Annotated in this window: 37 protein-coding genes; 13 read left to right on the plus strand and 24 right to left on the minus strand. The window is 63.5% G+C overall.

Annotated elements, in window-relative coordinates; genetic code table 11:
- A partial coding sequence (locus IT350_14420; GenBank protein ID MCC6159241.1) for a hypothetical protein occupies positions 1 to 588 on the minus strand: 588 nt, incomplete at its 3' end.
- A gap of 129 nt (positions 589 to 717) precedes the next feature.
- On the opposite strand from IT350_14420, the gene IT350_14425 reads away from it, so the two are divergent.
- The 9 genes from IT350_14425 (at position 718) to IT350_14465 (ending at position 7,869) form a co-directional block, all read left to right on the plus strand.
- Complete coding sequence (locus tag IT350_14425; GenBank protein ID MCC6159242.1) at positions 718 to 1,200, plus strand: hypothetical protein; 483 nt, start codon at positions 718 to 720, stop codon at positions 1,198 to 1,200.
- A complete protein-coding gene (locus IT350_14430; GenBank protein MCC6159243.1) occupies positions 1,197 to 2,078 on the plus strand; it encodes a heme A synthase in 882 nt (293 codons plus the stop codon). Before IT350_14425 ends, IT350_14430 begins: the two co-directional genes overlap by 4 nt.
- 152 nt (positions 2,079 to 2,230) lie before the next feature.
- Complete coding sequence (locus IT350_14435; GenBank protein ID MCC6159244.1) at positions 2,231 to 3,130, plus strand: hypothetical protein; 900 nt, start codon at positions 2,231 to 2,233, stop codon at positions 3,128 to 3,130.
- Between the two features lie 391 nt (positions 3,131 to 3,521).
- Positions 3,522 to 4,109 (plus strand): hypothetical protein, encoded by a 588-nt coding sequence (locus IT350_14440; protein MCC6159245.1) that lies wholly within the window; start codon positions 3,522 to 3,524, stop codon positions 4,107 to 4,109.
- Between the two features lie 77 nt (positions 4,110 to 4,186).
- Positions 4,187 to 5,065 carry a protoheme IX farnesyltransferase gene (gene cyoE, locus IT350_14445; GenBank protein MCC6159246.1) on the plus strand — a complete coding sequence of 293 codons (879 nt, stop codon included), beginning with the start codon at positions 4,187 to 4,189 and terminating at the stop codon, positions 5,063 to 5,065.
- 21 nt (positions 5,066 to 5,086) lie between these two features.
- A complete protein-coding gene (locus IT350_14450) occupies positions 5,087 to 6,058 on the plus strand; it encodes an ABC transporter ATP-binding protein (GenBank protein ID MCC6159247.1) in 972 nt (323 codons plus the stop codon).
- Positions 6,051 to 6,830 carry an ABC transporter permease gene (locus IT350_14455; GenBank protein ID MCC6159248.1) on the plus strand — a complete coding sequence of 260 codons (780 nt, stop codon included), beginning with the start codon at positions 6,051 to 6,053 and terminating at the stop codon, positions 6,828 to 6,830. Before IT350_14450 ends, IT350_14455 begins: the two co-directional genes overlap by 8 nt.
- A gap of 14 nt (positions 6,831 to 6,844) precedes the next feature.
- Positions 6,845 to 7,507 (plus strand): hypothetical protein, encoded by a 663-nt coding sequence (locus IT350_14460; GenBank protein MCC6159249.1) that lies wholly within the window; start codon positions 6,845 to 6,847, stop codon positions 7,505 to 7,507.
- Positions 7,507 to 7,869 carry a hypothetical protein gene (locus IT350_14465; GenBank protein ID MCC6159250.1) on the plus strand — a complete coding sequence of 121 codons (363 nt, stop codon included), beginning with the start codon at positions 7,507 to 7,509 and terminating at the stop codon, positions 7,867 to 7,869. Before IT350_14460 ends, IT350_14465 begins: the two co-directional genes overlap by 1 nt.
- A gap of 22 nt (positions 7,870 to 7,891) precedes the next feature.
- On the opposite strand, the gene IT350_14470 is transcribed toward IT350_14465, so the two are convergent.
- The 3 genes from IT350_14470 to IT350_14480 all read right to left on the minus strand — a co-directional run bounded on the left by IT350_14470 (position 7,892) and on the right by IT350_14480 (position 10,145).
- Positions 7,892 to 8,920, minus strand: coding sequence for a hypothetical protein (locus tag IT350_14470; GenBank protein ID MCC6159251.1), 1,029 nt, complete (start codon positions 8,918 to 8,920; stop codon positions 7,892 to 7,894).
- A gap of 50 nt (positions 8,921 to 8,970) precedes the next feature.
- Positions 8,971 to 9,444, minus strand: coding sequence for a hypothetical protein (locus IT350_14475; protein ID MCC6159252.1), 474 nt, complete (start codon positions 9,442 to 9,444; stop codon positions 8,971 to 8,973).
- Between the two features lie 182 nt (positions 9,445 to 9,626).
- Positions 9,627 to 10,145 (minus strand): hypothetical protein, encoded by a 519-nt coding sequence (locus tag IT350_14480; protein ID MCC6159253.1) that lies wholly within the window; start codon positions 10,143 to 10,145, stop codon positions 9,627 to 9,629.
- Between the two features lie 246 nt (positions 10,146 to 10,391).
- On the opposite strand from IT350_14480, the gene IT350_14485 reads away from it, so the two are divergent.
- The gene (locus IT350_14485) at positions 10,392 to 10,829 is read left to right on the plus strand and encodes a hypothetical protein (GenBank protein ID MCC6159254.1); all 438 of its coding nucleotides are present in this window, start codon (positions 10,392 to 10,394) and stop codon (positions 10,827 to 10,829) included.
- A 117-nt stretch (positions 10,830 to 10,946) separates the two neighbouring features.
- Complete coding sequence (locus IT350_14490; GenBank protein ID MCC6159255.1) at positions 10,947 to 11,420, plus strand: hypothetical protein; 474 nt, start codon at positions 10,947 to 10,949, stop codon at positions 11,418 to 11,420.
- 3 nt (positions 11,421 to 11,423) lie between these two features.
- Here IT350_14490 and rfaE1 read toward each other — a convergent pair whose 3' ends face one another.
- The 18 genes from rfaE1 to IT350_14580 form a co-directional block, all read right to left on the minus strand.
- Positions 11,424 to 12,419 carry a D-glycero-beta-D-manno-heptose-7-phosphate kinase gene (rfaE1, locus tag IT350_14495; GenBank protein ID MCC6159256.1) on the minus strand — a complete coding sequence of 332 codons (996 nt, stop codon included), beginning with the start codon at positions 12,417 to 12,419 and terminating at the stop codon, positions 11,424 to 11,426.
- Positions 12,416 to 13,636 (minus strand): O-antigen ligase family protein, encoded by a 1,221-nt coding sequence (locus IT350_14500; protein ID MCC6159257.1) that lies wholly within the window; start codon positions 13,634 to 13,636, stop codon positions 12,416 to 12,418. Before IT350_14500 ends, rfaE1 begins: the two co-directional genes overlap by 4 nt.
- Positions 13,633 to 14,760 (minus strand): glycosyltransferase family 4 protein, encoded by a 1,128-nt coding sequence (locus tag IT350_14505; protein MCC6159258.1) that lies wholly within the window; start codon positions 14,758 to 14,760, stop codon positions 13,633 to 13,635. The genes IT350_14500 and IT350_14505 overlap by 4 nt, the downstream gene beginning before the upstream one ends.
- Positions 14,757 to 15,791, minus strand: coding sequence for a glycosyltransferase family 9 protein (locus IT350_14510; GenBank protein ID MCC6159259.1), 1,035 nt, complete (start codon positions 15,789 to 15,791; stop codon positions 14,757 to 14,759). The genes IT350_14505 and IT350_14510 overlap by 4 nt, the downstream gene beginning before the upstream one ends.
- A 3-nt stretch (positions 15,792 to 15,794) precedes the next feature.
- Complete coding sequence (gene waaF / locus IT350_14515; GenBank protein ID MCC6159260.1) at positions 15,795 to 16,823, minus strand: lipopolysaccharide heptosyltransferase II; 1,029 nt, start codon at positions 16,821 to 16,823, stop codon at positions 15,795 to 15,797.
- Positions 16,824 to 16,848: 25 nt separating this feature from the next.
- Positions 16,849 to 17,607: a glycosyltransferase family 2 protein gene (locus tag IT350_14520; GenBank protein ID MCC6159261.1), complete on the minus strand. Its 759-nt coding sequence runs from the start codon at positions 17,605 to 17,607 to the stop codon at positions 16,849 to 16,851.
- 3 nt (positions 17,608 to 17,610) lie between these two features.
- Positions 17,611 to 18,249, minus strand: coding sequence for a fructose-6-phosphate aldolase (fsa, locus tag IT350_14525; GenBank protein ID MCC6159262.1), 639 nt, complete (start codon positions 18,247 to 18,249; stop codon positions 17,611 to 17,613).
- A gap of 93 nt (positions 18,250 to 18,342) precedes the next feature.
- On the minus strand, positions 18,343 to 20,358 hold the full coding sequence (locus tag IT350_14530; protein MCC6159263.1) for a sulfatase-like hydrolase/transferase: 2,016 nt from the start codon (positions 20,356 to 20,358) through the stop codon (positions 18,343 to 18,345).
- A 75-nt stretch (positions 20,359 to 20,433) separates the two neighbouring features.
- Positions 20,434 to 21,228 carry a zinc ribbon domain-containing protein gene (locus tag IT350_14535; GenBank protein MCC6159264.1) on the minus strand — a complete coding sequence of 265 codons (795 nt, stop codon included), beginning with the start codon at positions 21,226 to 21,228 and terminating at the stop codon, positions 20,434 to 20,436.
- Positions 21,229 to 21,361: 133 nt separating this feature from the next.
- Positions 21,362 to 23,437: a NapC/NirT family cytochrome c gene (locus IT350_14540; GenBank protein ID MCC6159265.1), complete on the minus strand. Its 2,076-nt coding sequence runs from the start codon at positions 23,435 to 23,437 to the stop codon at positions 21,362 to 21,364.
- A gap of 346 nt (positions 23,438 to 23,783) precedes the next feature.
- Entirely contained in the window at positions 23,784 to 24,122 is a 339-nt protein-coding gene (locus tag IT350_14545) for a cytochrome c3 family protein (GenBank protein MCC6159266.1), read from the minus strand.
- A 57-nt stretch (positions 24,123 to 24,179) separates the two neighbouring features.
- The gene (locus tag IT350_14550; protein ID MCC6159267.1) at positions 24,180 to 25,934 is read right to left on the minus strand and encodes a hypothetical protein; all 1,755 of its coding nucleotides are present in this window, start codon (positions 25,932 to 25,934) and stop codon (positions 24,180 to 24,182) included.
- Positions 25,935 to 25,951: 17 nt separating this feature from the next.
- Complete coding sequence (locus tag IT350_14555) at positions 25,952 to 26,980, minus strand: hypothetical protein (GenBank protein MCC6159268.1); 1,029 nt, start codon at positions 26,978 to 26,980, stop codon at positions 25,952 to 25,954.
- A complete protein-coding gene (locus IT350_14560) occupies positions 26,980 to 28,212 on the minus strand; it encodes a hypothetical protein (protein ID MCC6159269.1) in 1,233 nt (410 codons plus the stop codon). The genes IT350_14555 and IT350_14560 overlap by 1 nt, the downstream gene beginning before the upstream one ends.
- A 386-nt stretch (positions 28,213 to 28,598) precedes the next feature.
- Positions 28,599 to 28,871 (minus strand): hypothetical protein, encoded by a 273-nt coding sequence (locus tag IT350_14565; GenBank protein MCC6159270.1) that lies wholly within the window; start codon positions 28,869 to 28,871, stop codon positions 28,599 to 28,601.
- Between the two features lie 130 nt (positions 28,872 to 29,001).
- The gene (locus IT350_14570; GenBank protein MCC6159271.1) at positions 29,002 to 30,393 is read right to left on the minus strand and encodes a radical SAM protein; all 1,392 of its coding nucleotides are present in this window, start codon (positions 30,391 to 30,393) and stop codon (positions 29,002 to 29,004) included.
- 814 nt (positions 30,394 to 31,207) lie between these two features.
- Positions 31,208 to 32,623 carry a radical SAM protein gene (locus tag IT350_14575; protein ID MCC6159272.1) on the minus strand — a complete coding sequence of 472 codons (1,416 nt, stop codon included), beginning with the start codon at positions 32,621 to 32,623 and terminating at the stop codon, positions 31,208 to 31,210.
- A gap of 345 nt (positions 32,624 to 32,968) precedes the next feature.
- Positions 32,969 to 34,465, minus strand: a complete 1,497-nt coding sequence (locus IT350_14580; GenBank protein ID MCC6159273.1) for a B12-binding domain-containing radical SAM protein — start codon at positions 34,463 to 34,465, stop codon at positions 32,969 to 32,971.
- A 482-nt stretch (positions 34,466 to 34,947) separates the two neighbouring features.
- On the opposite strand from IT350_14580, the gene IT350_14585 reads away from it, so the two are divergent.
- Both IT350_14585 and IT350_14590 read left to right on the plus strand, forming a co-directional pair.
- Positions 34,948 to 35,952, plus strand: a complete 1,005-nt coding sequence (locus tag IT350_14585; GenBank protein ID MCC6159274.1) for a 2-hydroxyacyl-CoA dehydratase — start codon at positions 34,948 to 34,950, stop codon at positions 35,950 to 35,952.
- A gap of 8 nt (positions 35,953 to 35,960) precedes the next feature.
- Positions 35,961 to 37,211, plus strand: a complete 1,251-nt coding sequence (locus IT350_14590; GenBank protein ID MCC6159275.1) for a 2-hydroxyacyl-CoA dehydratase — start codon at positions 35,961 to 35,963, stop codon at positions 37,209 to 37,211.
- Between the two features lie 9 nt (positions 37,212 to 37,220).
- On the opposite strand, the gene IT350_14595 is transcribed toward IT350_14590, so the two are convergent.
- Together IT350_14595 and IT350_14600 are read right to left on the minus strand one after the other, a co-directional pair.
- Positions 37,221 to 38,768, minus strand: a complete 1,548-nt coding sequence (locus IT350_14595) for a cobalamin-dependent protein (protein ID MCC6159276.1) — start codon at positions 38,766 to 38,768, stop codon at positions 37,221 to 37,223.
- A gap of 22 nt (positions 38,769 to 38,790) precedes the next feature.
- A complete protein-coding gene (locus IT350_14600; GenBank protein ID MCC6159277.1) occupies positions 38,791 to 39,930 on the minus strand; it encodes a phenylacetate--CoA ligase family protein in 1,140 nt (379 codons plus the stop codon).
- Positions 39,931 to 40,686: the final 756 nt, after the last annotated feature.

The following is a 40,686-nucleotide window of genomic DNA, read 5'->3' on the forward strand; positions in this document are numbered from 1 at the left end:
ATAATACGAATTTTCCCGCAGGGGCTTCCATGGCCGCAAATGCAGTTCCGTACCCTTGAGTTGCCACGTTACAGGAATATAGTCATCAGAATTAGACTGGTATCCATAGTCATTGCCGCCGACTCGAACCAAGAACACGGAGTCGTCTCTTCCGGGTTCGCGTTCGTCGGGTAGCGAATTCGGGTCGACTTCCACCCCCGTCGGGATGTAGATGTCCGCGAGCGTCGAGAAGCCGTCCAGCGTGTTCACGGCGTCCGCCATGAACGACGTCACGGGGCTCGACAGAAACGGACCGACCGGAGCCGTCGTCGATGTGTCGATCTGAACGTGTTGCACGTTGGGATCGTCTTCGGATTCGACCAGATAGGCGTCATTCGGATAGATCGACGACGGGCTGTACGCGAACTCCGGCCCGTCCGGGCAGGGCTCGTCGTAGTGGAATTCACCCGGCCCATTGCCGATATCGTCGTCGTCCGCTTGATCGCCGGCGTCATCCGAGTCGTCGTCATCGCCGGACGAACAGCCGACACCCGTCACGAACAGCGCCACGATCAGCCCGAACGCCAGCCACCACGTCGCCCTGCGCATGTCATCCCTCACGGCGCGCTCACGGGCGCGCTTCGATCGACCCGGTCGTCACGGCGATTCGCCACGCGATTTGCCTTGACGATCCGCGACACCGGGACTATCAAGTCCCCGCCTTTCGAGTGCATTTCGATGTCCAATTTGCCACCGGATCTGTCCGAAAACAACCGCGAGGGAACGCGCTCCGCGCGGCGCGTCGTGGTCGCCCTCATCCTGGGCTCGATCGCCATCGGCGCGATCGCGTTCTGGCGCTATCGATCGTCCGAGGTCGTGCTTACGCGCGCGCGGATCGACATCGAGGCCAAGGGTCCGACGCTGTCGCCGCCCGAGTGCGTGGAATCCGTCGTCGATTGGGCGCGCCATTGCGAGGCGATGAAGACGCTGTGCGACGCGTCGATGCCGCGCATGACCAAGACGTGCGTCGAGGCGGCCGACCGCCGCGCGTATTGCGACGAACTCGGCCGCGACGCGTGGATGTCCGCCCGCTTCGGCTACGACGAGTGCGAGCGCCTCGGCGTCGACCGCACCGCGATGAAGGCGTGCGCGCTGGCCTATCGCTCCATCGCCAACCACTGCGAGACGCTCGCGGGTGAGGCCCCGAAAGAATCCCCATGACGCTCTTTCGCTACGCCATCGCGCTCGTCGCCGTCACCTTTTTGCTGCTGCTCGTGGGCGGCACGGTCAATCCCACGGGCTCGTCGCTCGCCTGTCCCGATTGGCCGCTGTGCTACGGCCAGGTCTTCCCCAAGATGGAAGGCGGTGTGCTGTTCGAACACACGCACCGGCTCGTCGCCACGCTCGTTGGCCTGATGACGATCGGCCTCGCCGTCGCCATCGCGCGCACGCGGCGCGATGACCGCGACCTCGTGCGTCGCGGGTGGATCGCCCTCGGCCTCGTGATCGCGCAGGGCGTGCTCGGCGGCGTCACGGTGCTGCTCAAGCTCCCCCTGATCGTCTCGGCGACGCACCTCGCCCTCTCGATGTTTTTCTTTTGCTTTCTCATCGACATCGCGTTTCGGCTGTGGCCCGGCGCGTGGCCCGAGTCCGCGGGTGCGATCGACCGCACCGGCGCGGTGATCGGCGGGCTCGCGGTGTATTTTCAGATCGTGCTCGGCGCGCTCGTGCGGCACACCGAATCGGGCCGCGCGTGCGGTCAGGACTGGCTGCTATGCGGCGGCGAACTGTGGCCGGGCTACGGCCCCGCGCAGCTCCACATGACGCACCGCCTCGTCGGCTACATCGTCTTCGTCATTCTGATGATCACCGGCGCGCGCATGCTGCGCGTCGCGAAGGCGAACAACCGACGTTTCGCGAAGATCCTCGCCATGACGATCCACCCGCTCATCGCGTTGCAAATCATTTTCGGGTGGCTGACCGTTTCGACGGGCATCGGCGTGCATCCCGTCGTCGCTCACCTGGGCGGCGGCGCGGCGCTCCTCGCCGTACACTGGGCGGCATTTCTCGCGCTGGGGCCGAAGCCGGGGGCGCGCTGACGGTCCGCCGATTCGCACATTTGTGTATTTGGCATACAATTTTTCTTGCAATACAGAATCACAGGCGGTAATCCTAAGACATGTCTGTCGGTGAATGAGCGATGCCCAACCTGAACCCATTTCGCAAATTGCTGATCGGAATGAATCGGTCATTGAGCCTCCGCTGCGGTGCGACGTTCCTTTTCGTTGCCGCCGCGCTTGCCGGTCTTTCCGGATGCGCGGACGACGTTGACGATTCAGAAGACGCGAACACCGACACCCCCATCTACATCGAGTGCTTCGAGGGGGAGACAGCGGCGGCCGAAACGTCCGCGCAGCAGCTTCCGCCGAAAGCGGAAGAAGACGGGGACTCTTCGGACTTCCCCGATGGATTGCCGGCGTGCCCGCCGTTTGATGACACGATGTTCTTCGCGACGCCTCCAATCGAGGTTTACGAGCAGTTCGCCGAGGCCGTGTTCCCGGCGAAGTCGATCCCCTGCACCGTATTTCTGGACGACGACGAAGCGCAGCTCGATTGCCCATTTGGCCTCGAAGTGCCGCTCACTTGGACATGGTCGGAGGGAAATTTTCCGTGTACGGACGGCGATGTGGTGCGCCTGTACATGGAATACGGGATGGACGACCCGGCGAAACTTGCGGTGGCGATTTTTGATCTCGACGGTCGCCTGCTGATGCTGGCCGTTCCGTCGAGTTTCTTTTTTAACACATCCGAAATCGACTGTTGGAAGGTCGACGCCAAGGTCAATGTCAGTTATGTCGACGGGTACACCTGCGAATATGATTTGGATGATGCGCCGCCGATCGCGTGGCCGGATCCTTCTGAGCCGGATTGTTGTAACTGGACACGCGTTTTCGGCCTGTCGGGATCTGGTCATTTCGACGAGATCGAATGGACCTTGAATTACCCCGGCGATATTTCCACGAGTGATGACGGAGGTTATTATGTTTCGATACCCGTCAATTACTCGGGGGAGGTCTACGATGAGGAAATGCCGGACTTCGTCAACATCAAGCAGAAGTTTTCGCTCCAAATTGTTCGGCGTTGGGATTAGAATTCTTTTGAGGAAGGCGTCGACCGGATTTCGGCGGCGACGCGATGATCCAATGGAACGTCGATGAAAGGCTCGCGGGATGAGGCGGACAACGGTCGAAGAGGTTATCGCGACGTCTCTCTTCATCCCGCTGGCGATTTGCTTCATGCTCGGATGCAGCGAAGAGGACTCCGGCACCCGTGACGGCGAGGCCGACTCTTCCCTTTAAATCGAGTGTTTCGAGGGGGAAACAGCGGCGGCCGAAACGTCCGCGCAACAACTCCCGCCGAAAACAGAGGGAGAAGAGGAATCTTCGGACTTCCCCGATGGATTACCGGAGTGTCCGCCGTTCGACGACACGATGTTCTTCTAGACGCCTCCAATCGAGGTTTACGAGCAGTTCGCCGAAGCCATGTTCCCCGCGAAGTCGATCCCCTGCACCGTCTTTCTCGACGGCGGCGAAGCACAGCTCGATTGCCCGCTTGGACCGCCCGTGGCTCTCGCGTGGACGTGGCCGGACGGCCGTTTCCCATTCGACGACGGCGACGTGGTGCGCCTCTACATGGAATACGGTGCGTACGACCCACCGACGTACAGCATGGCGGTTTTCGGTCTGGATGAAAGTCTGCTTGTCTTGGCGACACCGGATTACCATCTGTTTTCTTCTCCGAAAATCGACTGCCGCGACGTGGACGCCGATGTCGAGACCGACTATGCGTGCGAGTACCAGATCGCCGACGCACCGCCGCGAAATTGGCCGGAGGATGACGGCGTCAATGATTGGACCCGAGTTTTCGGGCATTCGGTGTCGGGTCAATTCATGGACCTGGCTTGGACGCTGGAGAACCCGGCGGAGGTCGCAGCCACCGAAGACGGTGGCTACCTGGCCATCGCACCCGTCGCCTACATGGGCACCTTTTTTGCCGACGACGATATCGTCGATAAGGGTGACGTGGGTCGGCACGAGTTCCGGCTCCAGCTTGTCCGGCGCTGGGACTGAGCGACACGCATTAGCGGGATTGCGCCCGCGAAGCCTTTTCCCGATAATCCGCGCTCGTTTGGCCCGGCCGGATCACGATGACCCGCACGACCCCGAAATTTACCCCGCAGGGCGACCTCGTCGCGCTCGCGAAGCCGCCGATCACGCTCATGTCCGTTTTCATGGCGTGGGGCGGCATGGCGCTCGCGCCCGGCGACGCGCCGTGGTCCGTGCGCGCCTTCGCGCTGCTGGGCACCGCGCTGGCGGTGGCGTCGGCGCACGCGCTCAACATGGCGATCGAACGCGACACCGACGGACTCATGGAACGCACCCGGCTGCGTCCCCTGCCCGACCGACGCATGCGTCCGGCGACCGCCATCGCGTTCGGCGTGGTCACCGGCGTCGCGGGGGTGGCAATCCTCGCGCTCTTCGTCAACACGCTGACCGCCCTGCTCGGCGCGGGGGCTTTGCTGCTCTACGCGTTCGTTTACACGCCGCTCAAGCGGGTGACGCCGTTGGCGCTGGAGATCGGCGCGGTGGCGGGCGCGATGCCGCCGCTGATGGGCTGGGCCGCGGTGACCGGCACGCTCGACGCGCCGGGGCTCATCCTCTTCGCCATCATGACCGTGTGGCAGCTTCCGCACTTCATCGCGATCACCATCTATCGCCGCGACGAATATGCCGCCGCCGGCATCCGCACGACGAGCGTGGTGAAAGGCGAGCGCGCGGCCAAGATTCAGGCGCTCGTGTGGGCGTCGTCGCTCGTGCCGTTGTCGATTTTGCTCGTGCCGCTGGGATACGGCTCGTATCTCTACCTGTGCGTCGCGCTGGCGCTCGGTCTCGGCTTCGCGGGCATCGCCGCGCGGGGGCTGCGCGCCGAGGCGGGCGTGCGTTGGGCCAAGGGGCTCTTTCGCGCGTCGCTCGCGTATCTTCCGCTGCTCACGCTCGGCCTCGTCGCCGATCACCTGATTCGCTGACCGACGAGTGGAACGCGACGCATGACCAGCCCGACCAACGAAACCCGACTCTCCGTGACCGGCCTCGCCCATGCCTATGGGCGGCGCGAGGTGCTGCGCGGGCTCGACTTCGAGGTGCGTCGCGGGGAGGTCTTCGGTCTGCTCGGACCGAACGGCTCGGGCAAATCGACCGCGATGGCGATTCTCGCCGGACTGATCGAACGCAAGGGCGGCGAGGTCTTGCTCGACGGTCGGCCGTGGAATCTGCGCGACGCCGCGTTCCGCGCGCGCATCGGTGTCGTGTTTCAAAACCCCGGCCTCGACGCCAAGCTGACCGCGCTCGAAAATCTCGGCCTCGCGGCGCGGCTTTACGGATTCTCGCGAAGCGAATCGCTCGAGCGCGCGCGGATCGCCATGACGCGGGCCGGTCTCGAAGACCGGGGCGGAGACGCGGTGGGCACGCTGTCCGGCGGCATGCGGCGTCGCGTCGATATCGCCCGCGCGCTGCTGCACGACCCCGACCTGCTGCTGATGGACGAGCCGACCGCCGGGCTCGACGAGGCGTCGTTTCGCGCCACGTGGCAGCGGCTCGAAAGGATGCGCGGCGAGCGCGACCTCACGGTCCTCCTCGCCACGCACCGCCCCGAAGAGGCCGAGCGCTGCGACCGGCTCGCGATCATCCACGAGGGACGCGCGGCCATCGTCGACACCCCCGCGGCGCTCAAGGCGCGCGTGGCCTCCGATGTCGTCGTCCTTCGCGGCGAAGGCATGGCCCGGCTTGCCGCACCGATCGCCGAACGGTTCGGCGTCGAGGCGCTGTACGACGCCGAGGACGACGAACTGGTGATCGACGCCGAGCGCGGCCACGAGCTGGTCCCGCGCCTCGTCGAGGCGTATCCCGGCGGGCGTTTGACGTCGGTGAGCCTGCGTCACCCGAGCCTGGCGGACGTTTTCCTGAAGGTCACCGGCCACGCGCTCGGGGTCGAGATCGCGGACGGGGGCGGCCATGCTTAACGCCTACGATCGCGGCACGGCGTATGCGCTCTGGGCGCGCGACATGCTGCGCCTGAAGAAGGAGCGCTCTCGCTGGCTCGGCGTCGTCGCGCAACCGCTGCTCTTCTGGGCGGTGATCGGCGGCGGCATCGGGCGCAATTTTTCGGTCGGCGGCGAACCCACGAGCTATCTCGCGTTCTTCTACCCCGGCGTGCTCGTCATGGTGATTCTCTTCACCACGATTTTTTCGACGATCTCGATCATCGAGGATCGCCAAAGCGGATTTTTGCAGGGCGTGATGATTGGCCCCGGCTCGCGCGCGTCGGTGGTGGCGGGAAAGATCGCGGGCGTCACGACGCTCGTGGTCATGCAGTGCGCGCTGTTCATTCTCCTCGCGCCGGCGGCCGGATTCGCGTGGGCGTCGATCCACTGGCTCGCGCTCGTCGCGGCGATCGTGCTGGGGTGCGTGATGCTCACGGGCATCACGTTCATCATGGCGTGGGCGCTGCCGTCGTCGCAGGCGTATCACGCGATCATGAGCGTCGTGCTGATTCCGCTGTGGGTCGTCTCCGGCGCGATGTTCCCCGCGGGCGAATCGTGGATCGGTCGCATCATGCACCTGAATCCGATGACGTGGATGGTGAACGCGGTGCGTTTCGCCGTGTCGGGCGGCTCCACCGGCACGGGGACCTTCGACGCGGGCGCGACGTTTGCGATCCTCGCGATGCTCGCGGCGGTTTCGTTTTTCGCCGCCGTGTTCGTGGCTCAAAAGACTCCGGCGCGCCGGGACTGATCGGGCGAAGGAACATGCCCATCCCTCCGACCGACGACGAACGCGTCCCCTTCTGGAGAAACCTGTGGGTGTGGGCGGGGATCGTCGGCATCGTGTCGATCACGCTCACGCGTCCGTGCCTGCGCCGGGTTCCCGAGCCGCCGCCGCCCGGCCCGGCGATCTCGGCCTTCGCCTTCCACGATACCGGCGGCGCGCCTCTCACGATCGAGGACCTGCGCGGGCAGGTTTGGGTCGCGTCCGTCACGGCGAAAGACTGCTCGTCCTGCGCGCGCGCGCAAGGAGCGATGCGCCGATTACAGGACCTCTTCGAGCGCGACCGCATCGACGTGCGCCTCGTCACTTTCGTGGCCGAGTCGGCGGGGAGCGATCCGGCCCGCGTGCGTGAGGACGAACGGCGTTTCGGCGCGATTGCGCCGCGTTGGCGTTTCGCGGTCGATGCATCGGGCGCGGTGAACGCGTGGGCGCCGGGCGTTGTCTCGCTCGTCGCCGATCCCGCGCGCGTCTATCGAGGGCCCGGCGATTCGTGGTTCGGCGCGAACGCACTCGTTCTCGTGGATCGCGACGGACGCACCCGCGGCGTGTACGGCACCGACGACTTGGGCGTGGACGAGGTGTACTACCGCGCGCAGCACGTGCTGAAGGAGAAGTCGGCGGTGACGGGCGCGGAGCGCGATTAATGGCGTGGCATCCGCCGCCGCTATCCCACTGGCTGTCCCTTTATCTGAAGACGCTCGCCATCGAGATCCCGATTTACGCGCTGCTCTCGCGACCCATTGTCGCCCCGTCGCGGGCGATCCTCGCCGCCGTTCTCTGCTCCACCATCACGCATCCGATTCTGATCTACGGCTGGCCGCGCCTGATGCCGGATTATCAAACCTACATCGTCAGCGGAGAGATTCTCGTGGCGATCGTGGAGAGTACGATCTTCTACATTGTCGCGAGGCCGATCTCTTGGTCCCGCGCGATCGCGGCGTCGTTCATGGCCAACGGGGCGAGCTTCGGGATCGGTGTGCTCGTTTCCCATTTGAGCAGAGGGTGAGGTCTTCGCGCTCCCCGGGCGTTCAGATTTTCTGGAACTTCATTGGGATCCTGCCTTTCAGAGCCCGAAGCGCCATGAAAACCGCCGTGGTGGAGAGGAGAACCATCAGAATCTGGCCCCACCACAGATAGTAATCCTCGAAGACACGGAAGAAGTGACTCAGGAAGCCGGCAGTCAACGCGAGGCAGTTGAGCCCAAAGGCCAGTGCCGGACGCCCCGGCAGAAGTGCAGCCGTGGCCACCAGGGTCACGGGGGTGGTCATTTGAAAGAGAAACATTCCGAACGTGATCATGACGGGATTCGCGTCACCGAAAGCAAAGAGCAAACCCGAAATCAACAGCGCGCCGACGCTGACCTCGAGCCAGCCCCACCGATCGGAAAGAATGCCTCCGATGGCCTTGCCCGCGAACGCCGCCGTCGCGACACCGAACAGCACCGTCGATTCCCGCGGTAATTCAATGGCACCGGCTTTGCCGAGCAGCGCGCGCAGGGAGATCGAAAACAGCAGTAGCATGATGATCGCGGCGGACTTGGAGATCGTTGGCACGGATTCCGATCGATCCGTTCGAACCTCCGGCGCCTCCGCAAGCCATGCCACCACAAACGCGATCAGGAGCGCTACGAGAAACGGCCACGCGACGTAGGCACCGCCTTTTCCGATCATGGTGCCTGCCGCGAGACCCAGCGCTCCGGGTGCGATGAAGACTCCCGGCGGCGTGGCCCGCCCCGGATGCACGTGAAGCGACAGCGCTCCCGCACCGACGTGAAATGCCGCGTTCCCCACTCCCGCGAGAATCATCGCCGCATTCGGTCCGCTGGTCAGAAACAACATCGAGGCCGCCGACAAGGCGATGCCAACCAGCGCCGTCGCGCGCCAGATCCGAAAGCGGTCGATGAGCAAACCGAGCGGTGCCTGCCCCGCAAACGCGATGAGGTCGTAAAATAGGACCAACATCACGCCCTCGCGCACGGAGAGGCCGTGAAATGTCCGGGTCGCGAAAATGACGGTGACCGTGGTGGCGTCGATCAGAAGATGGATGATGCCAAACACCACCGGAAACGACGCAACGTCGAGAACTCCGTGAAAACCCCGTCGTTCCATCAGGAGGATTTTCCTTCACGCCGGCTCAGGACGAGAGCCAGCACGCCAATCCCCAGCATCCCCGCACTCAGGAATGAGCCGGTCTCCGCGTTGGACACGCCGCACACGGCGCAGTCCGAGTCATCGCCGTCATTGGAAGCATTCCCCTCACCGCTAGGATCGCTGCCGCACACACACTCGTCGAAATCCGCACAGCCGGTGAAGCTCAAGCACGGTTCCATGCTTCTCGGAGGTGCTTCAACGCACGCATCGAAGAAATCCTCGGGCAGGCAGGTCGTACCGCAGTATTCCGCGAGATTAGTGAGCGCTTCACAGAAAGCACGATCCGCGTCGTTCGCATCGTCCGCATCGTTATCCGCCGACGATCCGTCGTCAATGTCGTCCCACCCGCCCGGGCCTTCCGACCAGTCCGCCGCGGAGATCAGGGGACAAAGCCAAATCAGCGCCGCAACGATCCCAAACATGACGCGCACTGTCCGCCTCCAAAATGCCGGATACGTTGCGCCCCGAATTCAATCCATAGAAGTAGCGTCCATCGATCCTCTAGCCCAATAACACTTTTCTTCAGACAACCGACGGCGGTGCGCATCGGCGCCTCGCACTAAGAGCCCGCCGCCCTTCGCGCGGAGCAACGACGGGGAGCTGGCCTGGAGAATCACGGTGTTCGTCGTGGCGTCGATGAGACCGACTTCCCTTCGCGTCGGCTCAGAACTAGAGCGAGCACGCCGATACCCATCATCCCCGCACTCAGGAACGAACCGGTCTCCGAGTTGGAAACACCGCAGCCGCCGCAGCCGTCGTCATCATCATCGTCGTCGTCATCGTCGGCCGACGAATCATCCGCGTCGTCGTCTGACTCGCCGGCGGGATTCTCATCCGCGTCATCGTCAACAGGTTCCGTTCCGCACAAACACGCGTTGACGTTGGCGCAACCGGAAATATTCAGGCATGGGCGTATGTCCCACGGAGGGTCCGAAAGGCACGCTTCCACGTAACCCTCCGGGAGGCAGGTCGTCTCGCAGTGTTCGACGGTAATGGTGAGCGCATGGCAGAATTGCTCAGCCGTGGGCTCGGGATCGTAATCATCATCCCAATCGTCGTCGCCCCAATCGGCGCTTGCGCCGGACGAAAGCAGAAGAATCACCACGCCGAGAAATCCCGTCTTCACACCCATGGTCCGCCTCCAAATACACCGTATTCGGTGCGCCCCCATTCATTCCATGACCATAAAGGTCGGTGATTTCGATGTTCAAGTCAAGAATTTTCTCCTTCACCGTCGCGGGCCGTTGGATCGCGAGGTTCCCACTTCCGATCGGTGTTTTCAAAATCGCGAATTCGCTGCAAGCTAACGAGCATTAACGCACGAACCCCGTCCCGATCATCCGCCCGATCATTCGGCGAACGGAGAGGTCAAACCGGCATGACTCTGAAAAGGCGCCCCATCCACGCCCCGCGAGTCCTGAACGAAGCGTACGATTACGACCGCCCCGTTCCATTCAGTCGCGGGATGCGCCTCGATTGGAACGGCGCATCAGCGCTCCTGATCTCCGGCACCGCGAGCGTCGATGAAAACGGCGCCACGGTTCACGCAGGGGACCTTCGCGCCCAGATCCGCCGAACGTTGGCCAACATCACGGAACTGCTCGCCGTCGAGGGAATGACCTGGCGCGATGTGGTTTATACACGCATCTACCTTCGAGACATCGATCGCGACTACGACACCCTGCGAGAGGAACGCCTGCTTTTTTTCGAAGAACAGGGAATCAAGACCTATCCGGCGAGCTGCTGCGTCGAAGCCCGACTGTGCCGCGCCGATCTCCTCGTGGAAATCGAGACCCTCGCTACCGTGGCCCCCTAAGCGGGGAGGCAGACGTCGAGCGTGCGTGGCACACCCCGCCTTGCCGCGTCTCGCGAAAACCCCCATGCTGCTTCAATCCGTTTTTCGTCGGTCCCGGTTTTCGTCGGAGGTTCGCCCATGTCCGAACCAAGCACCAATCCAAAGCGGCTGTTGCTGCTGCTCGTCTTCATGGCCGCGCTCATCGCGCTGGGGGTGCTGATCGCGCGCGACAAGATGAATCCCATGCTTGACCAGAACGGCGACGGCAAGCCCGACGAGTGGTACCGCTACACCTTCGGCGGCGAACTGGTGTCGCTCGAAAAGGATCGCAACTACGACGGAACGGTCGACCACCGCGAGTCGTTCGTCGGCGGCGTGATCGCCGAGTCCATGACCGACATGAACAACGACGGCAATTCCGAGATCCGCGGGAAATATGACGAAAAAGGTCGCCTGATTCGGCTCGATCGCGATCTGAACGAAGACGGGCGCTACGACCGTTTCACCACGATCGACGCCGAAACGGAAAAGCAGCTCTACTCCGAGTCGGATCAGGACGGCGATGGCGAGCCGGACACGCGTCTCGCCCCGGGCGCGGAGGCGGACAAGTAGCCCTCACCCTTGCCGGATCGCCGTTTTCAGCTCGCGCGCACTGACGGTGCCGGTGCCGACCTTGGCGACCACCACCCCCGCCGCGAAGTTCGCGATCGCCGCCGCCTGTTCCCAACTCGCCCCCGCCGCGCGCGCCAGTGTGACCGTCGCGATCACCGAATCGCCCGCGCCGGTGACGTCGAAGACCTGCCGCGCGACCGTGGGGATGTGCGTGGGCCCTTCGCCCTCGCGGAAGATCGACATGCCGAGCGCCGCGCGCGTCACGATCAGGCAGCGCAGGCGCATCTTGCGCACCAGCTTCGCGCCCGCCGCCTCGATCGCCGCGTCGGTATTGGCGAGACGAACGCCGAGCATCTCTCCCGCCTCGTGGTGATTGGGCGTGAGCAGATCGACACCGCTGTACGCCGGCGCGTTGCGCACCTTGGGATCGACCACGACGGGAATTCCCGCAGCCTTCGCCGCCGCGCGGATCGCCTTCATCAGGCGCACATCCACCACGCCCTTGTTGTAGTCGGAGACGATCACCGCCTCGTAATCGGCGATGCGTCGCGTGATGTCGCGCACGAGCGAGCGCCGCGCCGCCTCGGTGACCGGGCGCGCGAGTTCGTGGTCGAAACGCACGATCTGCTGGCTGCCCGCGATGACGCGGGTTTTCACCGTGGTCGGTCGGTCGTGCTCGACGGCGAGCATCAATTCACCGATCCCCTCGGCGGCGAGGCGGTCCGTGAGCGTGCGCGCCGCCGCGTCGTCGCCGGCAAGACCCGCGAGATCGGCTCGCGCGCCGAGCGCGATCAGATTGCGCGCGACGTTCGCCGCGCCGCCGGGGGTGGACTCCTCACGGTCCACACGCACAACCGGCACCGGAGCTTCGGGGCTGATGCGCTCGACGCTGCCCCAGATGAAGCGGTCGAGCATGATGTCGCCGACGACGAGCACGCGCCGCCGGGCGAACTTGCGGATGTGTTCGAGCAACTCGTCGCGGGCGAAGGTCGTCGTCACGCGCTCTCCTTGCGTTCGGGGGCCATCCAGTCGCGGGCGTTTGCGATCGCCGCGCAACAGAACCAGTAGGCGCACATCACCTCGGCGTCGCCGAAATTATGTTGGAAAAACGAGCCCGCGGCAAAGCCCGCCAGCGTCGCGAATCCCGCGACGGCAAACGGCGTCATGGAGTCGGGCTCCCCGCGCTGCCGCCGCCATGCGAGCCACAGCCCGGCGCCCGCCACCCACGCGAAGATCGCCGCGCCGACGACGCCGCCTTCGGACGCGGCCATAAAATACGAGTTGTGCGCGTGCGCCTTGGTCGTCCACTTGATGTTGTAGTCGCGGCGGTAGTCGTCCACCACCTGCCGGTACACGCCGGGGCCGACGCCCGCGACGGGGTGGTCGAAGGCCATGTCGAGCGAGGTCTTCCAGATGTAGATGCGTTCCAGATTCGATCCCGCGCGCATCGTGGAGGCGAGGCGGTCGCGGATCGTCTCGGACGCCGCCGACAGCGCGACCACCGCGACGAGCCCGGCAACGCACACGGCGATGAACACGCGTTTGCCGCGCCGATACGCGAAGATCGCCGCGCCGAGCGCCGCCGCGATCCACGCCGAGCGCGCGTAGCTCGCCACGAGCCCGACTGCGCCCAGCGCCGCCGCGAGAGCGAGCCCGGCCCGCGTCCGCATGCCCGGCAGCAGCGCCGCCGCCGCGAGCAGCGCGACGCACAGGTACATCGTGTTGCCGAAGGTCAGGTGGTGATCGAACAGGCCGACGGCGAGGTTGTGCCCGCCGTGCTCCTGCCACAATTTCACCGGCGGGGTGAGGATGCGCGGGACCGCGTCGCCGAAACGCCACTGCGCCGCCGCGTAGATCCCAATAAGCGCCGTGGAAATACCCAGCGCCACGATCGACCGCGTGAAGACGCGGCGATCCTCGAGCGCGGGGACCAGCGCGAACCACGCGAGGTGAATCCACCACCGCGTCCACTTCGCGAGGGAATGACCCGGCATGTCCGACGCGAGCGCGCAGACCAGCAGCCACGCGATCCAGACGATGATCGCCAGTCCCTGCGCGTCGAGCGGGCGTGCGCGACGACGCGCGAAATCGACCACCCACAGCGCGATGAGCACGGCGAGCGCCGCCTGCGCTCCGCTGGTCGAGATCGGCAGACACGCCGCGAAGGCGATCGTCGCAAACGCGCGGACGCGCCCGATGCGCTCGCTCGAAATCACGAGCCGGCCTCCTCGAGCTTCGCGAAGAACGCCTCGTGCGCGAGCGCCATGGCGTCCAACGCGAATTCGCGCTCAACACGCGCCCGCGCGGCTCGACCGTGCGTCGCGGCGAGTTCGGGGCTCCCGAGATATCGACTGAGCGCACTCGCCAGGGCGGTCGCGTCACCATCGTCCACGAGCGCGCCCGTTGCGCCGTCGTCGATCGTTTCGGGCAGCGACCCCACGCGCGCCGCGATCACCGGCGTGCCGCACGCCATCGCTTCCAGCGCCGCGCGGCAGGTGCCGTCGCTGCCCTCGCCGAGCAATACACTCACGTCGAGCGTGTTGTAGATGTCGGCGAGGTCGTCCCGCCGATAGCCCAGAAAGTGCACGCGGTCACGGTACGGCAATGTTGCGACGAAGGCTTCGAGTTCAGCCTTGCCCTCGCCCCGCCCGACGATTAACAAACGTACGGTCGGAATCTCCCGCAGCACCTCGCCGAAGGCTTCGATCAGAAGCCGATGCCCGCGCCCCGGCTTGATGCGGCTCACGATGCCGGCGAGCACGTCGCCTTCGTGCGCGCCGATTTCCGCGCGGATCGCATCGCTCGCGAGCCCAGAGCGAAACGCGTGCGTATCGACCGCGCCGGGAATCACCACGCAGCGCTCCGGATCGAGGCGGTACGATTCGATCAGTCGCTCGCGCATGGCATGGCTGATGGCGATGACGCCGTCGCACGCGGCGAACAGCGGCATGTCACCGATGCGCCGCGCGGCCTGCCGGGACTCGTGCACGGACCGCACCAGCACCACGCGCCCCGCCGCCCGCCGCCGAAACATCAGGCCCGTCCAGTGGTCGTGGCTGGTGTGCGTGTGACAGACAATGGTGTCGCGTCCCGCCAATTCCGCTAGCCGCGCGGCGTCTGCCAGCATTCCCGGCAGCAGAAGTCCCTTTCGCGCAAGACGCACGTCACTCAGCACGCGAAACGACGCATCGGTCGTATGCGCCTCGAGCGTTCCCGGCGGGACGCGCGTGTGCGCGAACGCGACGTCGTGCCCGCGCTCCGCGAGCAGTCGCATGGTCTGGAGGACGCGCTCCGCCGGCCCCGTGAAGTGCCGCGACGCGAGCAGCTCCACGATCTTCATGGCGTCTCCAGCAGTTCTCGGCACGCGCGGATCAGCGTCGCCGCGTCCACGCGGTCGATGCAGTTCACCGGACCGGGGCAGCGCTTCGTCCAGCAAGGCCCGCACGTCACGTTCGCCTGCACCGCGCGCCCGCGCGTCGTCCACGGGCCGACGCGCGCGGGGTCGGTCGGTCCGAAAACACCGAGCGTGCGCGCGCCCATTGCCGCCGCGATGTGCATCGGACCGCTGTCGTTGCCGACGTACATGGCGCATCGGCCCAGCAGCGCGGCGAGTTCCCGGATGTCGGTTCTCGGCGCGAGCAGCACCGGGCTTCGCGCGGATTCGACCACGGCCGCGGCGTCGCGTTCCTCGCCCGGTCCCCAGATCACAACGGATACGCAGCCGTCGTCCGCCAGCGCGTCGGCCGCCGCAGCGTAGGTATGTGCGGACAGTTTTTTGTTCGGCCAGCTCGCGCCCGGGTTGAAGGCGACCACGCGCCGGCCGTCGAGCCGGTTTTCCCCGAACCATCGATCGATCGTATCGCGCTTGTCTGTGGGTACAGCGATTTCGACGCGGTCGGGAATCGTCGTGATGCCGAGCGGACGCAGGAGCGTGAAGTATTTTTCGATCGCGTGTCGCGCGACGGGATCGCGGGGAATGCGCTCGTTCGTGAACAGGAAATTCCCCTCGCGCCATTTGCGAAAGCCAATGCGCCTCGGCGCGCCCGACGCACGCGCGACGAGGCCGCTCTTGAACAGGTTCTGAAAGTCGATGGCGGTCTCGAAGCCCCGCGCGCGCAGGTCGTCGCGGAACGTGCGCCACAGGCGCGTGAATCCGCTCGATCGCAGCGCCGCCGCGAGTTCCTTGCGCGGAAAACGGATGATCTCACTCAGATCGGGATGGTCCTCGATCACCGCGCGCGACTTGTCCTCGATGACCCATCCGATGCGCGCGTCGGGAAACCGTTCGCGCAGCGCCCGCAGCGCGTACAGCGTGTGCACGCAGTCTCCGACCGCGCCGAGTTTGACGATGAGGATCGATCGCGGCGTCATCCGTCACCCGCGCAGGAGGTCCATGCACGCGGCCGTCACCATATCCGGCGAGATGTCTTTCATACACCGGAAGTGACCGCGCGGACAGGCGCGATGGCCGTGCGGCCCGCACGGACGACAGTCGAGCGCAATCTCGACCACGCGGCTTCGCGTGCCCCACGGGGCGTAGCCGAGCGCGGGAACGGTGGAACCGAAGATCGCGACGACCGGCACGCCGTGCGCCGCGGCGATGTGCATCGGCCCCGAATCGTTGGTGACGAGCAGCGCCGCCCGCGCGAGCAGCGCGCAAAGCTCGGGCAGTTTCAGGCGGCCCGACACGTCGAGCGCCGCGTCGCCGGTCCCGTTCGCCACTTCGCCCGCGACCGATTCCTCGCCCGGTCCGCCCAGGACGACGATCCGCTCGAACGTGCGCGCGAGATCGCGCCCGACCGCGCCGAAGCCCTCGGCGGTCCAGCGCTTCGTCGCCCACACCGATCCCGGGTGAATCGCCGCGAACGGGCGCTCCGGCGCGAGTCCGAAGCGCCCCATCAGCGCGGCGCCATCGACGGCCGGATCGAGCGCGACGCGCGCCGGCGGAATCGGTTCGGGATCGAGATCGAGATCGAGCGCGGAAACGAGCGACATCACGCGGCGCACCTCGTGCGCGCTCGTGTCGCGACGCACCCGCCGAGTGAAGAGCAACGCGCCCGCGGAGTCGGCGAACCCAATGCGAACCGGAATCCGCGCTGCGGCGAGCGTCAGCGCGCTGCGAAGCGAAGGATGCGGACAGAGCACGACATCGTAGCGCCGATCGCGCAACATGCGCGCGAACCTGAGGAGTCCGCGCGGTCCACGATGCGCACCACGTTTGTCGTAGGCAAGAACGTCGTTCAGCGCCTCATGATGACGCACGACGTCGGTCCATGCCGGTTGCACCACCATGTCGATCACGGCGTCGGGATACGCGCGGCGCAGCGCGGCGACGAGCGGCGTCGTGAGCACGACATCGCCGAGATATGCGGTCTGGAAGACGAGCAGGCGCGAGGGGGTCATGACGACCGATCGGTCGCGGCCGCGCTCACGCGCGGGCGGGCGAGCGACCGAGCTCCCAGAGTTTCAGGTACTTCAGAAAAACGTAATACGACGCGAGGACGCACACCACGAGCCCCGGCACGCCGTCGAGAAAGCCAAGCTGGAAAACGTACTTTTTCCAAAACGCAAACGCCGGGCGCGCCAGCATGGCGAACACGCCCGAACGCTTGCCGCGCGCGTGCAGTTCGCGCGCCATGATGGTCGTGTACTCGTTGATTCGCGCCAGGTGGTGCGTGACGTCGCGATAGGAATAATGGAGCAGATCGCCCGACAGCCGCGCGACGCGGCCGGAACATTCCACCGTGTCGTGCGGGTCGTATCCGCCCCAGCGCGCCGTGCGTCGATCGAAAAGGCGAATCTTCCACTCGGGATACCAGCCGCAGTGCTCGATCCAGCGACCGAGATAAAACACCTTGCGCGTCAGTTCGTAAGCGTCGGCGGGATTCGGATCGGCGAACGCCGCGCGGATCGACTCCGCGAGTTCCGGCGACACGACCTCATCCGCGTCGAGCGCGAGAATCCAGTCGTGCGTCGCGGCGTCCACCGCGCGCTGCTTTTGACGTACGTGTCCGGGCCAATCGGTGATCTCGACCCGCGCGCCGCATTGCCGCGCGATTTCCACGGTGCGGTCGGTGCTGCCGGAATCGAGGACGACGATCTCGTCGGCGAAGGGCACGGCGCGAAGACACCGTTCGATGTTGTCTTCCTCGTTCTTCGCGATCACCGTGACCGACAAGCGGCGCACCGATTACGCCTTCTTCGCGTCCGCCAGGAACTTCGCGATGCCCGCGGCCGTGAGCGGGTGCTCGGTCAGTTTGTCCAGCACATCCGGGGGAATCGTTACCGCGTGCGCGCCGGCGAGCGCGACCTGTTTGACGTGCAGCGGGTGTCGCACCGACGCGACGATCACCTGCGTCGGAAGATCGTAGAGCGAATAGATGTCGACGATCTCGCCGATCATCGCGGTGCCGTCCTCGGACAGGTCGTCCACGCGGCCCACGAACGGCGCGATGTAGGTCGCTCCGGCGCGCGCGGCCAGCAACGCCTGCGTCGCGTTGAAAATCAGCGTGACCGCCGTGGGGATCTTTTCCGCCGAGAGCGCGTGAACCGCCTTGAGGCCGTCCTTGCCCATCGGGATCTTCACGACGACGTTGTCGGCAATGCGCCGTAGCTCGCGGCCCTCGGCAACGATGCCCGCCGCGTCGATCGACAGTGTTTCGGCCAGCACCGGACCCTTGCAGGCCGCGCAGATCCTGGGAATCAGCGTCGCGTTGTCGCCACCCGCCTTGGCGATCAGCGAGGGATTCGTGGTGACGCCGTCGCAAAGGCCCATCGAGACGGCCTCGGAGATGACCGCAGGGTCCGCGGTGTCGAGAAAAATCTTCATGAATGCCCTCGAATCGAAAACACGTCGGCGAATGCCGCCGCGAATGTAACGCGAACGCGCGAAAAGACAAGCGCCGAATCGCGCCGCGCGCCGTCAGGGTGCGGCGTCGGCGGGCAGGCAGTCCTCGCCCGCGAGCCCCTTGTCGCCCGATTCGCCGCCGGGATTGATGTACCCGAGGCTGATGAGTTTTTGGATCGTCGCCTCGTCGAGTTCCAGCCGGCCCGTCTTGGCCTGCCCGCTGGCCTGCGAACGCACCCGGCACATCGCTTTGCGATGCGCGGGCGCGAACTCTCGCAGCCGCGCGGCGAGGTCCGTGGGGGCGACGCCGTCGATCAGATTCGTCTTCTCCCCCGGATCGGCGGCGAGATCGTAAGCCTCGAAGGGCCGCTCGAAGTCGAGGATTCCCTTAACGTGGACCTTCGTCGGCTCGATCAGCTTTTTGTCCGTGCTCGTCGCCGACATGCGCAGCGGCCCGAGCATGTCCGCCTCGGAGATCACGGGGTCGGTTGTCACCAGGTCGCGCAGGATCTTGGGGACGCCGTCCGATCCGCAACGAAGTTCTTCCGAGTCCGGGCTCGTGACCGCCGCGGCGCGCGTGATGAGATTGTAGATCGCCGTTTGCGGCACGATGCCGTCCGCGAGCCGCGAGCCCGCGCAGGCGTTACCCGGCGCTTTGACGATCAGCGGCACGCGCAGCATCTCGTTGTAGAGCGTGATGCCGTGACCCCACAGCCCGCGCTCGGCGAATTCCTCGCCGTGATCCGACGTGACGATGATCCACGCGCTGTCGTAGCGCCCCGCGCCCTTGAGTTTCTCGAAAAACCGGCCGAGCTGCGCGTCGGTGTAAACGATTTCCTCGTCGTACTGCGCCTTCGTCGCTTCGCGCTCGGGCTCGCCCTGTTCCCGAATCCAAGTGAAAAACGTGTAGAAGTTTTCCTTTTGCATTTCGTACACGGTCGGGTTTTTCGGCGCGAATCGCCCCCAGTATTCCTCGGGCGGCGTATAGGGATAGTGCACGTCGAACAGGTGCAGGAAGAGAAAAGTCGGCGTCCTCGCGCCGAGCAACCAGTGCAGCGCCTGATTCGACACCTCGACGGCGTTCCAGTTGGGGTTGAGGGCGTAAAGGTCGAAACCCGCCGAATAGCCGTAGCTCGCGCCGAGCAGAATGTTCGTGACGAACGCGCCGTTGCGGTAGCCGACGTCCTTGAGCAGTTCGGGAAACAGCGTACGCCGCGGATCGACCGAGGCGACCGGGCTGCTCACGCCATGGGCGCTCGGGATCACGCCGGTGAACATGCTCATGTGCGTGGGCACGGTCCACGGCGCGTGGGCGAGATGATGCTCCACGATGACGGCGTCTTGTGCGAAGTCGACGAGGTGGGGGCTCGTGGGGCGCCCGTAGCCGTACATCTCGAGGTGATCGGCGCGCAACGTGTCGATGCTGACGAGGATGACGTCGGGGTGCGCCGGGTCCGCCGCTTCGGGATTACCCCGCGCCGCGAACACGTTGACCGCCATGCCGACGACGAGCGCTCCGATCCAGATCGCCTTTTTGGGGGCGACGTCGGGAAATGGCGGCGAGCTCTTCTTGAAGATCCACTTCTCGATGAACGCGGCCGGGAACAGAAGGATCGCCATCGCCGCGCAGAACGCGAAGACCATGCCGGTACGCACGGCCGGCGGCGAAGTGGTGAGCGACGAGGTGACCGTGCGTATGAGGAAGGATTCGACATCCACGTACTGGCCGTAGATGTTGTTGAGGTCTTCGTCGAGCGTCGAATTGTAATACGCGACGCCCGCCCAGGTCGCGGCGGCGGCGAGCACCGCCAGAATCGCGAGCGATCGCGCGAGCCGGATGCGACCGGAGCACAGACGACGCGCGAGGAGATAGATCAGGCCGAGGAAAAAGCCGAGCACGTTTGTCGTGCGCCGCGTCTCTTCGACCGCATTCGCGAGCGTGAAGCCGCGCACGCCGAGGAGGGCGGATTCGACGTAGCCCTGCTCGCGCACCTCGAAACGCGCCCAGATCGCCGCCGCGACGACGCCGAGTGCGACGACGACGAACCAGACGTTCAGAAACCGGTGAAGCAGTTTGGCGCGGGCGGACATGAACGCGAGCGACCCATTGAAAAACGCGGCGGATGTTAGCAACGCCCCGGAGGTTTGTCTAACGCGCCGGGGCGATCACGGCGCGAGTTCGCCGTCAGCCAGACGGATGCGATCGGTGAGCCAATAATAGCCCCACAACCGGCCGCTCACGGTCAACTCGTTTCCCGTGACGAGCGCTTCGAGCCGCGCGTTTTTCGCGGGATCGAAAAAGACTTCCACTTCATACGCCCCGGACTCGGGCGTGAGAAGCAGCTCGCTCGCCATGGTCGTGTAGATGTTTTTCTGCTTGACGCGCAGTGTCCATTTCACCCAGCGGCCTTCGTAGCGCTCGGCCCACGCGCGACGCAGTTCGTCGCGGTCGCGCCCGCCTTCGTCGCGCATCTCCAGAAAGACGATGCCGTGATCGATCGGTTCGCGGCGACGTTCGCCCCAATCCGGCGCGTCGGGAACGTAGGGCTCCGTTTCGGACTTGATCGCGTAAACGGTCTCGTTGAAGAAGCCCCACGTCGCGACGAAGATCACCGGGGTCATGAGGAACACCGTCACGATCCACTTGACGCTCTTTCGCCAGTCGAGCTTGAGCCACATGTAGACCAACGCGCCCGGACCGCACACGAAGAGCAGCAACAGGAAGACGATCACCCGCCCCACGCGCGCGGCATCCGGCGGCGCGTTCTCGGGATCGGTTTCGGTGCGGGGCGTTCGGCCCGGCACGATCGGCGGCGCGACGGGCACCGTCGTCGGCACGGCGTCACCCGGCGTGATCGGTCGATACGAAACGCCCGATTCGGCGTCGGTGCCGCAGTACGAACACACGGTTTTCCCGCGATCCAGCGGGGCGCCGCAGTTGTGGCATTTCCGGTAACGCATTTCGCGAGCCGCCTTCGTGATGCGACGCCATTGATTTCACGGCGTCGCCCCCCGCGTCAAGCGAGCCGCACGAAAACGGCCCACCCGCGAAGGTGAGCCGTCGGAAATGAAGCCGCCCGCGACGGGCGACGGATCAGTGCGGACCGGCGGTGAGCGCCTCGGCCTCGGCGAGCAGCGACTCGACCTCCTTGGCGATCACCTTGGCGTACTCGAAATTGTGCTGCCCGCGTTTCGCGCTCACGAGATCGAGATCGCGCCGAATCAAAATCAGCCGATTCGAGATCTCGGTCGTGTTCTCCTTCTTCGCGACGCGCTCGTCCACGACCTTTTGGATCGCGTCCACGCGCGGCAACAACTTCGCCGTCAAATCGCCGAGCGCCGCGAGCTGCATGTCGGCTTTGGCCGAATATGTCGCGTCGTGGCAGTTCGCGCAGGTCGCCTTGACCCCGTCGAGGGTCGTCGTTTGCCCGCCCTTCGTCTGCACATGGCAATCGACGCATTCGATGTTTGCGTTCATCGGATCGGGATTCCCCGTCACGATGGCCGCCCCGCTTCCCTTCGTCAGGTTGCCGATGTTCTGATGACAGTCGGCGCAATCGACCTTGCCCTGCCCCGTTCCATGGTGACAGCCGCTGCACGTGACCATGTTCGTCACGCCGTGCTGCGCGCCTTCGCCGTGGCACATCGTGCATTCGAACCCAAGGTCCACCACGTGCTTTTTGTGCGGATACTCGACGGAACCGAGTTTCACCTTTCGCTCGGTCATCTCGGCGTGGCACAGGTTCGTGCAATTCAGCGTGAAGGGCTCGACCGTCTGCGCCGTGTATCCCGGCGTCAGCTTTTCGAGGGCCTGCTCGCTGCGCGCCTCGGCCGCTTCGAGCGCCTTGATGGCGTACTGCACGTTGTGGTGCCCGCGCGCACGCCTCACGAAATCGACGTTGTGAGCTGCCTCGCCGACGAGTTTCGCGGCTTCGTCTTTCTTGGCGGGCTCGATCGCGCCCGCGGCGGCCAGCGCGTTTTGCGCCTTGACGAGCCGTGCGCCCGCCCGCGTTTCGCGCTCGAACATCAGGTTGCGCCACTGCGTGAGCATGGCGTCGTACCCGGGCCCGTGGCAGTCATTGCAGGCTTGCCCATGAACCAGTGAGGCGAGATCGGTGGCCGAGCGGTCGTCCGGCCCGGACAGACGTTTCACGTGGCACGACGCGCAATCGACGTTGGCCAGATACATACGGGCGGGCTCGTCCGGCACGCCGATCGCGCCGGTGCCCTTGTACAGTTCTCGCGGTCCGATGTGCTGATTCGAGGCATGGCATACGGTGCAGTTGGTCTCGAACGACTCGCTGGTCGGGTTCCGCACGATCTCGTGCTTGATGACGTCGTGGCAGCGCCAGCACTCGACCTTGTGATTCGTCACGTGGTTCAGATGGTACGACTCAATCGTGTACTTGTCTTTGATGATCTCCTTGAGGGTCCTCTCGCGCTCGCTGTGGCACTCCATGCAATGGTCGAAATCGACGTTGCCCGCGCCCTCGATGATTCCCTGGTGGCAATTCGTGCAGGCGATGCCGGATTCGATGTAGCGCCCGTGCGCGAAGGTTTGTCCCTCGGCGAGATGAATCTCGCTTGGAACGGTCTTGTGGCAAGTGCGGCAATCGGAGAGCACTGGGTCGCGCGCGCCGTTTTCGTCGGCCTTGAAGTGGCAGATGAAGCAATCGCGCGGATCGACGGACAGGTGCTCGCCCTGCACCAACTGGCCGTGACACGTCACGCAGCGCAGCTTTTTCTCGCGGCGCATCGTACCCAGATGGTTCTCGTGGGAGAACGAGATGCCCTGAAAGTCCTTGGCGTCGTGCAACTGCTCGGAGCTGTGGCACTCCTGGCAGCTCAGGTCGGAGATTTCGGCGTGGTATTTGCCCTTCGTTCGGCCCGTCATGAACATGACGAGATGGACTTGGCCGTCCGTAAATTTGCCCTTCAGGTAATTCCACGTTCCGGGTTCATAGTGGCACTGGGCGCACTGGACCTGATTGTGCGAACTGGTGCGCCAGCTCTCCACGTAGGGCTGCATGTTGTGGCACGAAGCGCAGAAGTCCGGCGAGCTGGTCGCTTCGAGAAACGCGAACGCCACGAAGGCCACGAAAAGGACCGCGCCGCCCGCGATCAGGAGACGTCGATTTCGCTTCGATTTGCGTGCCGACCACTCATCCATCGTTGGCATCTCCCACCTTCACACACGGAGCCGGAGGAACGCGGGGCCGAAAAACCGACCGCTGATCCAAGGAGCAATAACAATGCCGCCTCGCCTTTGACGTGGCGTGCAAGAACAGCCCGAAAACGCGGCTTCCCGCGCGAATTTGACCGTCTGTCGGTCTCAAACGACGACGGAATGCCTCATCGCGGTCTGAAAATCAGACCTACGAGATCCGATTCGAATCGCCCGGGCGCGCGAAAAATCCGCCGGAGCACGCGGCCCCGGCGGTTGCCCAGAAGAGAATGAAGGATTTGCGCGGTTGTCCCCCGGATGGTGATTTCACCCTCCGTGGTTTGTCGTGTCTTTACGCTCCGTGGCAGGTCTTGCAGTCCTTCGGATACTGCGGGCCCTTGGCCGACTTCTTGTGACAGTCGCCGCACTGCTTGTGGAACGCGTCCTTGCCGGGGCCGGCGCCGTCCTTGCCCGCTTCCGTGTGGCAGGTCGTGCACTTGGAGCCCTGGCCCTTCGGATCCTTGTGATGACAGACTTGGCAGTCGTTGCCGACCTTGGTCAGGTGAGCCGGATGGTCGAACTGCACGGGCTTTTTGCCGCTGACCGAGACCGTGATCTTGCCCGCCGGCCCGGCGGCCGACGTCGCCAGACTCACCAGTCCCACCGAGCACAGCACCACCACCGAAAACATCAGGAACTTCTTCAAGGTTCTACCCTCCTTCTGACGTATAACCCGAACTCTCCACGGTCAGGGGTACACGTGACATGCCGTGCAGGCGAGTCCGACGTCTCCGCCGCTCGAATCGGCTCCGTGACACAATGACGCGCAGCCGGTATCGCCGTTGGTATCGACATACGTGTCGTGCGTGGTCACCCACCCGCTCTCGTGCGGATACAGGGTGTGACAGGTGAAGCACGAGGTCGCGTTGGGGCTCTGCCAGTCGTTGCCGTGGCAAACCTTGCACGACTCCTTGCCCGTATCGAGCACCTGCTGGCCGTGCTGGCCGGCTTGGGCATAGCCCGCCACGTGCGGGAACCCCGTGTGGCAGGTGTAGCAGGACACTCCCGACTGGCCGCCGGTGTAGTCGGCGCCGTGGCAGACGCCGGCGCAGTTTTCCAGGCCGATGTCGTAAGCCGTCGCGCCGTGGTCGTCGGGCGCGGTCCAGCCGTCCGCGTGCGGGTACTGATGACAATCGGTGCACGCGACCTGCGAGTCGCCGCCCGCAAACGTCTCGCCGTGGCAGCGCGTGGCGCAGTTGTCGTTGTCGCTCGCCATCGCCGTCACGCCGTGCTCTTGCCAGTCCGCCCAGTTCGCGTCGTGCGGATAGTCCGCGTGGCAGGTGAAGCAGGAGACGTTGGTGTCTCCGCCGGCGAAGTCGGTTCCGTGGCACGCGGTGGCGCAGTTCGTCTGACCGTTCTCGATCACGTCCATTCCGTGGTTGTCGGGATCCGACCAGTTGGCCGCGTGCGGGTAGGTGTGGCACTGGTAGCACGACACCTCGGAATCGCCGCCCTGATAGTCCGTGCCGTGGCACAGCGTGGCGCAGCCGTTCGCCGTGTTGTTCAGCACGTACTGTCCGTGCGCGTCCTTGTCCGACCAGCCCGCGTCGTGCGGATAGTTCGCATGGCACTGCGTGCATGCGACGCCCGTGTCGCCGCCGCCAAGGTCGCTTCCGTGGCACGCGGTGGCACAGGTCTCGTTGCCCGCGTCCAGCGCCCGGCCGCCATGCTCGCGCGGCTGATCCCAGTCGGTGTCGTGCGGATAGTCGGCGTGGCACTCGAAGCACGAGCCCGCCACGTCGCCGCCCTGGAAGTCCTGGCCGTGACAGACGGTGGCGCAGTACCGGTTGTTGTTGTCCAGCACCCAGCCGCCATGCTCGTCCTTGTCGGCCCAGTTGTTCTCATGCGGATAGAGTTCGTGGCATTTGTTACAGGAGATTCCGGAGTACCCGCCCTGCAGATCCGATCCGTGGCACGCCGTCGCGCAGTTCGCGTCCTGACCGCCTTCCTTGCTGTACTCGCCGTGGTTGTTCGGATCGCCGAAGTCGGTCTCGTGCGGGTACAGCGCGTGGCACTGCGTGCAGGAGACCTTGGCGTCGCCGCCCTTCAGGTCTTCGCCGTGGCAGACCGTGGCGCAACTCTGATTGCGCGTGTCGAACGCCTCGAGGCCGTGCTCCGTGATCTGCGCCCAGTTCTCGGGATGCGGATAGTTCGCGTGGCACGAGGTGCAGCCGACCTTCGACCAGCCGCCGTCCAGTTTTTCCCCGTGGCAGGCCACGCACGCCGTGGTCCCCTCGTCGAGCACGTAGATGCCATGCTGCTTCGGCTGGTCCCAGTCGTCCGGATGCGGGTATTCCACGCGCTCCGCTTCCTCGCCTTCGATCGGCGCCTCGGGGTTGGGGTCCATGCAGGCCGCGAGCCCCATGGCGAGAATCGCGAGGAACAGCGCCGCCGTCATCCCCTGGATCGCCGTGGCCATTTCCGATTTTTCCCGACTCGACATCGCTCACCTCGACCGTGTCAGTGACTGTGGCACTCGGCGCACATCCGGTCCGTCTGCTTCACACCCTGGGGATCCCATCCCTTGGGGTGCGGATTGAGTCCCAATGAAGAGCGGTGACAGGTCCGGCAATCGCCGGGGCCGCCGCGATCGTGGCAGCTCGCGCACGCGAGGGTCTCGGTGCGGGCTTTTTCGCCGTGGAAATCCTGGGAGCCCTTCGTCATCCAGCCCGCGGGGTGCCGGTAGACGGACGTCTCGGCACGCGCCCCGACGCCGCGCTGATTGTGGCAGTCAGTGCAGGATTTCGTGCCGTGGCACTTGAGGCACGAGGCCTGATTGACCTTCGCCTCGATGCGATGCGTGGTTTCCCAGTCGCCGCGATGGATGAGGCCCGCCCGCACCTTCTCGGGGTACTTCAGGCTGGGCTTCAGGTCCTCGTGCTTGTTGTGGCAATCGAGGCAGTAGCTCTCGGTATGGCACTGCGTGCAGGTCTTGCCGTTTTTGCGCGCGTATTCCGAGTGCCGCCCCATGAAGTCGTTCGCGTGCTTATAGGACGACAGCTTCGTTAGACCGATGCCGCCGAAGTCCATGTGGCACTTCGCGCATAGCATCTGGTCGAAATCTTCCTGATGGCATTCCACGCACTTCGCATGGTCGGGCTTGCCGATGCCCGCGCCGACGCCGTAGGCGCCGTGGCAGTCCTGGCATTTCTTGTCGAATTCCTTGTGCGCGACGTGCGAAAACCCGACCGCCCGCTTGTACGACTTCGCGGGTTCGTAATTCAGCGCCTTCACGTCCTCGTGGCACGCCTTGCAGGATTCGAGCGAGGGGACGACGCGCATCACGCCGCCGTCTTTTTCGATCGCGCCGTGACAGACGTTGCATTCGAGTCCGACGTTCGCATTCAGGTGCTTGGCGTGCAGGTCCTTGGCGGAAACCGTCGTCTTCGCCGGCGCGGTCGCCGCTCCCGCGAGAACGATTGCGAGCGCCGCGACACCGAGCACGAGCGCGAAAGCCAAACCGCGGTGTTGATGGGGAAACGCGCGCATTAGAGCCACCGTTCCACGTTGTAGGTGATCTTGAGGAGCCCGCGAACATCCGAGTCGTAATACGGCGTGGCGCGGTAGATGCCGGTCGCCTGCACGCCGAGCTTCTTCGTGATCGCGTAGCCGAGGCTCAGGTCGCCGTCGAAGGCCTGATCGACGCCGTAGATCTCGTTGTCGAGCTGATAGAGGTTGCTGTTCACGGCGACGTGCGCCTTGTCGAACAGTCCCTGATACAGATAGGCGCGGATTTCGCTGTAACCGTTATCGCCGCGGTCGAGGCGGTAGTAGCGGCCGCCCAGCACGTTGCCGCGCGCCGCGCCCCACAGCAGTTCGAGGCCTCCGCCGGGCCGGGACGCGTTGTCGGCTTCGTCGTAGGTGTAGGCCGCGTAGCCACCGATCGCGCGCACCCGATTCAGGATCAGGTACGACAACTCGGCGTCGGCGATGTCGAGGGTCTCGGCGGAGAACACCGAGAAGTAGTTCATCGCTCCCAGGAACGCCGAGGGGAACAGGTGCGTGTACGTGCCGGTCACGCGAAGGTCGTTGACGGGATTAAGATTGAGCTGGCCGGTCGCGTCGTAAACTTCCTGATAGATCTGACTGAACCAGACGTGGCCGACGAGATCGATGTATTTGATCGGGGCGATGCGCAGGTCGCCGCCGACGTTGTTGCGGTCCCAGCGGTGCTTTTCGAGCCCCGCGCCGTAGGCCGCGCCGAGTTCGAAATAGCCCTTGAATTCGTAGGAAACGCGGGCGCCCCAGGCGAAGTCGCCGTCGCGCTCGCCGATGCGCGAATACGCCGGCATGCCGCCGAACATCTGAATGTTGAAGCCGCAAAACGGCGTGAGCAGCAGATCGACCGCGTCCATGATCTCGGCGGTCGGTCCCGACACCACGAAGTGCCGGCCGAGCTTCGCGTCCACCAGCCCGTCGAGGCCCTTCCACTGCAGGTAGGCGTAGGTTAGATCGGCGTCGCCGGGTTGCTCCTGATCTTCATCTTCGGTGTCCGCCGCGTCCCAGCGGCCCCAACCCGAGAAGTGCAGCGTCATTCCGGAGACGCCGAACTCCTGGGCGTGGACGTCCGCGTATTCGTAGAGCGAAAAGCGGCTGGTGTCCCGCCCGAGCCAAGATTCTTCGTAAACCGAGGAAAGCGTTTTCGAGCTTCCGTAGAAGTCCGCCGCCAGACCCGGCGCGGCCCAGACGCCCAGAATGATCAGGGCGAGAAGGACCGTCACGGCTCGTGATTTCATCCCGGTGTTCATGTCATGCGCCCTTTCCGGCGAAGCGCAGTGGGTTCGTCCCGCGTCGGAAATAGGCAAATCGGGTGCCAAGACCCAAAACCCGTGTCACGGTTAAGTCATTGAATTTTCGACGAAATACTATTGAGACCGGGTATCGACAAGCGGATTCACCGCCGGTCCGGTCTCAAATTGCGACCACCCGGAGATCGCGGTCTCAAAATGGATTTTGCCGGGCTCGCGCGATTTGTGGCGAAGTCCACCACTTAAGGTGCAGCGAACAGGGCACACAGGCCCGGTCGTCCGTCCGGCCTGGTGTGCGAAACCGGCGCGAAGGCGAGATCGAAAATGGGCGACCCGCCGCGCGAGTCGCCCTTCCAATTTCATCTCGGGGCAGGAGGGATTCGAACCCCCGACCTACGGATTCCCCGCGCCAGCGAACGAAGCTCGTCGATGCTGAGGACGCGCCGGTTGTCGTCTCCGTCCAGTTCCAGCCCACCGCAATACGTCAACGCGTCGGCGAACTGCACGTGTGTCGACTGGTAAGAGTCGCGGCAGCACATCGACCCCGTGACGTTGTCGGTCCAGGTCAGGTCCGTGTCATCGTCTCCCGAATCATCGTCGGCGGTGTCGTCATCGTCGGGTCCCATTCCCAACCGAGGTCTCTTCGGAGATCAAACGTGAGGCGCGATCCGCGATGTCGGCGTGTTTTCCGTGGTTCTCCGAAAAACGGACATCATGCGAGAAAAGACCGGCGGGTGGAATTCGCCCGAACGCGCCGGCCGCCTAGGACCAGGCGGACACCCTTGGAAACAACCGCATGGACAATAAATAATCCGCGAAGCGGAACAGAGAGACCGCCAGGTGCCCGGCATCCTCGACGAAACCGAAAAACCCCGGCCAACGGTCGAGCCGCGTATAAAACGCCGCCATCATTTGAATCAAGCGCCAGCGGAGGATTCTGTCGGACTGACGCGTGGCGGCGTCGTGCCGGAGCTTGGCGCCGAAAGACTCCTCGTAGGCGCCGACGGAAACGACGCTGAGGCGCGTTTTCCGGAGGTATCGAATCGTCTCCCTCCGGTCCTTTTCCCGTTCACCGGGGACGCCGATCATGAAGTGGCCGATGGTTTTGATCCCGCGCCGCTTCATCATCTCGACCGCGCGGGGGACGTCGGCCAACTCGAAGTCCTTATTCAGGGCCCGCAAGAACTCCGCCGATCCCGTTTCCACACCGATGTGCGCGTACTCGAATCCCGCATCCGCCATCGCATCCACGATCTCCCGGCTCAAAGGATTCGGCCGGAACCAACACGTGAAACGCATGCCGGGGAAACGCCGGGCGATGGTTTCACACAGGCGTATGGTATTGGTTGCCGAAAGGTTGAACGTCGCTTCCCGAAAAAAAACCTTGCGGACTCCCATGTCGTAGAGAAACTCCAGTTCCTCGATCACCCTTTCCAAGGGCCTGAACATGGGTGCTCCGAGATCGGGCACCGGACAGAAGGAGCACTTCGACGAACACCCGTGCGATCCGTAAACGGATGCGAATGGGGGTTTCCAATAAGGAAGATAATACTGGTCCAAACGGAGCAATTCGTGGCGCGGCACACCGTAGTCCACGGGATCCCGTTTCCAATCGGAAACGACCTTCCCGTTCTCCCACCAGGCTGCGTTGATCGGTGCTTCGCCGCGCATTCTCCGCACGAAGCCCTGGGACGTGAAATCGGCCAGGATTCCGTCGAGGAACGAGTATTCTTCGAGAAAAACCTCCTTTTGGCCGTAAGTGATATCCCCTTCGGCGAAAATCACCGCACCGGTGGTTTCCTTGATCCAGCGCAGGATGCGCATGTCGGAGTCGATGGTGGGCCAGGCAACGAGAGAGAAAACGCCGTCGGGCCGAAACGCCTTCAGGGTGCGTTCCAACGCTTTGAATCCCGGAGTTACCACGCCGTCGTGTATCCGCAGTTCCATGTCGCGCATGTGGGCGGATTGGATCAGCAGGTCAAGGGGATGCCATATGTACATGGCGGATTTAGCCGTCGGGTGAATCGTGTCCCTCATGATGGGCCGTTCGGCCGGAGGATTCAGAAGAAGGATTCTAGTCATGGGTCCTCCTTCGCGGAAAACGCCCATGCGCGGGGTGTGTAGAGACTCGGCCAGACGGGTTCGCAGCGCCAATCGCGACCCAGGAAGAACGCCGCATCGGCGTTGCCCAGCCGGCGGAACAACCACGGCTGTAATAAAAATCCTGGAATCGGCGGGTGAAACGCTTTTTTGCCGACGCGGTTTTCGTAGTGCCGGGCGACGTTTCGCCATGAATACTCTCGCCCGTCGGTCAGCAAAAAAACGCGCCCTTCGGCATGCGCCTCGTCGGCCAGCATGCACAACATCACAGCCAGTTCCCTTTCGTGAACGGCGGAAAAACGCCCACGGGCCACCGGAAAAACGCGGCGCGCGGCCATTTTCAGAAAACGTCGGGAAAACCGATCATGAGGCCCGACGACCATGGGAATCCGACCGATGACGCAACGCGGATAGCGGGAAGCGACGTTTTCCCCTTCCCATTTCGAACGCCCGTACGCAGTGAGCGGAAGGGGCGGTGAGTCGATCGTGAGCGCGCGACCGTCGGTGTCGGGGGCATAAACGGCGATGGTGGAAGCGAAAATCAACCGGGGGGGCCGGGGGAGACCGGCGAGGGCTTCGACCAAGTTGCGCGTTCCGTCCACATTGACACGACGCAGATGCTCTTCACCCGCGTCGGAGTCCAGTGCCGCCGCCAGATGATAGACGGTGTCGACGCCGACAAACCATTCCGGGGAGATGGTGTTCAGATCGCCGCGAACGGTTTTCACGCCGGGTGTTTCCATCGGCCGACGGTGAATCAGCACCGTCACGTCCGCGCCGAGCGTCAGCAACTCATCGATCAGAGGCCGACCGATCGCTCCGGTTCCGCCGGTGACGAACACCCGCCGCCGAGTCTCCATCGCGTTCATCACCCACCCAAACCCAGGATCTGCCGGAAGAACAACTGCCGGAAATTGCGCAAATAACTGTACAGCACGAAGCGGTTCCGCAACCGGGACAGACGCCGGGCCCAGAACTTCGGACTGAGATAGAAACGTCGATAGAAGCGCTTTTTCCATCTTTCCAGTTCGGCGCGATCGAAATCCCGTGAACAGGAGTCTCCGAACTCGAGCGGCACCGACTCGCCGCTCAAAGCCCTGTCCGGGGTCACCGCGGCGCCCATCAGTTCCGCGCCTGGCCGTGGTTCGAAAACGTTGAAGGACGCGAAGTCGATATGGGCGCGGCGAAGAAACGCCTCGGTTTGCATGACTGTATCCCGGCTTTCTCCGGGCAGCCCGAGCAGGATGTGGGAGAGGGTTTCGATGCCGTGCCGTCGGCAGGCTTCCAGTGTCCCCAACGAGCGATCCATCCGAGCGCTCGGCTTGTGCTTTTCGAGGAGTGCCGGGCTGCCGGTTTCCAGGCCGAATGCAATGAAGCGGCAACCGGCTCGGGCCATCAGCGCGACTTGCGGGTCGTCCAACTGATCGGCGCGGGCGTTGCAGAACCACTCGACCTTCCAATTCATTTCCAGGATGGTGTTGCAAAAGAACTCAACATAACGAGGGTCGCAGTTGAACGTCGCATCCCGAACCTGAAGGCTTCGATAACCGCGCCCGGCGATCCAGGCCAATTCGTCGGAAATTTCGTCAAAATGACGTTTTGCGAAGTGAAGGGAACCGGTGTTGCAATACGTGCAGGAATGCGGGCACGCGTGGGACAATAGGATCCCCGCCGTGGGAGTGGGCAGACCGAAGGGGAATCGGTATCGACGCGAAGAAAACAGATCGTGCAAAGGGATCGGGTAGCCGAAACTCGCCCCGGTGGGTATACGACCGACAACCGTTCGCCCTTCGCGGCGATGCGTAATGCCGGCGTCCGGGCTCAGGAATCCCCGCATACTCCAAGCGGCCAGATCGGGAGTTGCAATGTCCAGCAGAACGCCGTCGATCCAGGGCGTGGTGTTCAAGACCGCTTCGCTGTGGAACCGGGGGAGATCTCCGCTCACGGCGAGCAACGTTTCCGTCGCCCGTTTCAACCGCTCAAAGAACGGACGGTCCTCCTTCCAGGAGAGGTGGCTGGTCAACGACAGCACCACGCGCGGGGCGAGTTCGGCGATTCGGTCGATCGTCCGATCCGCATCCCAACCTTCTATGATCGCGTCGATGAGCACCACGTCGTGGTCGGCGGCGAGGAATCCGCTTTGCACCAGCAGGTCGAGCGGCTGCCAGTAGTAGTGAGCCTTGTCGATGCTGCTGCAGTAACAGTCCCGGATGTAGCGTTGAGTCCCCGGCGGATTGAGCAGGACGGCAAAGGGCCGACGTGCCGGTTGTTCGTCGATTCTCATTGCCGCCGAGCCTATCATCCGTTCCGGAGAGTGACAATAAAAGTGACGTCAAGAGTGACAATCAACACGAAAAGCGGGAGCCGCGGAGGCGACGGGAATTTGCAAGGCGACAACTCGGCCGAAAGCCGACCGGCGGGTCGCTCGACCCGCCTCGGGTCGGGGATGGCGCAACCCGAACCGGAAGGGAAGTGGCGGTCGGTATAGAGAAAGTCCGAGGGGAGAAGCGCACGCGAGCGATCGATCCGCAGCCGATCGCACGGGGCGGCTGCCCCGTGATCCAGCCGGACGCGTCCGCGGGAACGCCCGTCCGCAGCATCCGCTCGCCGTTCAATTCCGAGTATGCACCTAATGGCTCGGGTGTCTGCACGCCACCGGGCTCGGCGCGGTTTGCACGTCTCGGCGCATGAACGCGGCGCTGACCCACTTCATCGAGAAGACGCTCAGCCGGTTGACCGCCGGAACGTTTCGGGCTTTCTGCACGAGACCGCTGTCGGCGATGCGCAGAAACCACGCCCAAACCGGGTGACTCGTTCGGTAAACCTCGTACCGGAATTTTCGCTGTGCGCGGCGGACGTCCTTCGCTGGGAACTGCGGCATATCGATGACCGACTCGCGATAGGTCCGAAATCCGCGCCAGTGACCTCGAAGCCATCCCTCCTTGGCGCTCATTTCCCAAAGCGAGCTTCCGGGAAACGGACTGAACACAAAGATCATTGGGCTCGGTCCGGTGCCGGGCGAGACCGTTGCGCGACGCGAGTAAACCCGTCGGTTCAGCTCTATTGTCTCGCGGTGCATCTCCGGCGTTTCATGAGGCAAACCGACCATGTTCGTCAGGTGAGGACGGATGCCGATTTCGTGCAGGTAGTCGCAGACTTCAATCAGACGTTCGTTGCTGCACCCCTTTTTCAGGATTTCATTGCGGATGTAGTCGTTGCCGCTATCCGCGCCGAGCCAGATCACAGCGCAGTTGGACGCCTTGAGCGCGTCCATGAGTTCGTGGTCCAGGCAATCGGCGCGCGTGAGGATTTCATAGGGATACGCGAATTTCGCCGCGTATTTTTCGGCCCATTCCATCGCCCATTGTCGATTCCAGGTGAACGTATCGTCACGGAAATAGATGTGATCGAATTTGTATTTCCGCTCGAGCATCTCGATTTCGCCGAGGACATGCTCGACACTGCGCAACCGGCAGAACTCCCCTTCTCCGAGGTGCGCCTGCGGCGGCACACCGCAGAACGTGCAAATACCAGGGCAGCCCCGTCCGGCCAAGAGCATCACCCAACGGTAGTTGAAGTCGATCATCGCTTGATAGTCCACAGCGTCGTAATCCCAGAATGGCAGGGAGTCCAGGTCTTTCACGAAGCTGCGGCACGGGTTCTTAATGGGTTCGCCGTCTGTGCGAAACCACAGGTTCTTGATTCCGGTCGGGTCCGCTCCGTCGTTCAGCGCCTGGAGATAGTCGCGGAAGGCGTATTCGCCTTCGCCCACGCAAACAACGTCGATATCCTTGTAGTTGATCAGCGTATCGGGGGCGATGCTGGCGTTTTTTCCTCCACAGATCACCGGAACGTCCCTACGCCACGCCTTGCTCGCGGTCGCCAACTCTTTCATGTACAACGCCTGCGAGCCGATGCCGGTGATGCCCACGACATCAGGCTCGAACGCCCGCAGCTCGTCCTGGAATTCGCGCAGCAGACGGTGCGTGTTGACGATGTGGATGCGCGTCTCATAGCCGAACTGCTTGAGATACGCCGACAACGCGCCGAGGTCCGTGGGGAAGACGTTCGGCATCAGAGTGTCCAAGTTGGGAAACACGAGCAGGATGCGTTGAAACGAGTTCATTCCGACGTCCTTTCCGCGGGCCTGTCGTCCGGGTCTGGCATGCGCCAAGGTGGAAACGTGAAACTCCCGGCGGGTTTCGCCCAACTCTTCGGCGCACACGGAATGCGGGAACGCCTTCGAACCGCAGCCGAACCCGCGTCTCGCCCGGCACGAACCATTCACCACCATCTTCCGGTTCGCGTCAAGGCCGTTTCGGTGCAAACGACGAGATTCGCGGGGCGCTCCACGCGGCCGAAAAAAAACCGACGATTCGATTTCGAGGTGGCGCAAAGAACTCGTTTTCGCCTACCATCTTCGCCGGACAATGGACAGGATAGAAAGCCTTTTCTTGGTGGTATGACTTTCCATCGGTCGGATTTCCCCGATGAATGGCGAACCCAAGAGGCGCACCCGGACGGTCAGAGGGAAAGATGCGGAATGATTCCTCCATCGGGGTCGATCGCTTGAAAGTCGGCACGACTTGCGAGTACGTCCCCGTCGAATTGATCGAAGCCGCCGGCGGCTGCGCGGTTCGCTTGACCGGAGCGGGAGGGCATGACGGCAACATCGGTTTTTACACCCACGTCAATCTGTGTGGATACGCCAAGGCCGTCGTTTCCGAGGCTCTGGACGGACTCTACTCCGATCTCAGCGCGGTCGCCGTCATCAACAGTTGCGACGCCATGCGCCGCGTCGGCGACCTGTTCGCAACCGTGGCACCGAACCTCCCCTCCCATGTGATCGACATTCCGCGCCAATCGGACGACGAAGCCATCGACCTGTTCGTCGTCCGCCTTCGTCAGTTCGCCGCGTTTCTGGAGAGAGCGCTGTGCCGACGCGTCGACGAGGATGCGCTGGGCGACTGCATCGATTCCTCAAATCAGGCCCGCGCGTTGGCGGCCCGCTGGGAGGAGGAGGGGCGACGTGGAGGTTTTCCCAAAGGGCTTCGCTTCCACTACGCTCCGTTGACGCAACGGCACCGGCAGACCTCGCGGGAGTTCGTCCGGGACATGACCGGCCAGCTCGAGGCGTGGAAAGCACAGACCCCGACACCCGCCGCCCCCCGCGGCAGGCCTCGCTTGCTGGTGACCGGCGGTTTTTCTCTTCTCGATGAGGTTTTCTCCGCGCTCGATCAAGCCGGCGTGGATGCCTGGGCCGTGGATCACTGCCACGCGGGCCGGATGACCAATCGGATCGAGCGGACGGACGATCCGTTTCGCGATCTTGCCGTCGCTTATCTCAATCGGAGGCCGTGCCCGCGCATGTCGTTTGCGGACCGCCGCATCGACTGGTTGGAGGAGGTGGTCCGCGATATGCGCGTCGACGGCATCCTGTACGTTCTTCTGGGGAATTGCGATCAATTCATGTACGACGTAACCCTGCTCCGCGACCGCCTCCGCGACTCCGGGACGCCGCTACTCGTGCTGCAGACCTCAATGCCGGGCGCCCGGAACGAACAGTGGAAAACCCGACTCGATGCGTTTTGCGAAATACTTCACGCTCGTTGAAGGACACGATGACCGCAACACCGGTTTACCGCAACAAATTGGAACTGACGCGGGCGCAGGCGGAAAAGTACCCCGCGATCATGAACGCCCCGGTCGAGAAGCTCGATTACCGCGGGTTGATGCTTCGGTATCAGTTTCAAAACGCGTTCGACCTGTACAGCGGGCTGCCGTCGGCCTGGTGCAATTTCCTGATCCCCTCGGAGATTTTCCACGCGATGGACATCATCCCGTTCGTCTTGGAAAACGAGGCGGCGCTGCTGGCCCGGACAAGCCAGTCCCGGTCTTTTCTGGAGTCGGCGGATGCCCTGACGGGTTTCCGCGACATCTGTTCCTATCAACGCGCCTCGTTGGGAGCCTTTCTCCAGGAGTTCCTGCCCAAGCCCACCCTGATCGTCAATTCCACCATGCCCTGCGACAGCGTGGGGAAGTTGTGCGAGGTTCTGGGCAAGCACTATCAGGTTCCCACCTTCCTGCTGGACATCCCTTACGACCGGGACGAGCACTCGGTTCGATATCTCACGGCGCAGATCAAGAAAATGGTACAGTTTCTGGCTGACGTCACCGGCCGGAATCTGGATCCGGAACGGTTGCGGCATGCCCTTTCGCTCTCCAACGAGTCGCGTGCGGACCACGTCGCCGCCAACGTCCTCCGGCAAGAACGCGAGCCACTCATTGCGGGCAACGAATGCCTGGGCTTGTTCGCCACGGCGATCATCACGCTGGGCAGCGGGATCGGACGTCTCGTCTATCGCCGGTTCCGCGAGCAACTCGAAAAGACGGCCGTCTCGCGCAGCGCCGAGGAGCGGGAACGCCTGAGCCGCGACAAGCGGATCGTCTGGTACCATTTCAAGCCGTTTTTCGACGACCGCCTGATCCGCCGGATGGAAGAAGAGCTGGGCGCGCGCATCGTTTTCGAGGTCGTCAACGACGTGTACTGGGAGCCCTACGATCTGGACCGACCCTACGAAAGCCTGGCGCGCAAGCTCCTGTCCATGATGCTCAACGGGCCATTGTCGTTCCGGCTCGAAAACTTCGTATCCGCGATGGAGAGATTCCGCGCCGACGGCGTCGTCAATTTTCTGCACTTCGGGTGCCGACACTACAATAACGGCAGCGTCCAGTTCCAACTGGAATGCCGGCGGCGGGGCATCCCCTATCTGGGTTTCGACGCCGACTGCATCGATCCGTCCAACTACGCGGAAGCCCAACTCACCACGCGGGTCGAGGCTTTCGTGGAGTCCCTGTACGCGTCGGCGTGAACGGACCGGTCAGGAGTTGTACCAGGACGGCTTGCGGAGCGTGAGCATCCGCTCGGCGCCGAACAGCGAGTGTTTGACTTCCGACACAAAAAACTTGGCGGCTACCCGCAGGAACCACCAGTAAACCGTCCGCTTGAACCAGTGCCTGGTGAACAGGTTTTTCGCGTAACCCGGTTTGCGCAGCATGAACCGCTTCATCATCAGGTACATCATGCGCGACAGCTCTTCCTTCGACAGGAATTTCGTCGGCCAGAGCGGCGTGAACCAGTCCATCTTGGAGTAGTCCACCTGCGGAAGCCGGTCGGAGGCTTTCATCTCCGCGTACATCCGTGTGCCGGGCGCTGGCGTCAGGAAATGGAAACTCGGAAAATCGATGCCGATCGAAACGGCATAGTCGATCAGGTCGAGCAGTTCCTGCTTGCTGTCGTCCTCCAGGCCGATGATGAAAGTCCCTTGCAAAAAGACCTGCGGATACCTTTGGGACATCATGGTGCAGGTTTCGGAAACCATGTCCCGCGTATAGCGGATCTTGTGGAATAGCTCGAAATCCTTGTCGCGGTGGCGCTCCACACCCACGATCGTGTAGGCCATGCCGGAGCGAACGAGCTTTTCGAGCACCCCCGCTTTTTCGTCCCGCATCAGCGAGTCGGCACGCTGAAAGGCGAACCAATGAATTTTCCAGTTCCTCTTGAGAATCTCCTCCGACCAACCCTCGTTCCATTTCTGGTCGGCATTGAAGGTGCCGTCGATCCAGGCGAAAAACCGTCGATCGTATTTGCCGTACAGGATTTCCATTTGCTCGATGGTCTTGTCGACGGACTTGGTGCGGTAGGTCGGAGTCGGGACCAGGTCCCCCAGCGAATTGCGCCGCCATTCGCTCTCGGTCGGCCAGAACGCGCAGAAGGTGCATCCCGAGAAACAGCCTCGACTGTGGAAAAACGGCACCATGCCCGGAAAGGCCCAGAAAACACCCCCCCGCCCGTAGTGACGGAAGTCCATCAACTCGAAGTCGGGAAGAGGCAGGATGTCCAAGTCGGGGATGATGGGCCGGGGCGAATTGATCACGACGCGCCCGTCGCTCACGTAGGCGATGCCCTTCACTTTGGAATAGTCCGGCGATCCGCTCAGAATCTCCTGGATCAGCTCAAGAAAGGTGAACTCGCCCTCGCCCAGCACCGAGATGTCGATTTCGGAGTTGGGAAGCGTCTGCTCGGCCACGTAGGGGAAGTGGGAACCGCCGGCCACCACAACGCAATCGGGGTTGATCTCCCGCGCCAGGCGCGCCACGTGAAGGCCTTCCTCGCTGTAGCAGGTCTCGTCACCGAAGCCGACCACATCGGGTCGGATGTCCCGCATCATGCGGGCCAGCGTCGTCCACCCGATCTTCCGCGCGCAGCAGTCGATGGCTTGAATCTCGACTTCCCCGGCAGTCAGGTGTTGCTTCAGTACCGCGGACAGACAAGGAAAATTGAGCGGCATCCAGAAGTTGTCGTCCTCGTTGACGTAGACCCAGAATTTCCGGGGTGCCCGGACGAACAAAATCTTCAAAGGCGCCATGAAACCTCCTGTTCGATCCGCGCTATTCGCTTTTCTTAACGCGCCGCAGTTTCCCCGGCGACGGCTCGATCCCGTCCGGCGCGACCGGGTGCGTCCTGAAATCCATGAGGAACAGAGGGGCCAGCGAAGCCTCCACACGGCTCAGTGCGGTCGCGTCGGCCACCGCTTCGAGCACGACGGAGTCCCTGCCGACCACAATGCTGTAGGCGGTCGGACGACCGAGTTCCCGGAACAGTCGGTCCTCGATGTCCCGCGCCCATATCTTCCCTTCCCGGGTCTCGAAGCCGTCGACTTTGCGGCCGCGCACGACGATCCTCGGTCGATGCCCGGGCTCCAGAACCTCGATCTCATCGCCCAGGGCGTAGCGGACGGCTGGCGAGCCTTGCGCCTCCAAATTCGTGACCACCAATTCACCGTTCACCGACTCGTAGTAATTGGCTCCGTACAGAAGGACCTCCGCACCCAGTCCGTGCCCCAGGCCGCCGGGGTCGACGGAGCCGTATAGGTTGATCACCTTGGCACGAAACTTCGCGCCAATGTACTCGACCAACCAGGGCGAAACGACCTCGCCGCCGATCATCACCAGTTCGATTCCCAGTTTTCCCGGGTTGACGCCGACCGCTTCAAGACTGGAAACCAAGCCGGGAACTTTGCTGGGAAGGCTGAGCACCGCGCGAAAACGCATGCGGCGCAACAGCACCGGCAGGAACGCGCCGAGCATCTGCAGCGGAGGGGAGACGATCGACATGCCGGCCCGTCGCGCCATTTGGATGAGCAAGGTGCCGCCGCCCCAGCTCTCCGGGGTCAGGTTGAGAACGAAACCGGAGGACGGAACACCCAAATCGACGAAATCGTCTCCCAGAGCGCGGCATTGGACGTCTTCGAGGGTGTAGCCGAAGTACTTGGCGGTCTGAGGCCCCCCTGACGACGCGAGTACGCGCTCGATGCGGACCATTTCCACGGCGACCCGGTCTTCGACCGGAACATCGGCCACTTCCTCCGCCTTCGTGATCGGCCATTCCGCGAACTCTTCGAGGGACGCGATCCGCTCTGGCAGTTTTTCCAGTCGTTGCTTCCAGAAAACCGAGCGGCGTGCGACGGCAAGAGCGGAATTGACGCGGGCCACCAACCCCGATCTCATCGAAACTGGGTAGAGTTCCATGAACCCTCCATTTCTTTTCTTCGTACTGATAACCCGCTGGTTTGTCAATCCGTCGCGACGACCGGAAAGGCTCTGCGAAAAGAAGTCCACCACGAACAAACCGCGGTTCCTGAAGCGTGGTGGGCCTCTGAGTATAATTCAACACTTGGCGGCGGGTTTGATTTTGCTCACCGAATTAAATCCGTTGGTTACGGATTGATTTTTCTGAAAAGGATGATAATGCAGCTCCTGTAAACGTCTCGAAAATCCCGATGCGGAGTTGTTATATCATTTTTGTGCATTGGAAATGGCCACATGCACGTTCGAGCCAAGCGGAGTTAACAGGGTGTTGAAAGACCGTGGAGTCGCTCGAAAAGTGTATGTCAATTCGAGCGAGGCCGTCAGACCGAGTCGAGAAATCCTATTATATATCGCTTGCTTAAGTTGTCTCCCCTGAAAATCGCCTTAACTGATTGAAAACACTGGACAAATAGTCGTTTTCGTGCTAGTTCTGTTTTCCGGGAATCGGGCATATCCACCCCCAAAACCGGTGACAGCTGGCGCCAAAGCAAACCCCTCCGCTCTCGGATTTCGACCTCTACCGCAGCCACGTCAACCAGATCCGAAAACCAGCGCCACGAGCTGATTCTGCTCGGCAAGGCGATCGACTGGTCGATTTTCGACCGGGAGTTCGGCCCGCCGTACGAAGCGGCGCACGGTCGCCCCGGTCTGCCGACGCGCCTGATGGTCGGGCTGCATTTCCTCAAGCACACCTTC

It is taken from the genome of Deltaproteobacteria bacterium (assembly GCA_020845895.1).
In the GTDB taxonomy this organism is placed as follows: Bacteria; Lernaellota; Lernaellaia; order JACKCT01; family JACKCT01; genus JADLEX01.

Coding starts and splice junctions, on each gene's coding strand:
- IT350_14580 (MCC6159273.1), bottom strand. CDS start 34,465: ATGAACTCGTTTCAACGCATCCTGCTCGTGTTTCCCAACTTGGACACT.
- IT350_14505 (MCC6159258.1), bottom strand. CDS start 14,760: ATGAAGATCGTGGAGCTGCTCGCGTCGCGGCACTTCACGGGGCCGGCG.
- IT350_14450 (MCC6159247.1), top strand. CDS start 5,087: ATGACCAGCCCGACCAACGAAACCCGACTCTCCGTGACCGGCCTCGCC.
- IT350_14545 (MCC6159266.1), bottom strand. CDS start 24,122: ATGTTTTCGGTGGTGGTGCTGTGCTCGGTGGGACTGGTGAGTCTGGCG.
- IT350_14510 (MCC6159259.1), bottom strand. CDS start 15,791: ATGACGCCGCGATCGATCCTCATCGTCAAACTCGGCGCGGTCGGAGAC.
- IT350_14490 (MCC6159255.1), top strand. CDS start 10,947: ATGTCCGAACCAAGCACCAATCCAAAGCGGCTGTTGCTGCTGCTCGTC.
- IT350_14460 (MCC6159249.1), top strand. CDS start 6,845: ATGCCCATCCCTCCGACCGACGACGAACGCGTCCCCTTCTGGAGAAAC.
- waaF (MCC6159260.1), bottom strand. CDS start 16,823: ATGACCCCCTCGCGCCTGCTCGTCTTCCAGACCGCATATCTCGGCGAT.
- IT350_14485 (MCC6159254.1), top strand. CDS start 10,392: ATGACTCTGAAAAGGCGCCCCATCCACGCCCCGCGAGTCCTGAACGAA.
- IT350_14550 (MCC6159267.1), bottom strand. CDS start 25,934: ATGTCGAGTCGGGAAAAATCGGAAATGGCCACGGCGATCCAGGGGATG.
- IT350_14480 (MCC6159253.1), bottom strand. CDS start 10,145: ATGGGTGTGAAGACGGGATTTCTCGGCGTGGTGATTCTTCTGCTTTCG.
- IT350_14440 (MCC6159245.1), top strand. CDS start 3,522: ATGTTCCCCGCGAAGTCGATCCCCTGCACCGTCTTTCTCGACGGCGGC.
- IT350_14595 (MCC6159276.1), bottom strand. CDS start 38,768: ATGGCGCCTTTGAAGATTTTGTTCGTCCGGGCACCCCGGAAATTCTGG.
- IT350_14425 (MCC6159242.1), top strand. CDS start 718: ATGTCCAATTTGCCACCGGATCTGTCCGAAAACAACCGCGAGGGAACG.
- IT350_14530 (MCC6159263.1), bottom strand. CDS start 20,358: ATGTCCGCCCGCGCCAAACTGCTTCACCGGTTTCTGAACGTCTGGTTC.
- IT350_14600 (MCC6159277.1), bottom strand. CDS start 39,930: ATGGAACTCTACCCAGTTTCGATGAGATCGGGGTTGGTGGCCCGCGTC.
- IT350_14535 (MCC6159264.1), bottom strand. CDS start 21,228: ATGCGTTACCGGAAATGCCACAACTGCGGCGCCCCGCTGGATCGCGGG.
- IT350_14555 (MCC6159268.1), bottom strand. CDS start 26,980: ATGCGCGCGTTTCCCCATCAACACCGCGGTTTGGCTTTCGCGCTCGTG.
- IT350_14575 (MCC6159272.1), bottom strand. CDS start 32,623: ATGAGAATCGACGAACAACCGGCACGTCGGCCCTTTGCCGTCCTGCTC.
- IT350_14465 (MCC6159250.1), top strand. CDS start 7,507: ATGGCGTGGCATCCGCCGCCGCTATCCCACTGGCTGTCCCTTTATCTG.
- IT350_14540 (MCC6159265.1), bottom strand. CDS start 23,437: ATGGATGAGTGGTCGGCACGCAAATCGAAGCGAAATCGACGTCTCCTG.
- IT350_14430 (MCC6159243.1), top strand. CDS start 1,197: ATGACGCTCTTTCGCTACGCCATCGCGCTCGTCGCCGTCACCTTTTTG.
- IT350_14455 (MCC6159248.1), top strand. CDS start 6,051: ATGCTTAACGCCTACGATCGCGGCACGGCGTATGCGCTCTGGGCGCGC.
- fsa (MCC6159262.1), bottom strand. CDS start 18,249: ATGAAGATTTTTCTCGACACCGCGGACCCTGCGGTCATCTCCGAGGCC.
- IT350_14590 (MCC6159275.1), top strand. CDS start 35,961: ATGACCGCAACACCGGTTTACCGCAACAAATTGGAACTGACGCGGGCG.
- cyoE (MCC6159246.1), top strand. CDS start 4,187: ATGACCCGCACGACCCCGAAATTTACCCCGCAGGGCGACCTCGTCGCG.